The organism is Streptomyces sp. GbtcB6, assembly GCF_019091475.1.
GTDB lineage: Bacteria > Actinomycetota > Actinomycetes > Streptomycetales > Streptomycetaceae > Streptomyces > Streptomyces hyaluromycini.
Genome location: NZ_JAGXJL010000030.1, coordinates 55,946 through 111,550 on the forward strand (window position 1 = coordinate 55,946; position 55,605 = coordinate 111,550).

Here is a 55,605-nt window from a genome sequence, read left to right on the forward strand (position 1 = left end):
CTTCGTCGGCGACCCGGGCGACCTGCGGATCACACTCCGGCACAACGGGGTGGTCCGGCAGGACGAGTCCACCAAGGACATGATCTTCGACATTCCCCGGCTGATCGCCTACGCCTCCACGACCACCACCCTTCGCCCCGGCGACCTGCTGCTCACCGGCTCCCCGGCCGGCAACGGCGCGCACTGGGGGGTCTTCCTGCGGCCCGGAGACGTGATCGACGCGGAGATCACCGGCCTCGGCCGTCAGCGCAACACCGTCAGGAGCCACGCATGAGCTTCCAGCCCATCACCCATCTGCGCCATGTCGACCTGGCCGTACCGGACTTCGCCACCCAGCGGGCCTTCTACGGCACCACCTGGGGCCTGACCGAGGTCGCGAACGACAGCGGTATCGCGTTCTTCGCCGCCGAGGGCAGCCCCGAGCAGTACATCGTGCGCATCCGCGAGGACGAGCGGAAGCGGATGGACCTCGTCGCCTTCGGAGCGGTCTCACCGGCGGCGGTGGACGAACTCGCGGTGCGGCTGGGACGGGCCGGGGTGCAGATCATCCACGAGCCCCGGGCGCTGGACACCCCCGGCGGCGGCTACGGGCTGCGGTTCTTCGACCCCGACGGGCGGGTCGTCGAGGTCTCGGCCGACGTGGCCACCCGCACCCACCGGAAGATCGAGGAGCGCGAGGCCATTCCGGTACGGCTCTCGCACTGTGTGGTCAACTCCCAGGACCCGGAGGGACTGCGGGACTTCTACATCAAGAACCTCGGCTTCCGGCTCACCGACACCCTGTACTCCACGCACATGGGTGACCTCATGTACTTCCTGCGGTGCAGCCCGCTGCACCACTCCTTCGCCATCGCGCGCGGCCCCCATGTGTCCCTGCACCACGCCTCGTTCGAGATGCGGGGGGTGGAGGAGTACATGCGCGGCACCGGGCGTGCGTTGCGCGCCGGGACCCGGCTCACCTGGGGCCCGGGACGGCACCTGGCGGGCGACAACACCTTCTCCTACTTCCACGACCCGCACGGAAACACCGTCGAGTACACCACCGAGCTCGCCGTCCTCGAAGAGGACCTGTGGCACCCCGGCCGGCACGACGTGGACGACCCGATCACCCAGGACCAGTGGGGCACCGCCGACCCGATGAGCGAGTCGGTCGCCAAGGAGCAGTTCAACGACCCCGACGTGCTCTTCGAAGCGCCCCCGGTGTAACCCCGATCCTTCCCAGAAAGGCCGCAGTTGTGGCAGAGATCCTGAAGCACGCCGTGCCCAAGGCCGAGGTGGCAGCCTCCCTCGACCAGGTGCGCGAGACGGTGACCGGTGTCATCGCGGACATCCGCGAGCGCGGTGACGCGGCCGTCCGCGAGTACTCCGAGAAGTTCGACAAGTGGAGCCCCGACTCCTTCCGGCTGAGCGCGGAGGAGGTCGAGAAGATCGTCGCCTCGGTGCCGCAGCAGGTCATCGACGACATCAGGTTCGTGCAGGAGCAGGTCCGCACCTTCGCCCGCCACCAGCTGGACTCGATGGGCGAGTTCGAGGTGGAGACGCTGCCGGGTGTGAAGCTCGGCCAGAAGCACATCCCGGTGCAGGCGGCCGGCGCCTACATCCCCGGTGGCCGCTACCCGCTCACCGCCTCCGCCCATATGACCATCGTCACCGCCAAGGTGGCGGGGGTGGAGCGCGTGGTCGCCTGCACCCCGCCGATCCACGGCGAGATCCCCGCCGCCACCGTCGCCGCCATGCACCTCGCGGGCGCCGACGAGATCTGGCTGCTCGGCGGCGTCCAGGCGGTGGCCGCGATGGCCGTGGGCACCGACACCATGGAGCCGGTCAACCTGATCGCGGGCCCCGGCAACGCCTATGTGGCCGAGGCCAAGCGCCAGTTGTTCGGTGAGATCGGCATCGACCTGTTCGCCGGGCCGACCGAGATCCTGGTCCTCGCCGACGACCGGGCCGACCCGTTCGTCTGCGCGGTCGACCTGCTCTCCCAGGCCGAGCACGGCCCGGACTCCCCGGCGGTCCTGATCACCACCTCCCGCGAGGTCGCCGAGCGGACCATCGCCGAGGTCGAACGCCTCCTGCCCGGCATGCCCACCCGTGACTACGCGGAGCCCGCCTGGCGCAACCACGGCCAGGTGCACGTCGTCGGCTCGGTCGACGAACTGTACGAACTCGCCGACGCGTTCGCCTTCGAACACGTCGAGGTGCTGACCGTCGAGCCGCGCCTCGCGCTGGAGCGGATGACCCAGTACGGCGCCCTGTTCCTCGGCGAGGGCACCTGTGTGTCGTTCGGCGACAAGGTCATCGGGACCAACCATGTGCTGCCCACACGTGGTGCCGCCCGCTACACCGGCGGCCTGTGGGTGGGGAAGTACCTCAAGACGGTCACCTACCAGGAGGTCACCGACACCGCCTCGCAGACCCTGCTCGGGCGGCTGTGCGGGCGCGCGTCCAGGGTCGAGCTGTTCGAGGGCCACGCCCGCTCGGGTGACGTACGGGCCGCGAGGGCCGCGGGCGACGCGCTGCCGTGGAACGAAGCGTGAGCCTGGACGGCCGCACGGCCCTGGTCACCGGCGGGGGAGGGCCGCTCGGCCGGGCCTTCGCGCTGGCGCTCGCCGGCGCCGGGGCCCGGGTGATCCTCGTCGGCCGGAACGAGCAGGCCCTCGCGGAGACGGCCGCCAAGGTCGGCGAAGCGGCCCGCCCGGCGGTGTGCGACGTCTCCGACCCCGCCGCCGTGCACGCGCTGGCCGCCGGACTCGCCGACGATGAGGTGTCGTTGCTCGTCAACAACGCCGGCGTCGCGGGACCGGTGCGGCCGCTCGTCGACATCGAACCCGACGAGTGGGACGACGTGTTCGCCGCCAACGTACGCGGCGTCTACCTCATGTGCCGGGCGTTCCTGCCGCCCATGCTCGCCGCCGGACGGGGCGACATCGTCAACGTCGCCTCGGTCAGCGGCAAGCGTCCGCTGCTCAACCGCACGCCGTACACCGCCTCCAAGATGGCGCTGATCGGCCTCACCCGTACTCTGGCGGGCGAGGTGGGCCCGCAGGGCGTCGCGGTCAACTCCCTCTCCCCGGGCCCGGTTCGGGGACCCCGCATGGACCGCAACTTCCGGCTCACCGCCGAACTCACCGGCTGCACCGTCGAGGAGGCGGAACGGGACTTCGCCTCCCGGGCCGCGCTCGGCCGGCTGGTGGAGGAGGACGAGGTCGCGCGGGCACTGGTCGCCATGCTGGCGATGCCCGGGCTGTGCGGGGCGGACATCGACCTGTCGGCGGGGATGATCGCACCGGCGTAGGCACAGGGTCGAGTACGGCGAGGTGGACGGCGCGCGGGCCGTCCGCCTCGCCGTCGTGCGTGCCCGGCGCCGCGGACTGTGGCCACTCTGTGTGAGCGCCATGAAGTGGGCCGCACGATCCGAGGCATCGGGTTCCGGGATGCGTATGTGCAAGGCCTGTCCCGGGTTTACCGAGGCTGATTCACTCCCACCCGTGCACCTCTGGTGCCTTCGTCGCCCTGGTTCCGACCGGCGACCCGTGACTCTGCGCGACGGCGCACTCCACCCGTGGAAAGGCCTGCAATGACGCTGACATCCCGACGCTCGTTTCTGATCGCCGGATCCGCCGCGACAGCGGCCGTGCTCGTTCCGGTCGCCTCCGGCACCGCCACCGCAGCCCCCGAGGCGCCGGGCAGGACGATCTCCGTCGCCGCGGGGGAGACCTACGAACTCGCCGCGACCACCAAGGTCAGCCAGTTGACCATCGGCGACGGCGGAAAGATCGTCGCCCCGGACGGGTACGACATCAGCCTCACCGTCGACGGCGTGGAGACCGGCCAGCTGCTCACCGCGACCGGAGCCACCGGGACCCTCGTCCAGGCCGGCACCTACCGCGGGGACGTCGTCCTCACGGTGGCCGAGTCCAACGACGTCACCTACCAGACGCTGACCTTCCCGTTCCGGCAGGCCCTGTACGTCGGCTCCGACGGGGTCGACTCCGCGAAGTCCGTGCTGTCCGCCGTACGCGGCGGCAAGGTCACCGACACGGCCGCCCGGAACGTGTCGATCGCGTCCACCGGCGAGTGCTTCAACGGCGTCTACGTCGAGAGCGGCAGCTACACCATCGAGAGCCCCACCATCACCCTCGACGGCAACGGCCGTTCGGACTTCGCCGGGTACGGTGCGGCCGTGGTCGGCGACGGCTCCGCGACCAGGCTGGTCGTGGACGGCGCCCGGATCAGCAACAAGGGCGTGGTCCGCACCACCGTCATCGCCAACGGCGGCGCCAACGTCCTCGTCAAGGACTCCTTCCTGCGCGCCCGCAACGGCGTCCTGCCCGCCGACTACCAGGCCACCGTCGAGACCCCGTACATGGAGTCGGTGCCCTGGATGCTGGGCCTGGACGGCAACGTCCGCGCCACCAACCTGATCGGCAAGAACAGCATCGCCACCTACCTCAACTCGACCGTGTTCTCGGAGACCTGGGGCGCGCTGTCGGTCGAGGGCGGCAGCGGCCTGAAGCTGACCGCGATCAACAGCCACGTCGGCAACACCGGTGACTACGGCTACGGCACCTACGCCATCGGCGACGCCACCGTCCGCGTCCTCGGCTCCCGCTTCGACGTCGGCTCCTACGCGACGATCATCGCCGGGCCGGCCGCCGTCGTGCACTACGGGGACAGCACCCGCGACGCCGTCGCCGCCCTCAACACAGAGCTGGAACTCGGCCTTTCCAACGCCGAGTTGCGGGGCATCCCGGAGCGCAGCACGGTGGTGAACTCCGGTCACTTCGGCTACATGTTCTTCGGCGCCGGTCAACTCACCCTGGACGGGGGCACCGTCATCAACTCCGAGCGGGCCACCTTCCTCAACAAGGGCCAGCAGACCACCATTTCGGTCGACGGCTCCAAGGGTGCCCGGCTCAACCCGCGCGACGGCATCATCCTCCAGATGATCGAGCTGGACGACCCGGGTCCGGTTCCCGTCAACGGCAAGATGATGAACGTCGGCGTCTACACCGAGCCCACCACCGACCCGGTGAAGAACTCCTCCTTCGACGTCACCGCCGTCCATTCCACCGACGGTGCCGCCACCTTCAGCTCCATCGGGCTGAAGGGCGACTTCTACAACGGCATGCGCAACGGCAAGAACATGGTCCTCACCTTCGAGGACTCGTCCGTCGAGGGCGTCATCTCGGCGACCAGGGCCAAGCACCGGGTGTCCTCCATCGACTCGTCCACCTTCTACGAACTGGGCATCGTCACCAACACCGCGCAGGCCGCCGTCAACAACGGCGTGGTGGTGAAGCTGAACAGCGGCTCCACCTGGACGGTCACCGGGACGTCGTACCTGACCAGCCTCACCCTCGCGGCCGACGCCGGCGTGAACGCACCGCGCGGCAAGGCCGTGAAGCTGACGGTCGACGGCACCGAGACGGCGATCACCGCGGGCTCCACCTACACGGGCGCCCTCACACTCACCGTGGCCTGATGTCCGGCGCCGTAGCCTGACACCAGGCCGGAGGCGCGGTCCCTTCCACGGTCCGCGCCTCCTCCGCGCCCGGCGGCGGGAGCTCCCGTAAGCTGGCCGGATGTTCAGCCCCGAAGGCCCGAGCCTCCGTGAACTCACCGTCCAGGCCCTGTCCTCCGTCGAGCGCGGTTACGACCTGCTGGCCCCGAAGTTCGACCACACCCCCTTCCGGACACCCGACTCGGTCCTCGAAGCGGTCACGAAGGCGCTCATGCCGCTCGGTCCGTTCGAGGACGGCCTCGACCTGTGCTGCGGGACGGGAGCCGGTACCGACGTGCTGGCCCGGGTGTGCCGGCACAGCATCACCGGGGTCGACTTCAGCGCCGGCATGCTGGAGGTCGCCCGCCGGCAGACCCCGCCCGAGGGCCCGGACGTCGCCTATGTGCGCGGCGACGCCCGGGCCCTGCCGTTCGGGCCCGCCTTCGACCTGGTCGTCAGCTTCGGGGCGTTCGGGCACTTCCTGCCCCGGGAGCTGCCCGGTCTCTTCGGCCAGGTGCACGCGGTGCTGCGGCCGGGCGGCACCTTCGCCTTCCCGGTGCTCGCGCCGCCGCGGCCCACCAGCCCCGGGTTCTGGCTGCTGCTGGGCTTCGACGCCGTGATGCGGGTGCGCAACGCCCTGTGGCGGCCGCCGTTCGTCATGTACTACCGGGCCTTCCGACTCGGCGCCGTGCTGGGGGAGTTGGCGCGGGCGGGGTTCTCCGTGGAACTGTCTGTGCTGCCCGAGTTCGGCGAGCGCGACGACGGCAGCCCTCGCGCCCGGCTGGTCGTGGCCCGGCGCTGTCAGCCCGCGGCAGGGACCGTGAACTCGTAGACCAGCGTGTCCTGCTGGGCGTCCACCACCAGGTCGGTGATCTCCAGCGGGCGGGCGTACTGGTCGTGCACCCGGCGGGTCACCCGGACCGAGGACGCGTCCGCGACCTGGGTGATGGAGTCCCGGTGGTGCAGGGTGAGGCCCGCCTTGCGCATCCAGTCGTAGGCCCGGCGCAGCTGCGCGGCGGCACTGCCGTCGGCGCGGTCCCGGTAGCGGCCCAGTTCCTCGACCTCCCTCAGGGCCACCGCCGAGAAGGAGGTCACGGCGGTGCGCAGGGCGTGTCCGTCGGGGAAGGCGGACTCGTAGCGGTGCACCAGAGTCGGCCGGTGCGGGGCCAGCCCCAGCGCCGCCGCGTGCTCGGGCGGCGGCTCCTCCCAGGTGACCGTGGCCCGGTCGACCGCGCCGTGTTCCGTGGTCCCGGCGCCCACCGGGAAGGCCAGCGAGACCGGGCTCTCCACCGGACGGCCGTGCAGCGTCGCATGACTGCCACGCCGGTCGGTGGCCACCAGTCCGCTGTGCCGCAGCACCTCCAGCGCCTGCCGGACGGTCTCCCGGCTGACCCCGAAATGCTGTGCCAACTGCCGTTCCGCGGGCAGCCGTTCACCCGGCGGCAGGGTGCCGTCGCGCAGTTCGCCGAGGAGTTGTGTCGCGATCCGCCAGTACAGGGGCTGCCCTTCGCTCTCGGAGTGGTCGTGCGGGGTGGTGCGGGCCATGCCGCGCCTCCTGTGGGTGACAGGGCTTGGTCACCGGGCACGCGGACAGGCGTGCTGACGCCTGCCGACGGGCCCGATGACAAGACGTAGCCGTGCGGGTTCGTTCCGCGACCACATCTAGCATTGGTCTAAACCATCAGGGAAGAGCGGCCGCCGGGTTCGGCCGAAACCGAACGGGCCTCACAGACTCGCGTAAACGGCGTTGACCAGGGCTGTCTTCCGGGGGTCGTCCGCGATCCGGGGTCCCATGCGGTTCATGACGTATCCGAGGGAGACGCCTGCTTCCGGGTCGGCCAACCCGCAGGATCCGCCGAACCCGTCGTGCCCGCAGGCGCGCGGGTTCGGCCCGTACGAGCCGTTCGACCCGCTCAGCCAGAGCCCGAGCCCGACCTCGGTCTCGTGCTCGAAACCCGCCCCCAGCACCAGGTCACGGCAGCTGCCCTGGCCTTCCCGCACCCGCTCGGCCGCCTCCGGCGACAGCACGCGCCGGCCGCCGTACTCGCCCCGGCCGGCGAACACCCCGTACAGCGCCGCGATCGCCCGGGCCGTGCCGTGCCCGTTGGCCGCCGGGATCTCGGCCGCCCGCCACTCGGGGGTGTTCGCCGCGCTCGCGCCCACGCCGGGGTTGGCCAGGGCGGCGACGGCGGCCGGCGCCAACTGGCTGAAGATCGCAGCCTGTTCGCTGTCCGACAGGACCCGGGGATGCACCAGTTCGGCCGCCCGGCCCGATTCCTTCTCCGGCAGCCCGACGGTGAAGTCGATCCCCAGCGGCCCGGTGACCTCCTGCTCCAGGAACGCCCCCGGCAGCAGTCCCGACACCCGCCGCACCACCTCGCCGACCAGGAAGCCGTAGGTCAGCGCGTGATACCCGGACCTGGTCCCCGGCTCCCACCATGGTTCCGTCGCCGCCAGCCGCGCGGTCGTCAGCTCCCAGTCGTACAGGTCCTGGAGCGAGTGCGGCTCACGCAGGCCGGACAGCCCGGCCCGGTGCGAGAGCAGATGGCGGACCAGGACCCGCTCCTTGCCGGCCGCCGCGAACTCGGGCCAGTAGCCGGCCACCGGCGCGTCGAGGTCGAGCAGCCCCCGGTCGGCCAGGATGTGCGCGCACAGGGCCACCGGGCCCTTGGTGGTGGACCAGACGTTGACCAGGGTGTCGCGCTCCCACGGCCGGGCGCGAGCCGGATCCGCCCAGCCGCCCCAGAGATCCACCACGGTCTCGCCGCCGACCGTCACCGCGACGGCGGCACCCAGCTCCTCCCGGTCCCGGAAGTTCTCCTCGAACGCCTCCCGCACCGCCGCGAAACGCGGTTCGCAGTGGCCGTGGACCTGTGGCTCGTGCTCGGACATGCGCCCTCCGTCGTACGCCGGAAAACCCGGACCGCGACGCTGCGGCCCGGGCACCCCGAACGTACCGACTGGTCGGACTGGAGGGAAGGTCAGAGAAGGAAGAGTCGCCCGGCCGGCTCCTGGTGCCCTTCGGCTGTGTGCCAGTAGTCGCGGGTCTCCACCGCGAGCCCCTGCGCGTCGAAGCGCACGAACACGCACCCGGCCAGCGTGGCCGCCGCGCCCCCCTCCTCGGACCGCACCCGGAACTCCGCCGCCGCGACCCCGTCCGGGCCCACCAGCGGCGCCGAGAACCGGACGTCCCCCACCCGCTCCGCCTCGAACGACCAGCGCAGATAGGCGGCGAGTGCGTCACGCCCTCGGTGCGGTTCGCGGAACGGCATCGAGTGGTGCACACAGTCCTCGCTGTACAGGGCGAGCAGCGCGGGCACGTCGTGCGCGGCCCAGCCCCGCTCCCAGATCCGGACGAACCGCTCGGCGGCCTCGCGCGTGTCCATCTCCGCCGCCTCCTCAGACGTACGAGCGCAGCCAGCGCACCTTCGCCGCCTCGTGGTAGGGGCCGCCGCCCTCGTGGTCGTTGTACTCGTACACCTCGATCGCCTTGTCCTCGTGCGCCCAGGAGTTGAAGGCCGCGTAGACCGTGGACGGCGGGCAGGTCTGGTCCTCCAGGGCCGCCGAGAACAGCGCCGGGGCGCGGCCGCGCGCCGCGAAGTGCACACCGTCGAAGTAGGAGAGGGTGCGCTGCACGTCCGCCGACCGGCCGCGGTGGGTCTTGAGGAACAGGGCGATCTCCCGGTACGGGTGACGGTCCGTCAGCGTGGTGGCGCGCGGGAAGTCGCACAGGAACGGCACGTCCGGGGCGACCGCGACCAGGTCCGGGACCAGACCGCCGACGGCGAGGGTGATCCCGCCGCCCTGGCTGGCCCCGAGCGCCACGGTCCGCGTCGCGTCGGTCAGCGGGTGCGAACGGGCCGCCTCCACCGCCCGCACGGCGTCCGTGAACACCCGCCGGTAGTAGTAGTTCTCCGGAGCCTCGATGCCCCGCGTCATGAATCCGGGATACGCCGGCGCGCCGCCCACCGGGTCGGCGGTGACGCCCCCGCCGCCCCAGGCGCTGCCCTGGCCCCGGGTGTCCATCGTGAAGTGCGCCCGTCCCGTCGACGCCCAGAGCAGGTTCTCGTGCGGCAGCCCGCGCCCGCCGCCGTACCCGACGAACTCCACGACCAGCGGCAGCGGTCCGGTGGCGCCGGCCGGCAGTCGCAGCCAGCCCTTGACCGGGTGGCCGCCGAACCCGGCGAACGTCACGTCGTGGACGTCGACCGTGGACAGCCCGGTGTCGACCGGCTCGAAGCGGGCGTCGAGATCGTGCTCGCGGGCCTCCTGGAGCGTCTTGGACCAGAAGGCGTCGAAGTCGTCGGGTGCCACCGACTCGCTGCGGTGTTCCCGGAGCTCGTCGAGGGGAAGGTCGAACAGGGCCATCAACAACCGCCTTGGTGAAGGGAAGGTGCGGATGATCACACCGTACGTGGGTGGTCCGACGAATCACCAGGCCTCTGCGCTGCCCGGCACCTACGATGAGCCCATGCCGTCTGCTGTTGATCTGCTGGTCAGGGACGCCGGACTGCTCGTCGTGGACGGCGGGCAGGAGATCCCGGGCGGCTGGGCGGCCATAGCCGGTGGTCGGGTCACCGCGGTCGGAACGGCCGGCACCGAGCCCGAGGCCCGTACGGTCCTGTCCGCAGCCGGACGGCTCGTCACCCCCGGCCTCGTCAACACCCACCACCACATCTACCAGAACCTCACCCGCTCCTACGCCCCCGCCGTGGGCGGCTCCCTCTTCGACTGGCTGACCACCCTCTACCCCCTGTGGGCCGCCCTCGACGAGGAGGCCGCCTACATCTCCGCGTACGTCGGTATGGCGGAACTCCTCATGGGCGGCTGCACCACCTCCTCCGACCACCTCTATGTGCATCCGCGCCCCGGCCTGGTCGACGCCGAGATCCGCGCGGCCCGCGACATCGGCTTCCGCTTCCACGCCACCCGCGGCTCGATGACCCGCTCCGTCGAGGACGGCGGACTGCCGCCCCGGAGCGTCACCCAGACCACCGACGAGGTCCTCGCCGACAGCGAACGGCTGATCAGGACCCACCACGATCCCGCACCGGGCGCCCTGATCCGGGTCGCGCTCGCCCCCTGCTCACCCTTCTCGGTGACCAAGGAAGTGATGACGGCGACCGCCGAGCTCGCCGAGCGGTACGACGTCCGGCTCCACACCCACCTCGCCGAGGACCGTGACGAGGACACCTACTGCCTGGAGACCTACGGCTGCCGTCCCGTCGAGTACTTCGAGGACTGCGGCTGGATGAGCGACCGCACCTGGGTCGCCCACTGCATCTACCCGAACGACGCCGAACTGGGGCGCCTCGCGGCCGCGGGCGTCGGCGTCGCGCACTGCCCGAGCTCCAACATGCTCATCGGCGGCGGCACCGCCCGGGTGCGGGAGATGCGCGACCTCGGACTGCCCGTGGGCCTCGGCTGCGACGGCTCGGCCTCCACGGACCACGCCTCCCTCTGGATGGAGACGCGCAACGCCCTGCTGCTCGGCCGCTACCGGGGCGGACCCGCCGCCATGACGGCCCGGGACGCCCTGGACATCGCCACCCGCGGCTCGGCCCGCTGCCTGGGCCGCGCCGACGAACTCGGCCATCTGCGCCCCGGCGCCTGCGCCGACCTGGTCGTCTGGGACCTCCACGAGGTCGCCCTGGCCGGTGCCCTCACCGACCCCGTCGAGGCCTGGCTGCGCTGCGGACCCGCGCGGGCGTGGACGACGGTGGTCGGCGGGCGGGTGCTGGTCGACGCGGGCGAGCCCGTCCTGCCCGGGCTCGCGGACGCGCTGCGCACGCACGCGCGCGTGGCCCGCCGCCTGCAGAGGACCGGCTAGGGCCACCGGCCAGGGCCCCAGGGCTTTCAGGCGCGCCCACGGGTCCAGTCCGGCCCGGTGCGCGTCCACTCCTGCTCCCACTCCGCGAGCCGGTGGTGCAGCGCCACCCGGCGCACCACGCCATGGCCGACCAGCACCAAGGCCGCCGCGCCGCCGGCCCCGCACAACCCCACGGTGACCGTGTGCTGCCAGACGGCGATGGCGTCGGGCGGCGGGGCGACCCCGTGCCCCTGCCGGTCGAACCACACGTCCACCACGTCACCGGTCCGGGTCCCCGCCGGCACCCGGGCCAGGGCGGTCTTCGTCCCCTTGCCCGGGACCGTCCAGCGGACATTCGTCTCGTAGGCGTGCGCCCGGTCGCCGCCCTGCACCGAGGGCAGCTGATCCGGGGAGCCGCCGATGACCACGGCCCGGACCATGTGCCGCTCGGCCCGCTCCACCGCCGCCACCGACCGAGCCTGCTCGTAGGCCCACAGCCCCGTCACCGCCCCCACCAGGGGCGCGCCCACGCCCAGCAGGACCGCGACGGCCAGCGCGATCCACGCCTCCACCACGTCGGACTTGCGCCGCAGCGGGTTCTGCCGCCAGCGCCAGCCACGCACCCGGGTACGCATGTCGACCTCCTCGCCGCCACAAGAGCCGGAGGGCCGGACAGCCGGTCCGCAGCTCCCAGCGTGCCCCCGCTCGCACGCGAGCGTCCACACGGGAGTGGTACCCCGTACGGAGTAACCGGCCCACCGTCCGGATGCACGCATGCGGTACCGGCTGAAGCGCGGGTTCCGCCGCGCGCCCCGCCCGGCCGCCGGTCAGCCGCTGTGACCGTCGGGGGAAGCGGAGGGGGCAGGGGGAGCGGTGGGGTCTTCGAGGTACTGGGTGAGCAGGTCGCGGCAGACGGGGACGAGTGCCGCGTCGGACAGACCGCGCTTGGGCACGATCTCGGAGGCTCTGCCCGTGCGGTCCAGGAGGACGAACTGTCTGTCGGACTCCGTGAACGAACCGAAGTGCGACCAGGCGTAGGCAGTGGTCTGTCCCTCGACACGGATCGTCAGGGCGTCCGGTCCGATCTCCATCTCGTGCGCCAGCCGCGTTCTCGGTGAGCGCCGCCCGATCGCGCGTGCCCTGCGGCGGAGACTCCAGCGGGTGGTGACGGCGAACTCTCTCACGACGTAGCGGACGAGGACCACAGCGAGGAGCAGGGCGGGAATCCACCACTGCCAGGCCGGTGCGGCGACGGCCAGCAACACCAGCAGGCCCCACAGGGTCACGAGAACGACGACCGCCTGGCCCAGCGCCCGCCTCCGCAGACGCCGCCGCACGACAACGCGGGTCATCAACTCAAGGATGTCGTCGGCCTCCGGGACGTACCTCAGCGTCAGCGTCGGCTGCATCATCCCCCCTGCCCTCGACGTGCGAGCCCGCGCATCCTAGTGGTGGGCGCCGCAGAAGGGGAGTGCCGTGCGGCCCGGGCCGGGAACGAACCCCGGACCTGCCGCCGCGGCGGTGAAGGGCCCAGCTCAGGCCCCCGATCATTGCGGCCGTATGAACGATCCGCGGGTGCGGGAATAGCCGCCGCGTGCTCGTCCTTGGCGCTGAGTGCCGCTGCCGGGACACCGGTGACAGCACCAGAGAGCGAGGAAACACGATGCCCAAGGCGTACGTCTACACCAGTCACGGCGGGCCCGAGACCGAGGCCTTCGCCGACGTGGACCGACCCGTTCCCGGCCCCGGTGAACTGCTGATCGCGGTCCGCGCGGCCGGGGTCAACCCCGTCGACTGGAAGCTGCGCAACGGCTTCCGCCGCCCCGGCGAGGGGGAGGCGCGCTTCCCGGTCGTCCTGGGCAGCGAGGCCGCCGGTGTGGTCGAGGAGACCGGCGCGGGCGTGACCGGCTTCGCGGCCGGCGACGAGGTCTTCGGCAACACGCCCGCCGGCGCGTTCGCCGAGTACGCCCTGCTGACCGCGTCCGTGACGGCGCACAAGCCCGCCGCGCTGTCCTTCACCGACGCCGCCACCCTGCCCGTCGCCGCGGCCACCGCCTACGACGGCGTACGCCAGCTCGACCTGCCCGAGGGCGCGACCCTGCTGGTCACCGGTGCGGGTGGCGGGGTCGGCGCGGCGGTCCTCCAGATCGCCCGGGCCTGGGGGCTGCGGGTGCTCGGCGTGGCGAGCGAGGCCAAGAAGGACCTCGTCGAGTCGCTGGGCGCCGTGCACGTGCCCTCGGGCCCCGGGCTGGCCGACCGGGTGCGGGCGGCCGCTCCCGAGGGCGTGGACGGCGTCTACGACCTGGTCGGCGGCGAGGTGCTCGCCGAGGCGGCCGGTCTGCTCGCCGACCGCACCAAGCTGATCACCGCGGGCGCCCCGCCGGAGACCGTCGCCGCGCTGGGCGGCGCCCGGGTGGAACGCGCCCGGACCGCCGCGGTCCTGGACGAGGTGGCCGAGCTCGTCGTCGCCGGTGAACTCGACCCGCATGTCTCGCAGACTTTCCCGCTGGACAAGGCCGACGAGGCGTTGCGTACCGTCGAGGACGGGCACGCCCTCGGCAAGATCGTGATCGAGGTCGCCGTATGAGCGTCCCGAACTCCCGCGAGAGCGCCCCGCACATCCTGGACAACCCCGCCCGCGCCTCGCTCACCGGCCCGCACGCACTCTTCGCCGAACGCCGCGGCCGAATCCTGCGCTATCCCGTCGACGTGTCCCCGTGGCTGGCGCTGCCCGACGCGCCCGACGCGGACGACTGGGCGGATCTGGCCGCTCTGGCCGGCCCCGGCGCGGAGGTCCCGCTGCCCGGGTACCGCGGTGAGCTCCCGGACGGCTGGGAGCTCACCATGAACATCGCGGGCGTACAGCTGGTGGACGAGGGCATGGAAGCGGTCCCGGAGCCGGCCGCGGTCCGGCTGGGACCGGCCGACGTACCGGAGATCCTCGACCTGGTCGAGCGCACCCGCCCCGGCCCGTTCCTGCCCCGCACCATCGAACTCGGCACCTACCTGGGCATCCGCCGCGACGGCAAGCTGATCGCGATGGCGGGGGAGCGGCTGCACCCGCCGGGCTGGACCGAGATCAGCGCGGTCTGCACCGACCCGGCGTACCGCGGCGAGGGCCTCGCGACCCGGCTCATCCGCGCGGTCGCGCACGGCATCCGGGAACGCGGCGAGACCCCGTTCCTGCACACCGGCGCCGAGAACACCACCGCGATCCGGCTGTACGAGTCGCTCGGTTTCCGTCTGCGCCGCCGTACCGCCTTCGTCGCGGCCAGGGTGCCGGAGCCGCTCGGTCAGTCGCCGGCCGAGCCCGCGGAAGTTCCGGCGTTGTAGCGTTCCAGGTATCCGGCGAACCTGACCAGGTCCGCCTCCGGCCAGTCCGCCAGCCGCTCCCGGAAGGCGGCCCGGCGGCTCTGTGTGACCTGGGCCAGGATCTCCTGCCCGGCCTCCGTCAGATGCAGCACCTGGACCCGGTGGTCCTCCGGATCCAGACGCCGCTCGATCAGCCCCGCCCGCTCCAGCGCGCCCACCTGCCGGCTGACCGTCGACTTGTCCAGCGCGTAGTGCGCGGCCAGGTCGGTGGCCCGGCAGCCGCCGCTCTCCTCCAGATGCCCGAGCAGCGTGTACGACACCAGCGACAGCTCGGGGTGCATGCGCCCGGCCGACGCCCGGGCCCGGCGCGCGAAGATCGTCATCTCGCGCTGGATGGTCTCGACTGCCGTCTCCGCCGTTGTCACGGGAACACCTTCGACGGCCGCGCCTTCCACAGCAACGCCCACACGGGAATACCTCCTCCGACGGTTTAGTTGTATAGTACAACCTGACCGTGAGTTGTATAAGCCAACCAGTTTGGCCGGAAGGATCTGGAGGTCGTACGCGATGAGGTCACCGGCTCTGCGCCATGTGCTCACGCACCTGATCACCCCGCTGCTGATGTGCCTGGGCATGGGGCTCGCATATATGGGCGCGTTCGTCCACCCGGAGCCCAACCACATGCCGGTGGCCGTGGTCGGGGCCGGACCGGAAGCGAAGGTGTTGGCGCAGACCATCAAGGACACCGCCGGCGACAAGCTCGACGTCCGTACCGTCCCCACCCGCGCCGCGGCCGTCGACCTCCTCAAGTCCCGTACCGTGACCGGCGCCTATGTGCCGAGCGCCAAGGCGCCGGAGCTGATCGTCGCCAGCGCCGCCTCCGACATGGGCGCCACGGCCGTCGAGAAGGTCTTCACCCCGGTCGCCGACAAGCAGGGCGTGCCCCTCAAGGTCACCGACGTGGCCGAGCCGGTCGCCGACGACCCCACCGGACAGGGCCTCTTCTTCCTGCTCATCGCCGTGAGCATCGGCTCCTACGCCTCGGTCGCCGCCCTCGGTGCGGCCGGCGCGGCGCTCCCCATGCGGATACGCGCCCTGCTGGCGCTCGGTGTCTCCGCCGTCGTCAGCGGCATCGGCGCCCTGCTCGCCGGACCGGTGTTCCACCTCGCCCACCACGACCTGGCCGGGGTCTGGGGCATGGCCTGGCTCTACTCCGCCGGCATCCTCCTCATCGGCGTCGGCCTGCACACCTTCCTCAAGCGGTGGACCACGCTGACCATGATGGTGCTGTTCGTGATGCTCAACTTCACCAGCTCCGGCGGGCTGTTCCGCCCCGAGCTGCAGAACGGCTTCTTCGGCAGCCTGCACGCCTTCTGGAACGGCGCCGGATTCGTCGAGGGCGTCCGCAGCCTGCTGTACTTCGGCAGCGACGGCCTGAGCCGCAACGTGTGGACCCTGGCGGTCTGGCTGCTGGCCGGCCTCGCGGTCACCGCGATCGCCGCGGCCTACGAGCGGACCAAGGCGACCCCGGCCGCCTCCGTGGCCGTACCCGACTCCCCTGCCGAACTGGCTGAGGAGGCCGAACTGGCCGAGGAGGCTGAGGAGGCCGAGGAGGAGACCGCGGAAGCGGTCGGCGTCTGACCGCCCCACCGTCCCACCGCTCGTTCGCACGATCGCCCGACCGTCCGTCGGGCGATCGTGCGAACGTGTGATCGGGCTGTGCGTCCGTCCGCACGACCGGTAAACCATCTGACCGGCTCCCCGGCATCCGGATAGGCTCCCGGTGATGACCTCGCTCTCCGACTCCGATACCGCCGCCACCGCCGTCGTCTCCGCGCTGCGCGCCGCCGGTTGCGTCTTCGCCGAGGACGAGGCGGAGCTGATCCTCGGCACCGCCCGCACCCCGGACGAACTGGCCGCCATGGTGGACCGGCGAGCCGCCGGACAGCCCCTTGAACACGTCCTCGGCTGGGCCGAGTTCCACGGGCTGCGGATCCTCGTGGAACCCGGCGTGTTCGTGCCCCGCCGCCGCACCGAGTTCCTGGTCGACCAGGCCCTGGCCCAGGCCCCCCGCGCGTCCGTCGTCGTGGACCTTTGCTGCGGCTCCGGCGCGGTCGGCGCCGCCCTCGCCGCCGCCCTCGGGGACGTCGAACTGCACGCCGCCGACATCGACCCGGCCGCGGTCGGCTGCGCCCGCCGCAACATCGCCCCCTACGGCGGCCACGCCCACGTCGGCGACCTTTTCGACGCCCTGCCCGCCGCCCTGCGCGGCAGGACCGGCATCCTCGCGGCCAACGTGCCCTACGTCCCCAGCGACGAGGTGGGGCTGCTGCCCGCCGAGGCCCGCGAGCATGAGCCGCTGGTCGCCCTCGACGGCGGCGGCGACGGTCTCGACGTGCTGCGCAGGGTCGCCGCGGGGGCGCGCGACTGGCTCGCACCCGGCGGCTGTGTCCTGGTCGAGACGAGCGAGCGCCAGGCCGAGGACGCCGTCGAGACCTTCCGCCGCGCCGGCCTGACCACCCGGCTCGCCGCCTCGGAGGAGCTGTACGCGAACGTCGTGATCGGCGTGCGCGACTAGGCCCTGTCGTAGCGGGTCGCCGGCCCTCGCCAGCCTTGGTTCCGGGCCGGGGAGCTCGGCGGATCAGTCCTCGTGCAGGAGCCAGCCGATGCGCAGTTCTTCCGCACCGGGGCGGAACGTCCGCATGAGCTCGGCGCGTTCGGGGTCGTCTTGGGGGAGGTTCTCGGCGAGAAGGGCCTGCGCGGCGATGGTCTGGGGCCGGGCGCCGAGTGCGGCGCGCAGGTGAAGTGAGCGGCGCAGCATGGCGATCCGTTCGGCGGGTTCCTTGTGCGGTGCGAGGTGCCGGATGATGTAGGACTCGAAGTAGCCGTCGCCGGACTCCGTCGCGATCTGGAGAGCTGCTTCGTAGCGCGGGAGGGCGCCGGCCGGGTCCTCGTCGATGTTGTCCAGCAGGACGGCCCAGTGGTACTCGGCCCAGCCGCGCTGCTTCTCGTCGCCGCTCTCGACCGCCGCGCGGTAGCCGGCCTCGGCCACGGCGCGGTCGTCGGCGCGGGGGTCGCGCTGGAACAGCAGGCGGCTGTAGGCCAGTCGCCCTGTGAGCAGGTGCGCGGTCGGCGATGCGGGATCGAGCGCCGCGACCGCTTTCTCGGCCTCCTCGTGACCCTCGATCCGGAAGAACCAGCGGTCGACGGCGATCTCCGCACGCAGCTCGGGCTCGGCGTCCGGGCCCAGGACGGCCAGCGCGGCGTTCCACTCCCCGAGCAGCAGCAGGCGGCGTGCCATGTAGGTGTCATCAGGTAGCATGGCGCCTACGTTAGGAAGCTGCGATGTAGGTGGTCAAGTGCAATACGGTGACTACATTGGAAACGTGACGCGGTTGGCCGTCGAGCTGGCCAACACCGGGACCCTCGACCAGCGCGGTGAACTGGTCGCCGCGTTCTTCGCGGAGCACGAGGTCACTCCGCCACCGGGCGGCGACTACGGCGAACTGCCGGACCTCGTGCGTACGGCCCTGGCGCAGTCGGTCGACGGCGTCGCCCCCGAAGCCGTACACCGCCTGCTGCGCGACTATCCGCCGGAAATGCACCTGTCCGACCATGACGGCCTCGGCGGCTGGCACATCCACTTCAGCCGCAACGGCACCCCGGCCGAGCGCTGGGCCGGCCAGCTGATCGCTGCCGAGCTCGCCCGGGTCGTGGCCGGGGATCCGGCGGTGACGCTGGGGCGGTGCGCCGCGGCCGGGTGCGGGAACTACTTCGTGGACCAGTCGCGGAACCGGACGCGCCGGTTCTGCTCCAATGCGTGTGCGAGCCGGACCACGGTCGCGGCTCATCGGGCCCGGACGGCGAAAAACTCCTAGCGGAGTCGCTGGGTTATTTCCTGGCGATCCGGGAAGCGGTGAAGCACTTCGGAGACGCCGGCGGCAGCATCATCAATTCTCAGCACCGATCCCTACCTCGCCTCCAGCGTCTACTCGGCGACAAAGGGCGCCGTGGACACGATGACCTTCGCACTGGCCCGCGAACTCGGACCGCGCGGAATCCGGGTGAACTCGATCCTGCCGGGCCACACGAACACGCCCGGTACCGACGGCAATTTCGCCGGTGAACTCGGTGAAAAGCTGATTGCCGGTACACCGCTCGGCCGCTTCGGTGAGCCCGAGGACATCGCACCGGTCGCGGTCTTTCTCGTATCGGACGACTCGCACTGGGTGACGGGTGAGTCGATCCGCGCCGCAGGCGGCGTGCGCGGCGTCGGCTACTGACCGCCGGGCCACACCCGACCACGCAGGCGGCGTCCGGCCCGAACACCGGACGCCGCCTCGACGCGTCACCCCAAAAGGACGTCAGCCGGCCGGCGACGGCTCCGGACCGGAGGGAGCAACGGCGCATGCCACTCAATGGCCGTGGACTTCCAGGACGACAGCCGTTCCAGCGATGGTCCGGTCTTCGTGCATGGTGATCGTTTGGTCGGGCTTGAGGTGGCGCCACTGTGAGGGGTCAAGGGGGGCGAGTCGCACCGAGGCTCGCTCGCCGGGTCCTAGGAAGGGCGTGGATTCGAGCCAGACGCTCGCGATGTTGAGGGTCGGTTCGCCGGTCGGGGTGCGATTTCCGATGTTCCACATCGGCCGGAGAACGCCGGCTCCGGAGAAGGGGGGCTGTCGTCGGCTCTCGCTGGCCGGTCGGAGGGTGAGGTCAGCTCGGATGGTCCCGTTGCGGGTTTCGTAGCAGCGCCAGTGGCACCAGGCCGCGCTTCTCTCCAGCTGCATCTGCTCGGCGGCCGTGGCGAGGGTCTCCCAGAAGCTGAGCGGAAGCGGGTGGACGTCGCCGAGTCCCTCCAGCAGCCCGAAGGCCACCTCCCACTCATCGTGGGTGAGGTAGTCCCAAACGTCGTTGATCGTGATGTCGTTCTCGGTAGCGATCTCTTCGGGGACCAGCAGGGAGACGGCTTCCAGCAGCTTGGGGACATCCATGCCCTGATTCTGGACCAACGGTGTCACGAAGGGCTGGCGAACGGTGTTGCGTCAGCCCACTCCCAGAAGGCGTGGCCGGCGTTGACTGCTGCCTCCATGAGGGCGAACAGTCCGGAGGGTTCGACGTCGGGCGGGACATCGACGGCGACGAAGCGTGCGCCGTTCCACTCACTCAGAAGGTCTGCCGCGATGATTTCTTCCTTGATCTTGTCAGCGGCTTTCTGGAGATCGGCGGGCGGCAGATCAGGAGTGAAGAGGAGCCGCAGAGTGGGATGCCAAGAGTTCGTGACCACCTCGCTGACGTAGTCGTCGTCGTTGAGCACCACAACGTCGCCCAGGGCAATCCCGTAGGTGGAGAACGGAATGCAGGCGACCTCGTAGCTCCCGTCGTTGACCGCCTTGAGTCAGAGCTGCTCGACCTGTCCGTCCAGGCCAAAGGGGGCCAGATCGGCGCGCGCGATGTAGTTGGTCGAGGCGCGTCCGACCGGCTGCGCGTGGACGACGAACTGCATGACGGCTCCCCCGATGACCAACTCCGATGGTCTGCCATGATGCCGGAGCCCGTCACTGCTGTCGTCGGCGGGGCGCGGGCAGCCCGAGTGGGACCGGTCCGGTCCGCTCGAAGCGGCTGGTCTGCTCGCGTTTGCTGCGGAGGAAATTGAGCGTCAGGTCGATTCCTTCGATCTCGCCCTGCCAGCCTTCGGCGACGGCCCGCTTGCGGCGGGCCTGTCCGGCGGTTCATGCCGCAGACGCGGGGCTGCGCGGACCCGCGTCTGCCGCGTTGCCGGGCCGGGCCGGGCCGCGTGCGGCGCGGGCCGGCCCGGTCGGTTGGGTTTCCGCGGCTGTGCTGTGCTCAGCTGTCGATCTCGTACTGGCCGACGGTGCGGAAGTAGCGGAGGGCTTCCGGGCTGCCGTCGTCGAGGACCGCCTGGATCGCGTCGTACATGGCGTCGCTGATGTTCGGGTCCGTGAGCATGTGGATGATGTACACGCGGTCGTCCTCGGCCTGCGCGAGCCGGTATCCGGTCCACCGGAAGTAGCTCAGGGCTTCGGCGGTACCGGCATCGAGGGCGGCGTTGGCCTCCGCTATCACCCTCTTGTCACCGTTCTGCGTGGCCACATACAGGATGTGTGCCACGGCCACGGAGTCGTCCTCGACCTGGGCCTGGGCGTACCCCGTCTCCAGGAAGGCACGCAGCGCTTCCGGGGTGTTGGCGTCGAGGGCGGCGTTGGCCGCCTTGATCACCCTCTTGTCACCGTTCTGAGTGGCCACGGCGAGGACATGGGCGACCGCGACGGAGTCGTCCTCGGCCTGGGCGAGGCGGCATCCCGTCTCAAGGAAGGCACGCATGTCCTCCGCCGTACCGCTCAGCGCCTCGTTGGCCTCGCGCAGCACGCCCGTCCCGGCGTTGTCGTCCGTGAGGATGTCCTGGATCGCGGCCCTGACTTGGTCGTCCGTCAGCTCGTCGACCGGGGTCCCGGTGCCGGACGAGACGTCCGGGCAGGCCGTGGCAGGCGTGGTGGTGACGGGCGTGGTCGGCGTGGACGCGTCGGCGGCGAAGGCCGGTGCGGTGAAGAGAAGGGCGGGCGTCAGAACGGTCGCGGCGATCAGCATTGCGGCGCGGGTCGGTCTCATGGATGTGCCTCCGTATTCGGTGGGTGGATCGGTACGAAGCATCCACATGCCAGATGCACGGATCAACACGTTTCTCGGCGGCGGCGACGTCGTACGGTCCTCAACTCTGCGGATATGAATATGAGTTCGGACATCACCGACGCCAGCGTGCGCTGTCCGTCCCGAGTCCTCGGTCGGGTTCGGGGCGGACAGAGAGCCGCTGGAGGCGGCGGCAGATGGCCGGCGTTCGCGCGGCCCGAGCGGCGTCCGCGATCGAGCAGGAACAGGTTGAGGACCGGCCCAGCGCCTTCCTCCCGGTGGAAGTCGTAGAGCGAGCGGAGAACGGTCTCGCAGCGCGCCTGCGTTCGCGCCGCGTACTTCGGCCCCGGCGTCGGCTTCCCCGTCACCTGGTCCGCAACCGATGGCCACTCGGTGCACTTCCACCAGTACCACGTGGCGGACACATCGACGGCGAGATCTACCAACGGTGGCGCGAGCGGGTCGCAGTCCGCGTCGACGGCAAAGGGCAGCGCGACTTCGACCCCATTCTTCGGGCCGTCCGCGCCTTCTACGCAGATCTCCAGGCGTGGGCCGCGGCGGAACCCGAGCAGTGGGCGATCTGGGTGGCGCCCTGTCCGGTCTCCGACGCCGAGGTCCGCGGCTACGGGATCCGCGAACGACGCGTCAAGGAACGCATGGACGACCGCACCCGGCAACGGCAACCGCTGCTGAACACCCTCGTGGAACACCTGGAGAACCGGTACGGCCACCTCCGTGGCCTCCTGCTCGGGCCGCGGACGCAACTGGCGGACAGACCATCACCCTGGAGGGCCGCACCTACCGGCGCCTGTGGAGCCGGGTGGATGAACGCCGCGTCCGGCTCGGAGGACTGGCGAACGTCCGCGTCCGCGAACTGGACAGCGGCAAGTACATCAACGCCACGCATGCAGAGGACGCCGCATTCTGGGAGTGGGCGATCGTTGAGGTCCGGCGGCACTCAGGCGTGCGTATAGAGGAGGCCCTGGAACTTGCCCATCTCAGCATCCGGCAGTATCAACGGCCCAACGGCGAGGTCATCGCCTTGCTCGTAGTCGCTCCCTCGAAGAGCGACCGGGAACGCGTCATCCCCATGTCGGCCGAGCTGTTTGCTGTCATCGCGGCCATCGTCCGCCGCCACACCACCGGCGGCCAGACCATCCCGCTGCTGCCCCGCTACGACCCGAAGGAACGGCAGAGCAGCCCGCCCATGCCGTTCTTGTTCCAACGCGCCACTGCGTCGAGCTCGCCGAACAGCACCCCGGCTTCCTTGCCACCAGCTTCACGCCGCACGATTTTCGCCGACTCCTGGCCACGGAACTGGTCGACAGCGGGCTCCCGATCCACATCGGAGCCGCCCTACTCGGACATCTGAATCTTCAAACGACTCGCGGTTACGTCGCCGTGTTCAACGAGGACGTCGTCCGGCACTACCAGGGATTTCTCGACCGGCGCCGCCGAGCCAGGCCAACCGACGAGTACCGGCCGGTTACCGAACCCGAATGGCTCGGCTTCGAGCAGCACTTCGACCAGCGCAAAGTCGAGTTGGGAGGATGCGCTCGCTCCTACTCGACACCTTGCCAGCATGAGCACGCCTGTCTGAGATGTCCCATGATCAACATTAACCCGAAGATGCTGCCCCGCCTCGACGAGATCGAAGTCGACCTTCTGACCCGCCGAGCCCGAGCCGAAGCAGAGGGGTGGCTCGGTGAGCTCGAAGGAATCGACCTGACCTTGTCTTTCCTGGGCCAGAGGCGGGACCAGACCCGTCGACTCGCCAGGGTCGCACCGGCCGACCTCGGCATACCCAGCATCTAGCAGCGATCAGCGACCAGGCGAGAATGAGCGGATGTATTGCCTGCAGGCGGTCATCGCCACCGAATCCATGCTCCGCGAGTTGGCCGGCTCCATCACAGAGGCGTGCATCGTTCCTCTCGGCCAGCACCTCTGGCTCTTGCCGATGACCGACGCGCTGTTCGATGCGGTCACGGTCGCCGGAGCACCCGAACTCGACGGGTTCTGGAAGGCGCCAGCAGGCTTCGATCGTCTGCTGACCGTGTGCTCGGAAACAGGACCGGTGGCCTACGTCGAGGCCGAGTACTTCGGAGGGGCAGGGACTCAGAGTGCGCAGGTCTGGGATGCCGGGAAGATGGTCCTTGGCCCGTTGTGCCTGGCCGAAGGGGAGCCGTGGCCGACGAGTGGCACTCCGATCTCCCAGGCGCTGCGGCGACTCGGCGCTGCCAAGGGCAATCACGTCGACGAGTTCGACGCAGTCGGACTCGTCCGTCACCGCAACACAGATGACTGGCTGGCTATGTAGGCGGAAGCGGAGAGTGGATGTCGGCGAGTTCTGACATCGGTTCTTGATCGAAATGCCAGGAGATGTCGGTGAGAACCGAGAGCACCGGTAAGACTGTGTGGGCGCGTCGGAGGTCGACGGCACAAGTCGGCAGGACGAAGGTTGCTGCCAGGGCTCGGCTAGCGTGGACGCATGGTCCATCTCAAGCAACCGCAGTTGTCCGGGCTGGGACGGAACCCGGCCGCATCGCCTGACGTCTTGGTGCGTCTGTCCGCGCACGAAGCGGGTCGGCACGGGCTGACCTTGCGTAGGGGGCAGCTGCCGGATGCGGTGGCCGAGGCATTGCTGACGCACGGCGGCAGGGATTCGGCGGTGCTCTTGAACAGAAACCAGGTCTCCCCGGCGATGCGCCGCCGGATCGCCGGGCATCCCGATCCGGCGATCCGCGATGCCCATGCGGACTTCGTCCGGACCATGGTGGAGCGCGGGGTGCCAATGAGCATCGACGACCTGGTCGAAGCCTATGGCCAGCCGCCGGCGGAACTCGCGGCCAGCTCCGATCCCAAGCTGCGCGCGATGGTCGCGCAGACCTGGCGGGAGCGGCCGATCGTCGTGCAGTTGACGCTGCTCACCGATCCGGACCCCGAGGTGCGGGCCGCGGCCACCCAAGCCAAGGACCCGGGTGTCCCTCCGGAGTACTACGAGCGCTGCCTCGCCGATCCGGCCATCCGGGCCAACGTTGCGTGTCGTATCCCGCTGACGTTCGACCAGTTCGACCGGCTGCTGGCGACCGGGGACGAGACGGTGCTGCACGCCGTGGCCGGCAATCCGCACCTGACCTCCGACATGGTGTCCCGCCTGCAGGACAGTGCAGACCCATCCGTGCGTGTCGCGGTGGCCTACAGCCGCCACGTCACCCCCGAGACCCGGGACCTACTGCTCGCGCTGGTGGAGGCCGAGGACGCGACCGGCAGCGACGAAGCCGCTCTCGCTCTCCACTGGTCGCCCTACGAACCGAGCTGGCTGCGGGACGCACCCCTCGCCGAGCGACTGACCTACATCGACTGCCCGCACGCGGTGTTCCGGCGGATCCTGGCAGCCAGCCGGGACCTGCCGGAGGCAGCCTGGCAGACGCTGGACGAAGATCCGGACGTGTCCGTCCGCCGCACCGCCGCCCACCGACCCGACACAGCGCCAGAGGTCTTGCTGCGACTGATCCGAGCCCACGGCGAGCGCTCCCACGTCCGGCCCCTGCTGGTGGACCACCCCAACTTCCCACGCGAGGAGCTGCGCGACCTCGTGGATGAGCGGGACCCGAGGGTGCGCATCCTCGCCCTGAAGGACCCCGAGCTGCCCGTTGCGCAGCTGCGGCGGTTCGGGGACTGCGAGGAGTCATTCATGCGCGCGGGAGTGGCCCGGCATCCCAATGTCAGCGCAGACCTGCTGGAGCGACTGCTGGTGGACCCGGAGCCCAGGGTCGCCGAGGACGCTGCGGCCAACCCTGTGCTGCCAAGGGCATGGATGGACCGCATCATCACCGAGGCTGGCCTCTGACGGCCGGTCGGGGCACCGTAAAACCATAGTCTTGGAGCCAACACCCGAGCGCTCTCAGAACTCTAGGCCCTAGGTGGTGGCCCCGCTCCCCGAAGGGCTCGGTGACGGTGAGCGGTCGCCGGGGCGCTGCCACGGGCCGCCGCGGTCGTGCATGCCGCCGCGGCCCATGCCCATGAAGTCGCCCGAGAGGGCGCCGGACGCGGTCAGCTTGCCGTCGCCGCCGCGGGTGCCGATCAGGAAGGCCGTCGCGTCCTTCTTCAGCGCGTCGGAGTCGCCCCGCACCTTGACGTCCGAGCCCACGGTCCACGTCCAGGACGTGCCGTCGTCGCTCTTCACCGTGACCTGGTCGCCGTCCACCTTCTGGACGGTGCCCCGCTGCCAGACCCGTACCACGTACTTGCCGGTGTCCGGGTCCTTGACGGTCGCCTCGCCGTGCACGCCCATGCCGAACCAGCCGTGTCCGGGGCCCCGCCCGTCCGGCGAAGGGGGTGCCGACGGCGTACCGGAGGCGGCCGGGGGAGTGGCGGAGCCGCTGTCGCCGGAGCCGGCGGCGAACGCCACCGTGCCGCCCAGGGCGAGCGCCCCGGCGACGAAGGCCACGGTCACCGCGCGCACGCGGATCGACTGGCGGCGCCACCGGTCGCGCAGTGGCGCGCCCGGCTCGTGGTCCGGTCCCGGCCCCGAGAGGACTTCCCACTCCGGGGCGGCCTGCGGGGGACGGTCGGGCATCGGGGGGATCGACGGTTCGGTTCCGTCGACGTCACGGCGGTCTTCCTGCTCCGGTTCGTGCGTCACGGCTCGCTCCCATCGGCGAACGGCACGCGGCATCGCGCGATGCATGCCTCTCTGTGAATTGTGGGAGTCCGCCGATAAGAACCTGGTAATGAGTCCCTGTGAATTCGATGAATCCGGGGCCTTTGATCCTTTCCGTCACGGCAGTTCCCGTGCCCGCGCGATGAGCAGCGCCACGTCGTCGTGGTTGTCGGGGTGGTGCAGCTCCCGCAGCAGCAGGTCGCAGGCCTCCTCCAGCGGGCGGGCGGGATCGTCGAGCAGGGCCAGCAGCTCGTCCAGCCGTTCGTCCAGGGAGTGCCTGCGGGTCTCGACCAGACCGTCGGTGTAGAACACCAGCTCGTCGCCGGGTTCGAAGTCGACGGTCGTGGTGGCGAAGGGGATACCGCCCACGCCCAGCGGGACCCCGGTGGGCAGGTCGAGGAGTTCCGGCGGCCGGCCGGGGCGGACCCGGGCCGGCGGCAGATGGCCGGCGTTGGCGATCCGGCACCGGCGCAGATGCGGGTCGTACACGGCGTACACGCAGGTCGCGATGGAGTGGTCGAGGCCCGACGTGGTCTTGTCCAGGTGTTCGAGGAGCATCGCCGGATCGAGGCCGAGGGCGGCGAGGGTGGTCGTCGCGGTGCGCAGCCGGCCCATCGTCGCGGCCGCGTTGATGCCGCTGCCCATCACGTCGCCCACCACCAGGGCCGTTCTGTCGCCGTCCAGCGGGATGACGTCGAACCAGTCGCCGCCCACCTCGACGGTGGCGCCCGCCGGCTGGTAGCGGGAGGCGACCTCCAGGCCCGGGGTGACCCGGGGATGGGTGGGCAGCAGGCTGCGCTGGAGGGTCAGGGCGGTGGTGCGGGCGTTCTGGTACCAGCGGGCGTTGTCGATCTGCACGGCCGCCCGCGCCGCCAGTTCCCGGGCCAGCAGCAGATCGTCGTCGTCGAAGGAGGCCGGATTGCGGGTGCGTCTGAGATCGAGGGCGCCCAGCACCTCGCCGCGCGCGATCAGCGGCACGGCCAGATACGAGTGCACCCCGGCCCGGGCCAGCAGCATCGCGGCCTCCCGGGAGGGGGCGATCCGCGCCAGGTCCCCGTCCTTGACCTGCGGGACGACGACGGCCTCCCCGGTCCGCACGCACTCGGTGATCAGCCGGTCCGGCGCGTACCGGGCGACCGTGCCCGGCGCGGCGGCGGCCTGGACCGCGTCCGCCTCCTGCTCCGCGCGCACGGCGAGGGCCCGCAGCACGGCCGGCTCGCCGGGGCCGAGCGTGCTGCGCCGGCCCTCGACCACCGTGTCCAGCAGGTCCACGGCCGCGAAGTCGGCGAGCTCCGGGACGGCGACGTCGGCCAGCTCCCGGGCGGTGCGCTCCAGGTCCAGGGTGGTGCCGATGCGGGCGGAGGCGTCGGCGATCACGGCCAGGCGGCGGCGCGCGTGCTCGGCCTCGACCCCGGCCCGGTACGGCTCGGTGATGTCCACCACCGACGTGGCCACGCCCAGCACGTTGTCCAGCGCGTCCTCCAGCCGGTAGACCGACACCGACCAGATGTGCTCCTCGTCCGGGTCGGCCGGCGTACGGCCCACCGCGGACTCGTCGATGACCGGCTCACCGGTGCGCAGCACCCGCAGGTAGGCCGACTCCAGGGCGTCGGCGTCCAGGGAGGGCAGCACCTCGCGGATCGTCCGCCCCACGTGCTCCTCGGCCGGGACGCCGTTCATCTGTTCGAGAGCCGGGTTGACCGACACGAACCGCAGCTCCGTGTCGAGGACGGCCAGTCCGATCGGCGACTGCTTCACGATCCGCTCGGACAGCGCCACGTCCTGCTCCAGCCGGCGCACCGTCGACTGGTCGGCGGCCAGACCCAGCGCGAACACGTCGCCGTTGTCGTCCATCAGCCGCATGTTGCGGAACTCGACCACATGGGTGGTGCCGTCCTTGTGCCGGATCGGGAAACCGCCGGCCCAGCTCCGCCCGGTGCTCATCACGTCGGCGAACAGCTTGCCGACCAGTTCGATGTGGCGCTCGTCCACCATCAGCCGGGCCGCGTACTGGCCCAGTGCCTCCCGCGCCGTGTAGCCGAACAGCTCCTCCGCCTGTGGGCTCCACAGCACGATGCGCCCCTTGGCGTCCAGCACCACCGAGGCCACGCTCAGGACGTCCAGCAGCCCGCCCGGCCGCACGGGTCCGCGCACGGGCTCCCGGCCCCCCGGCACCGAAGCCTCGGCTGGACTCATCGCACGCACCGCCTTCGAACCTCCGCACGGCACGTCGTCCCCCGTGCCGACTCCCCTTGTTCTATCGCGCTCACACCCGACTCTCCGACGCCGCCGCCGACTTTTCCACCATCTCTCAACAAGGCGGCATCCGTATGGCGAAGCGACCAGAGGGGCGGCAGAGGTGTGAGTTCACTTTCCCGTCCCGTCATTGGTCTGTACATGTCCGGTGGGCCCGCGCCAGACTGACCGGCGCACGCGCGTCCCACCCCCCTGATACCGAGGAGTAGGCTTCCATGCCCGCGTCCCCCCGGCAACGTTGTCGCGCAGGCCTGACCGCCCTGGTCGCCCTCGCCACCACCATGGTCCTCGCGACCGCCGCCCCGGCCTCCGCGGCCGACACCTGGACCGAGACCGGCTCCGACCATGCCGATGCGCTCACCGAGAGCCAGGGCCTGACCTCGGTCGAGGTCCCGGCCAACAGCCCCAACCGGTACACCGGCATCGGCACCATCCCGATCAGCGTCTCCAGCCGCGGCTGGAACCACGTCGGCGACCCCGACGAGTCCTACGACGGCTACTACGTCGAGCCCTACCAGGCGGACTCCGGCACCGCCAAGATGTACCGGGTGCAGGCTCCCGACGGCACCTGGTCGGAGTACGTCCACACGCTCGCCTCCGGCGAGGCCCTCAACAACTCCTGGGCCGCCATCACGCCCGACAGCCAGTACATGCTCTCCGGCGAGTACGGCACGATGACCCGCTTCCTGGCCTTCCCGACGCCGGGCGCCAACAAGAGCACCTCGCCGTCCGCGAACCTCCCGCTCGCGTCCGTCGTCAACCTGGACCACGCCGTGCGTGACGTGCAGGGCTGCGACTTCTCCAGTGCCACCACGCTGCTGTGCTCCTCGGACGACCCGGACGGCAGCCTCTTCGGCTACACCAAGCCGCTCCTGCAGATCGACCTGTCCGCCCAGCCCGGCTCCGGCAACGTCACCGGGCATGTCACCGCGCTGCGCCAGCTCCCGCTGCGCAGCTCCTGCTCGGGCACCTTCGAGGCCGAGGGCATCGACTACGACCGGCGCACCGGCACCCTGCGCGTCGTCGTGATGTCGCCGAGCATCTGCATCCTCACGGACAGCAAGACCTACAAGTTCACCCGAGGCTGAGTCCTCGGCGGCTGCTCCTGACGGGTGGTGCACCGCCCGGAAATCGGTGCTTTTCTGTTGGCATGGCGCGGTTCGCGGGGGAACCCGTGGCACCGCGCCATCGCCATGAGAGGAGCGATCACGATGGACCGTGTGCGCATGCACGAGGAACCCGTCTCCCTCGAGATCAGTGGATGCAACAAGGAGGACGCCCGGATCGTGTTCGACGCGCTGTGCCAGTGCTTCGAGTCCGACCGGGCCGCCGAGGACGTGCCGCAACAGCTCCACGAGACGCGCCCGATGGTGTGGCTCGGCACGTTCGAGGTCACCGACGCCCACGAGTGCACCCCGCCGCCCCGGCTCTCGGCCACGGTCGAGGCCGACGCGCAGGGCGGCTACTGGGCGATCAGCCGGCTCCATACGACCCTCGACTCCCTGTTCGCCGTACGCAACCTGTCCTCCGCCTCGGGCGACCAGGAGAGGGAGCTGCACGTCCTGCTCGAAAGCCGGTGACCGGTGATCTGAGACACGTCACCCCGAGGTCATTGTGCAACTAGTTGCATAATCCGTGCGCGGTCCTCTACAACTGCTGTGACGACACCGCGCACGGAGGCCCCGATGAGCCGTTACCCGCATCTGCTGAAACCCCTCGACCTGGGCTTCACCACGCTGCCCAACCGCGTGCTCATGGGATCCATGCACGTGGGCCTGGAGGAGGCCGAGCGCGGCTTCGAACGGATGGCGGAGTTCTACGCGGCCCGGGCCCGCGGGGGAGTCGGCCTCATCGTCACCGGCGGCATCGCACCCAACGACGAGGGCCGGCCGTACGAGGGCGGCGCCAAGCTCACCACCGAGGAAGAGGCCGAGCAGCACCGGGCCGTCACCGACGCCGTGCACCGCGAGGGCGGCCGGATCGCGATGCAGATCCTGCACTTCGGCCGGTACGCCTACCACCGCGACCTGGTCGCCCCCAGCCCCCTCCAGGCCCCCATCAGCCCCTTCCCGCCCCGCGAGCTGACCGACGCCGACGTCGAGCGCACCGTCGACGACTACGTCCGTGCCGCCCGCCTCGCCCGGCAGGCCGGCTACGACGGCGTCGAGATCATGGGCTCCGAGGGCTACCTGATCAACGAGTTCATCGCCGCCCCGACCAACCGGCGGACCGACCGCTGGGGCGGCTCGTACGAGAACCGGATGCGGTTCCCCGTCGAGATCGTCCGCCGGGTGCGCGAGGCCGTCGGCGACGACTTCATCATCGTCTACCGGCTGTCCATGCTGGACCTGGTCCCCGGCGGCTCCTCCCTCGACGAGGTGATCACCCTCGCCAGGGCCGTCGAGGCCGCCGGGGCGACCATCATCAACACCGGCATCGGCTGGCACGAGGCCCGCATCCCGACCATCGCCACCTCGGTCCCGCGCGGCGCCTACACCTGGGTCACCAAGAAGCTGATGGGCGCGGTGTCCGTGCCGCTGGTCACCACCAACCGCATCAACACCCCCGAAGTCGCCGAGGAGTTGCTCGCCGAGGGCTTCGCCGACATGGTCTCCATGGCCCGCCCGATGCTCGCCGACCCCGACTTCGTCGCCAAGGCCGCGGCCGGTACGCCCGAGGCCATCAACACCTGCATCGGCTGCAACCAGGCCTGCCTGGACCACACGTTCAGCGGGAAGATCACCTCCTGCCTGGTCAACCCGCGCGCCTGCCACGAGACCGAGCTGGTCCTCGCCCCGACCCGGCTGAAGAAGCGCGTCGCGGTGGTCGGCGCCGGACCGGCCGGCCTCGCCTGCGCGGTGTCCGCCGCCGAACGCGGCCACCAGGTAACCCTGTTCGACAACGCGGCCGAGATCGGCGGTCAGCTGAACGTGGCCCGCAAGGTCCCCGGCAAGCAGGAGTTCGACGAGACCCTGCGCTACTTCCGCCACCAGCTCGACGCCCACGGCGTGGACGTACGCCTGAACACGACCGTCGAGCCCGAGGACGTCACCGGCTACGACGAGGTCGTGGTCGCCACCGGCGTCACCCCGCGCACCCCCGACATCCCCGGCATCGACCACCCCCGCGTCCTCGGCTACCTCGACGTGCTGCGCGACAACGCCCCCGTCGGCGACCGCGTCGCGATCCTCGGCGCCGGCGGCATCGGCTTCGACGTCGCCGAGTACCTCACCGACGGCGGCGACAAGGCGAGCGACGACCCGTCGACGTACTTCAGGCACTGGGGCGTCGACATGGACTACCGGGGCCCCGGCGGTCTGACCGCCCCCGAGCGCCCCGCGCCCCCGCGCACCGTCCACCTGCTCCAGCGCAAGGCCAGCAAGGTCGGCGCCGGACTCGGCAAGACCACCGGCTGGATCCACCGCACCGAACTCAAGCACCGCGGCGTCACCATGGTCCCGGGCGTGCAGTACGACCTGATCGACGACGCCGGACTGCACGTCACCGTCGACGGGGAGAGCACGGTCCTGGAGGTCGACACCGTCGTGCTGTGCACCGGGCAGGAACCGCGCCGGGGTCTGTACGAGGAGCTGGTCGCCGCCGGCTGCAGCGCGCACCTCATCGGCGGCGCCGACGTCGCCGCCGAGCTGGACGCCAAGCGGGCCATCAAGCAGGGCACCGAGCTGGCGGCCGCCCTGTGAGCGGCCGTCCCTAGGATGAGCCCATGTCACTCCCGCACGCGATCCTCACCGCCCTGCTCGAAAGGCCGTCGTCGGGGCTTGAGCTGACCCGCAGGTTCGACAGGTCGATCGGTTACTTCTGGTCGGCCACGCACCAGCAGATCTATCGCGAGCTCGGAAAACTGGAGGCGGAGGGCTACATCCGCACGCTGTCGGCCGAGCAGCCGGCCCGCGGGCAGAAGAAGAGCTACGAGGTCCTGCCGGCGGGCCGCGCCGAACTGGCCCGCTGGACCGCCGCCTCCCAGGACCCCAGGCCGCTGCGGGACGTGCTCCTGCTGCGGCTGCGCGCGGCCGCGGTCGTCGGCACCGACGGTCTCGAAGCCGACCTGCGCCGCCATCTGGAGCTGCACCGGCGGCAGTTGGCCGAGTACGAGGAGATCCAGCGCCGCGACTTCCCGCCGGGCAAGGACGCCCCCGAGGACCGGCTGCGCCATCTGGTGCTGCGGGCCGGCATCGACCTGGAGACCTTCTGGACGCAGTGGCTCGGCCACGCGCTGGAGGAGTTCGGCGAACTGCCTGACCTGCCCTGAGGGCAGCGCCCCGTAAGGGGCGCGGGGCCGGATCCGATATGCGGCTGCCGCCGCGTGGGCGCGACCAGCCACGACGGCGCCGCAGCCGACAGACGGCGTATCGCGGCAGTTCCAGCGGAGCGCTCAGAGCCGGTACGGCTTCGAGCGCTTGCGCAGGTACCAGCCCGTCGCGATGACGCCCGAGCCGACCAGCGCCGCGCCGATGCCCAGCGTGAGCGGCCCGTAGTCGCGGGCGGCGCCGCCCAGACCGCCCATCACGCCCCGGGCGGGGGTGGCCGACCTGGTGGTGGAGGAGGTCGTCGGCGCGACGGCGGCTCCGGACACGATCACCGACTGGGTGCCCGCCGTCCCGCCGTTGGAGCAGACGACGACCACCGTGTAGGTGCCCGACGGCACCCCCGACCAGGCCGCGGACTGGCTCACGGTGGTGCCCGCCAGGGCCACCTGCCGTCCCTGGGCGAAGGCGGTCTGACCGCTGTTGAGCAGCGAGGCGTTGCCCCAGCTGCCGTTGCTCTGGGTGCAGGCGCTGGTGACCACCGAGACCTGGGTGCCGATGGTGCTCACCGAGATGCCCGAGAGCGCGGCGGACGGGCCGGCGAGCCAGGCCGGGAACGCGGCGGCGGCCGCCAGGGTCAGGCCGGAGCGGAGGAGAAGTCGGGTAGTGCGCATGGGCTGTCCTCCGGCGGCACGGTTGGCGGAACCCCTTGCGCCGCCGAGGGTCGGGAAACGCCCGTGCTGCCACAGGTTCAGCGAAAGGGGCCCCGCCGTGTCCCGCACCCGGAGGGCGACCGGTCAGGTGACTTCTTCCCCCGTCCGGCCCAGGCCCGGATGCGCGTCAGGCCTCCGTCGTCACGGTCCGCTCCACCGACCAACCGCCCCAGGTGCCGTCCGGCAGCCGCGCCCGGAGCCGCACCCGGTGCACGACCCCATGGTCCCGGCCCACATAGAAGCTATAGGTCGCACGGCCCTTCGGCGGGGTGCCTCCCCACACCAGGGAGGTGCTCGTACCGCTGTCGAGCCGGATCTGGTATTCCGTGACCACACCGTCCACCTGCGGCGGATCCCAGGCCAGGTCGAGGTAGTAGGCCCCGCTCTCCTCGTGGGTCCGTGCCGTGAAGGAGGCCGGCGCGGTGTCCCGGCCGTCGCCCGTGCCCGGCGTGGTGAGGCGCAGCGCGGTGCTCGCGGGCGAGAGGTTGTCGGCCGCGTCCCGGGCCCGGACGGTGAAGACATAGCGGGTGCCCGGCCGCAGCCCCGTGACCACGGTCGCGGTCTGGTTCCCGCCCACACTGTGGATCTTGGCACCGCCCTGCCAGATCTCGTACGACACCACGGCCCGGTCGTCCTTCGAGGCGCCCCAGGACAGCTGTACCGCACGGCTGCCCACGGCCCGGCCGTCCGGCCGCGCGGGACGGGTCGGCGCCGAGCGGTCCGCCGCGACCATCGCCGGTGTGGTCGCCCGCACCGCACGGCTGCGCGGTCCGAGGCTGCCGTCCCCGCCCCGGGCCCGCACGGTGAACACATACACCGTGGACGGCCTGAGCCTGGTGACGTCCACCATGTGCTCGGACCCCGGCACTTCCTCGACCTTCGTGGTGCCGCGATATACCTCGTAGCCGCGGATCCCGGAATCGTCCGGCAGCGCGTTCCACATGACGTGCACGCTGGTGGCGCTTCCGGCCGCCGCCGTGACCCCCGTGGGGGCACCGGGCAGCCGGCCGCTGTCACCGTCGGCGGCCCCGCCCCAGCCGCAGGACGACACCGACAACAGGACGCAGACCACGACGGCAACTCGGCGCACGGTTCCGCCTCCCCGGGGATGGCAGCACGGCAATGGTCCGGACCAATATGGCCTGCCCGGGATGCGGACATCAAGAGGGCCGTATTGCAGACGGCGGGGGAGAGTTACGTATGCTGAGTGCCCTGCGGTCGAACTTCCCCGGAGAACAGGGGAGTTCGCGCTTGTGGCGCGGAACGCTGTCGTCGCTGATCCCGCGCCGGCACGGGCGGCCGGGGCGGCCTGGGCTGACACCGGCTCAGCGCCCCGGCCCTCGGCTGCCTCTCACGAAGTGTCAGTTTCGTTGCTCCGAACGGCCCTGTACGGCCTTCGCCTGCTGGCTCGGCCGCCGGACCCGCACCAGATTGTTCCGGTGACTCCATGTCCCCCACGAAAAGGGTCCCTCATCGTGCGTGTCCAGTCGCTGACGCTGGCCGCGGCCGGCGCCGCCCTGCTCGCCCCGGCCACACTGCCCGCCCCCGCGGTCTCCTACGCGGCCCCCGGTGACCGGCACCGGATCACCGCCGCCGACCTGTTGGCCCGGGTGCAGGACTGCGCCCAGGTCTCCAAGGGCCGCTACCGCTCGGACGCCGGTACCGCCGCCACCGTCCCCGTGTGCGGCACCCGGCAGGCCGTCTTCTGGAAGGCCGACCTCGACATCGACTGCGACGGCCGGGCCACCGCCCACTGCAACCGCACCGCCGACCCGGCGTTCTTCGCCGCCACCGCCTTCCAGCAGTCCGACGGCGGCCAGCTCAACGCCGAGGAGCTGCCGTATGTCGTCGTACCCGGCGTCAGCGGCCGCTGGAACCACCGGGCGTCCGGGATCCGGGGCGGCGCGGTCGCCGCGGTCATCTACAAGGACCGGGTGCAGTACGCCGTCGTCGGCGACACCGGACCGCGCGACATCATCGGCGAGGCCTCCTACGCCACCGCGAAGGCGCTTGGCGTGAACCCCGACCCGCGGGTGGGCGGGGTGCCGTCCGGCGTCACCTACATCGTCTTCAAGGACTCCGGGATCCAGCCCATCGAGGACCGCGAGGCGGCGGAGGCGGAGGGGGAGCGGCTGGCGGAGCAGTTCGCCGGGGACGACTGACCGGGCCGGCCGGCCGCCGCCGGCACCGCGGGCAGGGCGGCCGCGCCTTCGGCGGTGCGGGTCAGACGGCCGCCCAGCCGTTGTCCACCGGCAGGATCGCGCCGTTGATGCTGCCGGCCGCGTCCGAGGCCAGGAAGACGATCGCCGCCGCCTGATCCTCGGGCTCGGAGACCTGGCCCACGTTGCCGAAGTACGGGCCGAGCGCGGCCGGCCCGTGCGCGCCGTCCTCCGGGTCGACGCTGATACCGGTCCTGGTGCCGCCGGGGGCGATCGCGTTGGCCCGGATGCCCTGGTTGCGGTACATCACCGCCAGGCTCTTGGTCAGGCCGACGACACCGTGCTTCGAGGCCGTGTAGGCGGCACCCGCCGCGCTGCCGCGCAGGCCGGCCTCGGAGGCGGTGTTGACGATCGCGCCCCGGCCCGCCGCCAGCATGTGGGGCAGCACCGCCCGGGTGAGCAGGAACGGCGCGGTGAGGTTGACGCGTATCACCCGCTCCCACTCCGAGTCGGCGACGTCCGCGAGCGCCGACATCCGGTCCATGATCCCGGCGTTGTTCACCAGGACGTCCACCCCGCCGAACCGGTCCACGGCGGTCGCGACCACCCGGTCCACCACGGACTGCTCGCTGAGGTCGCCGGTGACGGCCACGGCCGTACCGCCCGCCTTCTCGATCTCCTCGACCGCCGTGCCCGCGGCCTCGGCGTTCAGGTCGGCGACCAGGACCCGGGCACCCTCCCTGGCGAAGGCCAGGGCGGTGGCCCGCCCGATCCCCGATCCCGCGCCGGTGACGATGACGCCGCGCCCGTCGAGTCCGCTGGCCATGTGGTGCTCCCATCAGGTGGTTCGAGGACGCACTGCGCCCGGCGCGGTCACACCATACGACTTAATGTCTTCGAGTGACATAAAGTCGCGGTGGGAATTTTCCGCCACCCGGCTCCTCGGGGAGAATCCCGGTACAGCAGTCACCGGCACCGGAGGGACAGATGACCGCAGGGGGACGCACGGGACGACCGCCCCTGACCGAGGAGCGCAAGGCCGAGACCAGACTGGAGATCGCCCGCGCCGCGGTGGACCTGTTCGTCGCCCAGGGGGTGGCCGCGACCACGGGCGAGCAGATCGGGCAGGCGGTCGGCGTCTCGGCGCGCACGGTGTGGCGCTACTTCCCGAGCAAGGAGGCCTGCGTACGACCGCTGTTCGTGGCCGGCATCGAGGCCGTCGCCGACTGTCTGCGCGCCTGGCGCCCCGGCCAGCCGCTGGCGGAGGCCTTCGAGGACGCCGTACCGACGGACAGCCGGCTGGTGCGCGGCCCGGACCGCGCCACCATGGGCGCCCTGGTCCGGCTGACCCGCGGCGAACCGGGCCTGCGCGCGGAGTGGCTGCAGTCCTACGACGAGGCCGAACCGGCGTTCGCCCGCGCTCTCGCCGAACGCTCCGGGCTGCCCGCCGACGACCTGCGGCCCACCATCCAGGCGGCCATGTTCAACGCGGCACTGCGCGCGGCCGTAGAGCACTACGCCTGGCGCGTCGCCGACGAGACCACGGACCCCGCCACGGCGGAGGCCGAGCTCACGGCGACCATGCGCTCGGCCCTCGCGGTGGCGGCGGAGGGGCTCGCCTAGGGGGTCTCAGACCTTGCGGTAGGTGTACGCCTCGGCGGCCGCCGCCTCCACCGCGCCGAGGTCGGCCCCGGTGGCCGCCGTGACGACCGCGGCGACCGCGCCCTCGACGAACGGGGCGTCCACCAGCCGGGTGCCCTCCGGGAGTTCGTCGCCCTCGGCGAGCAGCGCCTTCACGGTGAGCACCGCGCTGCCCAGGTCGGTCAGGACGGCGACCCCCGCGCCCCGGTCCACGGACGCGGCAGCGGCGGCGATCAGCTCGGCGCTGGTGCCGAGCCCGCCGCCCTCGGTGCCGCCCGCCGGGGCGACCGGCACCGCCGTGGCGCCACCCGCCAGCCCCTTCGCCAGCTCCGCGACGGACTCCGCGACCTGCGCGCTGTGCGACACCAGCACGATCCCGACCAGCTTGTCGTCACTCACCGGCCGCCTCCGCGAGTCCCGCGACGAGCAGCGCCGACGAGGTGGCGCCCGGGTCCTGGTGGCCGATGCTGCGCTCGCCGAGATAGCTCGCCCTGCCCTTGCGGGCCTGCAGCGGGATCGTCGCCTCGGCGCCCTGCTCGGCGGCGGCCCGCGCCGCCCCGAAACCGTTGCCGAGCGCGTCGACGGCCGGCACCAGGGCGTCGATCATCGTCTTGTCCCCGGGCGCGGCCCCGCCGAGCGCCATGACCTTGTCCACCCCGGCCCGCAGCGCCTCGGCGAGCTGGGCCTCACTGACCTCGGCCGCGTCGCCCAGCGCCTTGCCGGTGCTGCGCAGCAGCGTGCCGTACAGCGGCCCGGACGCGCCGCCGACCGTGGAGATCAGCCGGCGTCCGGCGAGCGTCAGCACGGCACCCGGGGTGTCGGGCGCGTCCTTCTCCAGCGCGGCGACCACCGCCTTGAACCCGCGCTGGAGGTTGCTGCCGTGGTCGGCGTCCCCGATGGGGGAGTCGAGGGCGGTGAGCCGCTCCGCCTCGCGGTCGACGGAGGCGGCGGTCGCCGCCATCCAGCGGCGGAAGAAGTCGGCATCGAGCACTGGATCTCCTTGCGTTGCGGTACGGACGCGGGTCGGTGCTGTCTCTCTCGCTCACATCCCCCAGCGCAGCGCCGGTGTCCTCACCGGTGCGTCCCACAGCCGCAGCAGCTCCTCGTCGACCTGGCAGAGCGTGACCGAGGCGCCGGCCATGTCCAGGGAGGTGACGTAGTTGCCGACCAGTGTGCGGGCAACGGTGACACCGCGCTCGGCGAGCACCCGCTGGACCTCGGCGTTGAACCCGTACAGCTCGAGGAGCGGGGTCGCGCCCATGCCGTTGACCAGGACGAGGACCGGGTTGCGCGGGGGCAGGTCCTCCAGGACGGCGTTGACCGCGAAGTCGGCGATCTCGCCGGAGGTCATCATGGCCCGCCGCTCCCGGCCCGGCTCGCCGTGGATGCCGATGCCCAACTCCAGCTCGCCGGGCGGCAGATCGAAGGTCGGGGTGCCCTTCGCCGGGGTGGTGACGGCGCTCAGCGCGAAACCGAAGCTGCGGGAGTTCTCGTTCACCTGGCGCCCGACGGCCTCCACCCGGTCCAGCGGCTGACCCTCGGCGGCGGCTGCGCCGGCGATCTTCTCGACGAACAGGGTGGCGCCGGTACCGCGCCGGCCCGCGGTGTACAGGCTGTCGGTGACGGCCACGTCGTCGTTGACGAGCACCTTCGCCACCTGGATGCCCTCGTCCTCGGCGAGTTCGGCGGCCATGTCGAAGTTGAGCACGTCGCCGGTGTAGTTCTTCACGATGAACAGCACCCCGGCCCCGCTGTCCACGGCCGCGGCGGCCCGGGCCATCTGGTCCGGCACCGGGGACGTGAACACCTCGCCCGGACAGGCGGCCGTCAGCATCCCGGGGCCCACGAATCCGCCGTGCAGCGGCTCGTGCCCGGAGCCGCCGCCCGAGACCAGCGCGACCTGCCCGGCGACGGGGGCGTCCCGCCGGACGATCACCCGGTTCTCCACGTCCACGGTGAGGTCGGGATGAGCCGCCGCCATTCCCCGCAGCGCATCCGCCACCACGGTCTCCGGAACGTTGATCAGCATCTTCATGCCTGTCTCCTAAGAAGCCTAACTCTCTGACCGGCGTCTTTCCTGTTCAGGGCGGGTTCTGGCCGTTCGTCGATCTTGGCGGTCCGAGGCGACTGGCGGCACCTTCTGCCCGGACCGGTGCTGGGTGAATGCTGACGTGGCTGTCTATCAGTATCGACCTCGCGGTAGCGAAGGTCATGTGCGCTGCGGCTCACGGATTGCCCGCAGCGGTCGCGACACCGCGTCGCGACCGCTGCGGGCACTACGGCGGGCACCTGCGGGCCGGGCGGCGGTGCGGCGTGCGGGCTGGCTGGTCGGCGAGGAGCACTGTCCCCGCCTCCGTCAGCAGGCGTCGAGGATGTCGCTGGACGAGGACTTCGAAACGCTGTGTGTGGAGCCGAGCAACCGGTCCGTGAGGCGGGTCTGTTGCCAGGGGTGATGCGTTCTCAGGCTGTGATACGGAGCATGGCGGTCGCGTGCTGAGGGCGTGACCGGTAGTGATCGGCTGCGGCAGCGATGTTGGTCCAGCCTGCTTGGCGCATGAGTGCGATGGTGAGGTTGCGCAGGGTGGCCATGGCGCGGGGTGCGGTGCCGGTGCGTATGCGTGAGTTGTCCTCGCCATAGGTGACGTCTCGGATGTGGTGCGGGGCCTCAATTGACCAGTGATTCTGGATGAGTTCGGCGAGTTTTGCCGGGTCGGCCTGTTCGGGCGGCAGGCTGGTGATCACGTAGACGGTCTTCGTCTCGGCCTTGCCAGTCTTGCGGTGGGTGCGGCGGCGCTTGATCTCCAGGGCCTGGACGGCGTGCGGGAAGAGTAGACCGGGACGGACGGTGCAGACCTTCAGACGGCGGATCTCACGGCGGCCGTGTCCGGCCTTGATGGTGCGGTGCTGCAGCGGGATCTGCTGCCAGGGCAGGCGCCGCAACTGCTTGCGCAGCTTCTTCTGGTTCCCCTTGACCACCAGGAGGTAGTGGCCGCCGGTGGTGACGACGTGCTCGGCGTGGGCGCGCTGGGTGTGCATCGCATCGGCGGTGACGACCACGCCGCGCAGGTCGATCCGGTCCAGCAACGGGGCGAAGGCGGGTATTTCGTTGCTCTTCGCGGCGATTCGGCGCTCGACGATCACGGTCTGGCAGGCGTGGAGCGCGGCGGCGAGCAGGTGTGCGGCGCCGATGTCGGTGCGAGACCCCGCACGGTCTTGCCGTCGACGGCCAGGCCGATCAGCCGGTCGCCCGGTTCGTCGACCGGGTCGGCGGTGTACCGGGCGAGCCAGGCGCCCACCGCGTCGTCCAGGGCGTCGCCGTCCAGGCGGGCCAGGAGCCGTCCCAGCGTGGAGGCGTTCGGTGTGCCGGCAGTCAGCCCGAGCCGTTCACGCAGGTTGCAGTCGGTATTGGCGGCGAAGCGGGCGATGGCGGCCAGTGAGGTGGCTCCGCCGAGGACGGTGACCAGGCACAGTGTGAGCAGGGAGCCCAGGCGGTAGCGGCGGCCCCGGACCCGTCGGGGATCGGGTACCCGGCCCAGCACGTCCGCCAGGCAGGTGAGCTGCGGCGGTTCCGGATCCGGGCAGGTGGAGTCGATGTCTGCGCAGTGGCGCCGCAGGACACCGATCAGGGAGGATGACACGCGAACGCGACCTCTGTTCGTGATCAAAGGCTTCGACAACCTTGATCATCAGGAGTCACGTTCACTGCTGCCAGCCGGGCCATTCGCTCACTGCTCGATCTATCGGGGTGAACCGCTCATCACGTCGCCTGAGAGCGCATCCGCCCTGGATGCTCACGCCGCGGTGAGCCGTTCAGCGGCATCCCAGAGTTCGCCTTCACGCCGCTCGTCGTAGGACTCCTCCGACGAGCGGTCCGCACGGCTGCGGTCGACGTAGGAGCCGGTCGGCGCCTGGGTCGTGCCGAGGACGACGTCGGCGAGGTAGCGGCCCGCCGCGTTGCGGCTGGTGGCGAACGGGGTGAGGGCCATCGCTGGCAGGATGCGGCGCATCGCGAACCGGGAGACGGGATCTGCGTTGCGGGCGAGGCCGGTGCCGGGTACGAAGCCCGGGTTGTAGGCGACGGCGTCGATTCCGGCCGGCAGGCGGCGCGCGTACTCGTGCACGAGGTAGATGGCGGCCAGCTTGCTCGTCGAGTACGCGGTGCGCCCGGCGACCGCGGTGTCCGGCTTGGGGAAGGCGCCGGTGCGGGCGAGGACGTCCGGGGACTTCCAGGCCGGGCCGGGCACCATGCCCATGTTGTGCTTGAAGTCGCCGAAGTGGGTGTCGCTGGCGGTGATCACGATCCGGGCGGGAGCGGCGAAGTGGTCCTGGAGCAGGCGGACGAACAGGTGGTTGGCGAGGACGTTGACCGTGAAGGTGGACTCGAACCCGTCGGGTCCCTCGGTGAGCGCGTTCGTGTACTGAATGCCCGCGTTGCCCACGAAGCCGCGCAGCGGCGGCAGGTCACCGCGGTCGAGCCGGACGCGGATCTCGGTGGCGGCCGAGCGGACGCTGTCCAGCGAGCCGAGGTCCGCCCAGATGTGCGAGACCGTGTTCCCGCCCGTGGCGAGTTCCGCAGCGAGCTGTGCGCCGGAGGATCCGCGGGCGACGACGAGAAGGTGCACACCCGGCAACTGGCGCAGGATGTGCTCCGCGGCGATGCGGCCGATCCCCTGGCTCGCGCCCGTCATCACGATGGTGTGCTTCATGGAAGGCTCCTTCACTGGTCAGCCGATGTCGCCCGGCTTGGGCGCAGCCCCACGTTCGCCGCTTGCGCCACCGCCAACCAGCGCCGTCCCCGTCACTAGGACCGGCAGTACCCAGGCTGATGCGGCGCCGCACGGCGAGAATGAACCCATGGCTGCCTCCCGCTCCGATTTCGCCGCACTCCTGCGCGCCTGGCGTGACCGCCTCTCCCCGGCCGACGCCGGCTTCACCGTGACGGACGGCCGTCGTGCCCCGGGACTGCGCCGCGAGGAGCTGGCGCAGCTGGCCGGGCTTTCCGTCGACTACGTTCTGCGCCTGGAACAGGGACGCGCGACCAGCCCCTCGGCCCAGGTCGTCGGTGCCCTCGCCCGGGCCCTTCAGCTCTCCCGCGCCGAGCGCGACCAGCTGTACCGAAGCGCCAGGCTCCTGCCGCCACGGGACGGGACGGTCAGTACCCACGTGCCCCCGGGGATCCAACGGCTCGCCGCGCGCCTCGGCGACGTCCCGATCGGCGTGTTCACCGCCGACTGGACCCTGGTGTGGTGGAACACCATGTGGAGCGCCCTGCACGGCGACCCCGCCGTCATCCCGACCGCCGAACGGAACCTTGCCCGCGCACTCTTCGGCAACGGCGCCGCACACGCCTCGACACTTCCCGTCCGGTCCGAGCGCGGACCAGACGCCTTCGAGGCGTCGGTCGTCGCCGACCTCAAGGACGCCGTGTCCCGCTATCCCGCGGACGCCCAGCTCGATCGTCTCGTGCAGGAACTGCGAGAAATATCCGATGTCTTCGCTCATCACTGGGCCACGCAGACGACCGCCACCCCGCACACGACTGACCGCAAGACGATCCGGCATCCGGAGATCGGCGACATCCTGCTCGACTGCGACGTCCTCATCGTGCCCGGCGCGGACCTGCGCATGGTCACCTACACGGCAGCGACCGGAAGCAGCGACGCGGGGAAACTGGACCTTCTTCGCGTCACAGGTGGCCGCCGTACCGCCACCGCGCTCCCCTGACCGGCGGCTGCTGGGCGGTTTCGCCGAACCGACTGGGCGAACCTCACCGCTACCGCCGGCCACTATCGGACCGAGCACGTGCTCGGCCTGTTTCATCTCGCAGCCTGAGAACGCATCAGCCCTGGGTCTGTTGCCGGTGGGCCCGGGGTCCGGGGGACAGTGCCGCAGCGTACTGATCGACGGCGATCCCAATGCGTTGCGGCGGTTCGTGGCGGAGGAAGTGGCTGCCGGGCGGGATCAAGCTGGGGACTGCGACACCGGGGGACGGTCTGAATTGCTGGGCAAGGCCGAAGTGTCGTCGATTCCCGAGAAGGGCGCGGCCGAGGCTATCTGGAGGGGCGGCTCTCGGATTTCTCCGCGTGCCTGATCGAAAGTCTTGAAATTCCCGCGTGGGATCGAATGTTCGAGGAATCTCCTGCGCGTCGGGACTTCTCGTGAGGGTAGTGAGAAGCGAGCGTCGGAAATATCAGGAGACGACCCCGTCAACACCCTAGCCAGGAAAGTCGGGCGATGTTTTATTCATGCATATTGAAGTTGGCGCCCATTCCGGTACGGGGGGAACATGGCGAGGCAGATCAAACCTGTGCTGCTGGTCGCGGGCGCCGCCGTCATGGTGGCGTTGCCAGGCATCCTTGCTGCGGCCAAACTCACGTCACCGGCGGTCGCCGCGAGCGCGGTCGGACTGGCGGCGGTCGCGGCGGTCTTCGCGGGTTTCTGGAAGGACGGACTGCTCCAGCGGTTCCAGAGGGACCGGGAGAACGCGGCATTTGTGCGGGACGGGTGTCTGACCACGAGGGGCGAACTGCCCGTCGTCCGCGACGTGGCCGAGCCGACCTGGCTCGGGGTCCATACGGCGCGTCGCAGCACGAGCCGGACGACAACGAGCCAGCCGCCGTACGTGCCCAGGGACATCGACGACGAGTTGCGCGAACACCTTGCGGCGGCCGGGGCGTTCGTGCTGATCGTCGGGGACTCGACGGCGGGAAAGTCGAGGGCCGCCTATGAGGGGCTCGCGGCGACGTTGCCGCAGCACACACTGATCGCGCCGCAGACGCGGACGACACTGCCCTACGCAATCGAGCAGACGGCGGGCAGGCCACGCGCGGTGCTGTGGCTGGACGACTTGGAGAGGTTCCTCGGGGACGGCGGACTGTCGAGGAACCTGCTCACCCGGTTCCTCGACACGAAAGGCCAGCACCGGATCGTACTGGCCACGATCAGGGCGTCCGAGCTGGACAGCTATCTGCGGACCGACAACGGCTCGCGCCCCCTCAACCGCGATGTGCTCGACGCTCTCGCACTGGCCCATCGCATCGACTTGCCGAGGATGTTCTCCGCAGCGGAACGGGACCGGGCGGCGACCCGCACCTGGGACCCGCGGATCGGCGCCGCGCTCGATCACGCCGACCGGTTCGGCATCGCGGAGTACCTGTCGGCCGGCCCCGAGCTGTTGCACCTGTGGCACGCGGCCCGGGACGGTGGGGAGCACGTGCGCGGTGCGGCCTTGGTGTCCGCCGCGGTGGACTGTCGCCGGGCAGGCGTCACGGCCGCCCTGCCACGCGCCGTGCTGGAGGAACTGGCCGTCCACTACCTGCCCAAGCGCGGCGGCACGCCGTTCCCGGGCGAGGCTGTGGCACAGGCATGGGAGTGGGCGACGGACGTCCGCACCACGACGGCGCTGCTCACGCCCCTGGGTCCGGACATGGTCGATGTGTACGACTACCTTGTGGACGAGACGACGTCGCCGGTCTCCGACACCGTCCTCACCACGGCGCTCCGCTTCGCGGATGCCGCGGACACCATGCGGATCGGCACGATCGCCCGCGCGCACGGCCGGTATGCCATCGCGCTGAGCGCGTACCAGGGGGTGTGCGACGCGCGGATCGCCTCGCTCGGGGAACACGACCCGGACACCCTGACCAGTAGGGGACACCACGCCGCGGTCCTGCGGGTGCTGGGTCGGTTGCGGGAGGCCGAAGCCGAGCACCGGGCCGTCCTCGAGGCCCGGTTACGGATACTCGGGGAGGACGATCCCGCCACTTTGGCAAGCCGGAACAACCTCGCCCTCGTGCTGCGCGACCTGGACCGGTTGGAGGAGGCGGAGGCGGAGCACCGCATGGTCAGCGTGATGCGCATGCGCGACCTGGGAGAGAGCCATCCCGCGACGCTCACCAACCGCAACAACCACGCCTTCGTGCTCCACGACCTCGGGCAGGTCGCCGAGGCCGAGGCCGAGCACTGCGCGGTACTGGCGGCGTACGAGCGATTGCTCGGCACGGCGGACGGGACACCGAACACCGCCGCTGTCCTGAGGTCACTGGGCCGACTGGAAGACGCCGAGGCCGAGCATCACGCGGTGCTGGACACCAGCACCCGGGTCTTTGATCCCGACCACCCCGACGCTCTGACGAGCCGCGGCAGCCCGACGCTCGTCCTGCATGCCGTCGAGCGGCTGGGCGAGGCGGAACGGATGCACCGCAGCGTGTACGAGGGGTACGCGCGTGTGCTCGGCCCTGACCATCCATCAACTCTGACCAGTCGGGAGAACCTCGCGGTCGTCCTGCACGCCCGGGGCAAGGTTGCCGAGGCGGAGCGCGAACATCGCTGCGTCGTCGACGACTTCGCGAGAGTGCTGGGCCCCGACCACCCTTCGACCCTGACCAGCCGGTGCAACCTTGCCGTCGTGCTCCAGGCGTTGGGCCGGGCGCCGGAGGCGGAGAAGGAGCACCGATCGGTGATCGAGGCGTTCTCCCGATTACTGGGGCCCGATCACCCGTCGACGCTGACCAGTCGTAACTACCTTGCGGCGCTGTTGCTCTCGCTGGACAAGACGGCTCAGGCAGAGGCCGAACAACGTGTCGTCCTGGAGGGATTCCGACGGGTGCTGGGCCCCGGCCACTCCTCGACCCTGACCAGCCGGGGCAACCTGGGTGTCGTCCTGCACGCGCTCGGCCGGTACGCCGAGGCCGAATCCGAACTTCGGGCCGCGCTGGAGGGGTTCGTACGACGGCGGGGCCCGCTGCACCCCTCGGCGCTGTCCGCCCGCTCGAACCACGCGGCGGTTCTCTACTCCCTCGGCGCCGTCACCGAGGCAGAGGCCGCACTACGGACTGTGCTCGACGGGTTCACCGAGGCGCTGGGTACCGACCACCCCCGAACCCTGCGCGCGAGGGAGATGCTGCGACGTGGGGGCCGCCGTCGGTGAAGCCGATCCGCGCGGGCTTACGGAGATGACGGGCGCCGACTGCTCCTGGCGGTGGACTGGCCCAAGTCGTGAAGGAGTTCACCGAACTCGGTGACCAGCTGCTCGCACTCCGCTGCCGATCGCCCGATGGCTGTGACCCCCAACTTCCCGAACCGCCCCAGGGCGGGCCACAGATGCGGCACGACGCCCCGCCCCGCCGTGCGGTCCAGGTACAACCGGGGTGAGGCGCGCAGTGCCGCGATCAGGGACGCGGTGGAGACGCCGCGGCATGTCGGGGACAGAACGCTGTCGGTCGCGTGGAAGCACACGGCACGGCCGTCACGGGTGGCCAGCCGACCCGGTGTGCGGAGGTCGAGTGGCAGGACGGTCCGTACGGTGCGGTGGGGATGAGTGCTGCCCGTCTGCCGGAGGTTGACCTCGGTGGTGTAGAGGCGCGCGGGGGAGCGGGCCACGAGGAAGTCGACGCCGACGTGGCCCGAGGCGCCGCGTGTGGCCAGCGCCGTGAAGACCTTGAGGGCTTCGCGTTCCACGGCGTCGCGGTACTCGGGTCGCGCCGGGTAGCGGCACCCCAGGAAGTCGCCTGCAGCTCCCACGAGTTGGTCGTGCACACCCAGAAACTCCACGCCCGCGGTACGGCTCAGGTGTGCCAGGGCGCTGGGATGGCCGATGACGTCTCCCGCGTGTCGTTCGACGACGGCCCCCACCTCGGCGACCCAGGAGAGGAACTCCGTACGGCACACCCCCGCTCCCATCGGCCGCAGGGAGGTGCGCAGTTCCTGCTCGACGTCGTACTGGCGGTCGCTGCCGACGGTGACGAACGCATTGCCGTGTCCGGAGCCGAAGCCGTGGTCGACCTTGACGACCCAGCGCCCCGAGCCGTGGACGCGCACCAGCCCCGCCAGCCGGGCGGCGAGGGACGGCACGTCGTGGTCGGGGACGTAGGAACCCGGCAGGTGGGGCACCCCGGACGCCCGGAACAACTGCCGGCCACCCGACTTGTGCCCCCAGCCGAGCAGCCGGGCGTCGGTTTCGAGCAGATCGGTGCCGAGGGCGTGGGCGAGAGCCGTCATCCGAGGGCTGGAGGCGAAGCACGCCAGTCCCTCGACGACGTGCCCGGCGCGCCGCGCCAGTGTGACGGTCCGGGCCAGGCGCCGCAGGAGGCCGGGGTCGTCGAGAACCTTCTCACTCAGGTGCCGGTCGCCGTCGTCGTCGATCTCCACCAGGGCGTGCCGCGCTCGGCGGTCGGCGGCGGTGGCGGGATCGGAGGGCACGATCCCGAGGAGAAAGTCTTCGACATCCGCGCCGACCGCGGGGGCCTGGAGCATGACCACGGCGAGGTCGGGTTCGGCGGCCACCCGCAACGACTCCCACAGTCCGCGCGAGGACGACAGCCAGCGGCCGATGCCGAACGACATCTCCTTCGCGCTGAATTCCTGCGAGGGACACACGAGGCGCAGCCGGAGGCCGGAACGGGACCCGAGGGTGGCGTCCAGCCTGTCGAGCGGCTCCGTGCGCGCCCGCGCAGTCATGTGCCGAGCGCCCAGTCCAGAGCCGATTGAACGTGAATGAGGGTGGTGTCGAAGACCGGCAGCGGGCTGGTGTGCTCATCGAGCAGCAGCCCGATCTCCGTGCAACCGAAGATGACGGCTTGGGCTCCCTGCGCGGCGAGGGACTCGATGATCCGGACGTACACGTCCCGGGAGGAGTCCAGGACCTGGCCGAGACAGAGCTCGTGATAGATGATCTTGTGGACGCTGGCGCGTTCCTCCGGCTCCGGGACCAGGACGTCCAGCCCCCTGGCTGTGAGCCGGTCCCGGTAGAAGTCCTGCTCCATCGTGTAGAGCGAGCCCTGCGGCGCGTCCCTCTGCACCCCCGCTCGCACCAAAGCGTCCGCGGTCCCGTCCGCGAGATGCAGCACGGGGATGCCCAGTCCCTCCTGGACGGCGTCGTAGACGCGGTGCATGGTGTTGGTGCAGATCAGGACACACCCTGCGCCGGCGAGTTCCAACTGGTGGGCGCGTTGGGCCAGATACTTCCCGGCGTGTACCCAGTCACCGTCCGCCTGCATCTCCTCGATCTCGGCGAAGTCGACCGAGTGCACCACGCAGGGGGCGGAGTGCAGGCCGCCGAGGCGCTCCCGGACTCCCCGGTTGAGCTCCTGGTAGTAGTACGCCGTCGACTCCCAGCTCATACCGCCGAGGAGACCGATGACCTTCATTTTTTATCCTTTCCCGCCGCACGTGTCGAGCGCGCGACCAAGTCTTTCCAGTAATGAATCAAGGCGTGCGTCTGATGTGCCGAAATTGAATCGGACAAACCCTTCCAGAGAGGTGCCGAAGACGGTACCAGGTTGGAGGGAGATCATTGCGGTCTTTGCTAGGAAGTGGTGAGCGTCGTATCCGGCTCCGGTGGCCCGGAAGTCCAGCCAGGCGAGGTAGGTTCCGGATGGAGGCGTGAACCGAACCTGCCTGAAATGCGACATGAATTCTGTCAATCTGGCTCGGTTGATGCTTAATTGTGATCTCAGTTGATCCAGCCAGTCGTCACATGATTCCCAGGCCGTGATCGTGGCTGCGAGGCCCAGCGCGCCGGCCCCGCTGCGCAGATGCCACGGCAGCGTCCGGAATCGCGCCAGGAGTTCGTCGTTGCTGAAGTGGCCGACGGCGCAGCGGAGTCCGGCGATATTGAAACTTTTGGCAGCCGATGTGAATACTATTGTACGTTCGGCGGCACTCTGTATGGAAGCGATCGAGTGGAATTCCGTATCGTCGTAGACGATCTCCGCGTGGATTTCGTCGGCGAACACGACGGCGTCATGGCGTATTGCCAGATCGGCGAGCACCTCCAGCGTGTTCCGGTCGAATACGTGACCGGTCGGGTTGTGCGGCTGGCAGAGCACGATGAGGCGTAACCGTGCGGCTTGCTCCACTCGGGCCCAGGCGCCGGCTGCCTCATCGTCGGCGACGTTCCCCACGGGCAGCAGTAGCGGACGGCGCCCGAGTGACCGGATCGCCTCCGTGAAGGGTGGGTAGGTCGGGCTGTGGACGAGGACCTCGTCACCGGTTCGGGTGAAGGCGAGGATGACACAGCACAGGGCCTGGACGACCTGTGCGCAGACCTCCACCCTCCCCGGGTGCGGACACCAGCCCATTCGGCGCCGGGTACGGTCGGCGAACAGCTCTGCCAGCCGCACCGGTGCCCCACCCGTATAGTCCGGATAGCCGAAGTCGGACCGGTCCACCGCTGCGGACAGCACCGCACGGATCGGCGGAGCGACAGCGAAGTCCAGCTCCGCGATGTCCGCCGGAATGACGCCGTCCGGGGCACGCCCCCACTTCAGCCCGGATCCTGCCCGCAACTCGTCGTCAGTGAGCGGGATCAGCCGCATGCTCCACGCTCCTCACCCCGGCACTGGTCACCTGGAGCACGGAGACGACCCGGACCCTGGACCCGGCGGGGACGTCTGTGGTGACCCGGGCACCGGACTCGATGCGGCAGTCGTCGCCGATGGTCACCGGACCGAACACGGACACGTTGCCGGCGATCTCCACTCGATCCCCGATCCGTGGATGCCGCCGGCCCGCCCATTGCGCCGGATCGCTCCTGATCGACCTGCTACCGAGTACGACGTTCTGTAGCAGGTAGCAGTCATTGCCGATTCGCACCTGTTCGCCGATGACCGTGCCGTATCCGTGATCGATGACCGCGCGGCTGCCGATGACGGCCGCCGGGTGGATCTCCACGCCGCTCTCCTGTTTGGCCGACTCCGCTATGCGCCGGGCGGCGACCAGGATCCCGTGGTCCTGCGTCGGGGCCACTGCGAACCGGTGGAGTTCGTGGGCCACGCGATGCGCCAGTAGCGCGTGGAAGCTGAAGTAGCTCTCGTATGCGTAGACCGGGCTCGACCTGGCCGCCGGATCCCGGGCGACCAGCGCGTACAGGTCCTCCAGCACCCTCAGCGGGATATCGGCCATGAGTTCCTGTGCCGCCGCCAAGGTGAGCCCGCCGCGTGCGAGCTCCTTGCCCACCGGGCGCAGGATTTTCCTGACGTCCGCCCAGATCCGGCGGATCGGCACGGCGTCCTTCACTCGTAGTCCTCTCCTCGATCGTAGAGAAAGGAGATGAGAACGTCCTCTGCGGACACTGGGATCGTCTTGAGCACGACCGCGAAGTTGGCGCAGCTGGTCGGGCCCACGAACATCCGGTGTTCCTGGAAGAGCCTCGTCCCGGCCGCCGCGACTTCGGCGTCCGTGACGGGAACTATCTGATCCAGTTCCCCGCTCGGGAAGAAGGGGGCGGGCTGTCCCACCGCGAATCCCTGAAGTCCGTGGCTGCCGTGCCGGTCGGCCTTGAGATCGCAGTCCGGCGGCTCGACTCCGATCACCGCCACCTCACGGAACCAATGCCGCAGGGCCGAGGAGACACCCCGCGCGGTCGCGCCCGTGCCGAGGCCGCTGACCAGCGTCACCCTTGTGTTGCGCCCGTATCCGCGCCCGATCAACTGCGCGAGGATCTCCGCGCCCGTTCCCTGCTCATGGGCCGCGGGATTCGCCGGATTGCCGAACTGGTTCAGGTAGTGGAAGCGCCCTGGCGTACTGCGCAGGATCAACTGGACGGCAGCCTCGTTGTCGGCGCAGCCCGGGTAAGTGACACCTCGATCTATCACTTTCGCGCCCAGGCGGGCTGCAATCTCTTTCTTGATCTTCGAATACCCTGGGTCGGTGACCAGTACAAGTTCATGCCCCCGCGCTTTGGCCTCAATGGCAAGACCGATTCCCAGATTTCCCCCGGTCCGCTCGATCAATGCCGTTCTCCCGCCGCGTGCGATCATCCCATGCTGCTCGGCGTCATCAATCAGCGCACGCGCCACTCGCGCCTTGTGGCTCCGGCCGGGATGCAGGAACTCGCACTTCAGGAAAGTGTTCGGCAGTACTTCCAACAATGGGGTGGGAAGAACAGTGTCCGACATGAACGGAGTGTAGTACCGCTCATGACAACCATCAAGCATGTGGGGAATTTTCCGGCCATTGCTTTACATATTCGGGCGCCATGGAGCCGAGCGGAACATTCTGCTGGTGGATGTTTTTTGGGGGCGAGTGGAACCGGAATAGACGACTCGGCGGCTTTGTGTGATCACTGAGCCCATTTCAACCTCATGTGGCGGCTGGTTCGTTGGTCTGACACCACGTTTGAGATCTGACGCGCCGAAGGACGTACGACCCTGGTCGACGGTGTACGAGTGCTTCACCTGATGGCACGATGACGGCGCTGTCGAGTGCGTCCATGGCGATCTGCGGGACCATGGACGCGGGGCCGACAGCCGCAGCATCGAGCCGGGCGCAGGGCCGAGCGACTCGCGGTCCGTGCGTACCGCCTGCACCGTCCCGGCGGCCGTCGGCCGCTGCCGTGGGCACGGCTCCGCCACCCACGGATCCAGAAGTTCTGGGCGGCCCCGGATCTCACTGGCTTCCTGGATGCCGACGCGACCGGGACCACGCCTGTTCCCGCGAGAAGTCAGGTGATTGGGCCGTCCGTGATGCCCCACGCTGGTGCCCTATCGAGCCAGGAATCGCTCGATCTCCCGCTGCAGGTCGGACGGAAGGCCGGTCAGCTTCGAGACGATCCCACGTAGCTCTTGGCGCAGTTCGGGAAACTCGGCCCAGACCACGGGGTTCCTGGAGAGAACTGCGGACAGCAGATCACCTGCATACATGTCCCCCTCTGCCATCGGGTTGTCCCGCAGTACCTCAAGCGCCAATGGCAGGAGGTGGGGCAGCCCCACCTCCTGCCTGATCAACAGGCGCATTTCCTCGACGGCCAACTCGCTGATCGGCCGGCGCCGCAAGGCGTGAGTCGTAGCGACAAGACGGGTGGCGTCAGCCGACGGGGCCGGCCAGTAGTCGTGTTCCAGCTCTTCGAGTGAACGGCCACGATTCAGAGGTTGAGTCACCGGCCGATTGTCGCCGAACCGACCTTGGCGAAATCCGCCCTCGCGGAGTGGGCGACGGCACTCTCTCCGAAGGGCCGGGATGACGGAGCGCGGCAACCGGCGCAGCACCGTCGGCGGACACGTCTGCCTGCTCGACGACCCCCAAGTGCTGATCACACAGGAGGTCGCCGTCGAACTCGGCCCGGTCGGCAAACTCTGGACCACCGGGCCCCGTAACCTCATCGCCACCGTCGAACGGCTCCGCATCGGCTGCCGACTCGAAGAGACCCTCGTCCACAGCGCCGACGGCAGGCGTCTTGCGGGTGGTGCGCGTTCAGTGATCGGTGGTGGAGTGCGGGTTGGCCGCCGGGCCCTCGGTGCTCAGCAGCACGATCACCGAGGTCGTGTCGATATCCAGTGCCGCACGGCGTTTCTCTGCGCCGGCGCCGGTGAGCGCCGCGCGGAGTCCGGCGAGGGTGGCGGCTCCGCATGGTCCCGACGGGACACCGAGGGCGGCGAGGGTGGCGGCCGCGCGGGTGCTGTCGGTGTCGGAGACGGCCACGGCGGCGTCCAGCCCTCCGTGCAGGTAGGGCCAGGCGATGCTGGAGGGGGTGCCGCAGTTCAGCCCGGCCATGACGGTGTGGCCGGTGGCGACGCTGACGGGCTCGCCGGCGGCGCGGCTTGCCAGGACGCAGGCCGCGGTCTCGGGTTCCACCGACAGCAGCGCCGGAGCCGGTCCGGACGGGCGGCTCCGGTAGTGGGTGATCACGGACTGGGCCAGTGACCCCACACCCACCGGGACACAGACCAGGTCGGGCCCGGCGTCGATCCCCTCGGCCGTCAGCTGCTCGTCTATCTCGGCAGTGAGGGTGGAGTAGCCATCGACGATCCACCCCGGTATCCGTTCGTAGCCCGGCCACGCCATGTCCTGGACCAGGATCGCGTCGGGTGCGGCGGCCGCCTGCTCGGCCAGACGTACGGCCTCGTCGTACGAACCCGTGACCTCGGTGATCTTCGCCTGCTCGGCGGCGATGGCCGCCACGGCCTGCGGATGCACGCCCCGCGCGACGAAGACATGGGCGTACTGCCCGAGGAGGCGTGCCGTGCGGGCCACCGCCCGGCCGTGATTTCCGTCGGTTGCCGTCACCAGGGTGACCGGGCCTGGTTCCGTACCCCCGGTGGCGCGCTCGGCAAGGGTGCGGTGGACTGCCCAGGACGCGCCCAGCACCTTGAACGCGGGTAGCCCGAGACGGCACGACTCGTCCTTGACGAACACCCGGCCGACTCCCAACTCGGCTGCCAGGGCGGGGAGTTCGGTCAGCGGGGTGGGTGAGTAGCCGGGGAGCGCGGCATGGAAGGCGCGCACCTCGGCGGGTGCGGGTGCACACCGCCAGGTGCGGGCGCCGGGCCGTACGGACCACGGCAGGGGTCGGGGGGAGAAGACGTTCTCAGTCACACTCCCAGGGTGCAGCGGCTGCTTATGTTCGGTCGAGTGGATGTTTTCGACTTATATTCATCGGAAAAGCACATCGTTCAGGTGTCGCCGTGTGTCCGCGAGGAGGGTGGTCTGCCGATGTTCGACCTGCACCGATTGCGCCTGCTCCGCGAACTCAAGCACCGGGGCACGCTCGCGGCCGTCGCCGCGGCGCTGTCGTACGCCCCGTCCTCCGTCTCCCAGCAACTCTCGCAACTGGAAGCCGAAGTGGGCGTCCCGCTGCTGGAACCCGTCGGACGACGGGTGCGGCTGACCGAACAGGCCGAGATCCTTGTCGCGCACACCGAAGCCGTTCTCGAACGCCTGGAGCGCGCGGAAGCGGAGATCGCCACCTCCTTGGCGGACCTGACCGGGACCCTGCGCATCGCCTCGTTCCAGACGGCCGCCCTGGCCCTGGTCCCGGCCGCGCTCGACGTCCTGCGTGAGCTGCACCCGCACCTGAGGGTCCACGTCACGCACATGGAGCCCGAACAGGCCCTGCCGGCCCTGCATGCCCGCGACTTCGACCTGGTCATCGCCGAGGAATACCCCGGCAACCCGAGCCCGCGGCCCGCCGCGATCGAGGAGGAGGACCTGCTCGACGACCCGCTCCACCTCGCGCTGCCGAAGCCGCCGGACGACGGTGGCACCGAGAGCCCGATGGCTGCGCTGCGGTCACTCGCGGACCACCCCTGGGCCATGGAACCGGAAGGCACGACCGCCCGGCACTGGAGCACGGCCCTGTGCCGCAACGCCGGCTTCGAACCCGACGTACGGTTCGAGACCACCGACATCCTGTTCCATCTCCGCCTCGTCGAGCAGCAGCATGCCGCCGCCTTCCTGCCCGGCCTCGTCTGGAGCGGACGGCACCCGAGCGTCGCCCTGCGGCAACTCCCGCGCGGCCGGCGCGCACGGCGCGTCTACACAGCCGTACGCTCCGGCCGCAGCCGGCACCCGGCCGTCCTGGCCTGTCGGGACGCCCTTCACCTCGCAGTCGCCCGCAGGCTCCAAGGCAAGGGCTGACGAGTCCGGAGTGACGAGGCCTGCCCCGGCCCTGGCGGCGTACGACGGTGCAGGCGGCCACGGAGATCGTGGTCGCCCGCACCGCCGTCGGCGCCTGCTGACTCGTCGTCGGTTCAGCTCGCGTGCCGGGTGAGAGCCGGGTCCAGGACGGAGGGCTCCGCGGCGGTGTGGGGTTTTCTGAGGAGTCCGTAGGTCGCGGCGGTCACGATGAAGGAGGCCGCGTAGCTGATGTCGACGCCGCCCAGCAGGTGGCCGACCGGGCCGGTGTAGGCGTCGGTCGCCATGAAGGGCACGGACGCCGCGATGCCCAGGAGGAAGGCGAGGAGCGCGCGGGGGCGTGCGCCGCGGTACGGGCCGTTCCTGTCCTGGAACGCGGTGGGCTCGGGGTAATCGTGGCCGGCTCGGTGCGTCCGGTAGAAGTCGATGAGCAGGATGGCCAGCCAGGGCATGACGAAGTACGACACCATCAGCAGGAAGGTGTTGAAGTGCGACTGGAAGTCCGAGCCGCCCAGGAGGACGGACAGCGCACAGCCGACTGCTCCGCCGGCCACGACGACGGTGCTGCGACGCAGCGGAAGGTCGCAGGTCAGTCCTGCCATGGCGCCGCTGTAGAGGTTGACTGCGTTGTGCGAGAGCGCGCCGATCACGAGGACGGCCAGCACCGTCTTCAGCAGCGGGGTGGGCAGTACGACGCCGAGCCCGGCGAGCGGGTCGCCGCCGGCCAGCTGCGTCAGTGCGGCTCCCAGCACCATCATCCAGGTGGCAGACGTGAAGATTCCGCCGAACGCCCAGCGGAACATGCTTCCGGCGTGGCCGTTCGCGGGGAGGTAGCGCGAGTAGTCGGAGGCGTAGATGGTCCAGCTGACGGTGTAGGAGAAGATGACGCTGCACACCAGCAGCCATGTCGTCAGATAGTGGCCCGAGGCGGGGTGCGGGACGCCGGCGGGCCCGGTTCCGTGCAGCAGCACGGCGACGGACACGGCACCGAAGACCACCAGGCTGACGCGGGTCAGCCACTGGCCCACGGCTTGCAGGGCGTCGTAGCCGAAGACGGCGATCAGCACGCTGAGGCCGGCGACCACCAGGACCATGGGCGTGTACGGCAGCCCGGTCATGGTCGCGAGTGAGCGTGCGCCGAGCACGGTGCCGAGGCTGAAGTAGCCGATGAACAGCAGGATGCCGAGGAACGCGGGCAGGTAGTTGCCGCGGTGGCCGAACGCGGCTCTGCCCATGGTGACCTGCGGTATGCCCAGGCGCGGTCCCATCACGGCGCAGGCGGCGGTG

Annotated in this window: 56 protein-coding genes and 1 pseudogene (2 of these 57 only partly in view); 26 read left to right on the plus strand and 31 right to left on the minus strand. The window is 70.6% G+C overall.

Translation table 11 applies throughout. From position 1 onward, the window contains the following. From KVT45_RS37305 to KVT45_RS37330, 6 genes are all read left to right on the plus strand, one after another. Positions 1–274, plus strand: partial view of a fumarylacetoacetate hydrolase family protein gene (locus KVT45_RS37305; RefSeq protein WP_217553619.1) — the end only. 692 nt of this gene lie to the left of the window's left edge; only the last 274 of its 966 coding nucleotides appear in the window; its start codon lies off the left edge, out of view; its stop codon occupies positions 272–274. Further along, on the plus strand, positions 271–1,206 hold the full coding sequence (locus KVT45_RS37310) for a VOC family protein (RefSeq protein WP_217553620.1): 936 nt from the start codon (positions 271–273) through the stop codon (positions 1,204–1,206). Before KVT45_RS37305 ends, KVT45_RS37310 begins: the two co-directional genes overlap by 4 nt. Positions 1,207–1,235: 29 nt before the next feature. After that, positions 1,236–2,537: a histidinol dehydrogenase gene (hisD, locus tag KVT45_RS37315; RefSeq protein ID WP_217553621.1), complete on the plus strand. Its 1,302-nt coding sequence runs from the start codon at positions 1,236–1,238 to the stop codon at positions 2,535–2,537. Next, the gene (locus KVT45_RS37320; RefSeq protein WP_217553622.1) at positions 2,534–3,295 is read left to right on the plus strand and encodes an SDR family NAD(P)-dependent oxidoreductase; all 762 of its coding nucleotides are present in this window, start codon (positions 2,534–2,536) and stop codon (positions 3,293–3,295) included. The genes hisD and KVT45_RS37320 overlap by 4 nt, the downstream gene beginning before the upstream one ends. Positions 3,296–3,577: 282 nt before the next feature. Next, a complete protein-coding gene (locus KVT45_RS37325) occupies positions 3,578–5,485 on the plus strand; it encodes a hypothetical protein (protein ID WP_217553623.1) in 1,908 nt (635 codons plus the stop codon). A 100-nt stretch (positions 5,486–5,585) separates the two neighbouring features. Continuing rightward, a complete protein-coding gene (locus KVT45_RS37330; RefSeq protein WP_217553624.1) occupies positions 5,586–6,335 on the plus strand; it encodes a class I SAM-dependent methyltransferase in 750 nt (249 codons plus the stop codon). Here KVT45_RS37330 and KVT45_RS37335 read toward each other — a convergent pair. From KVT45_RS37335 to KVT45_RS37350, 4 genes are all read right to left on the minus strand, one after another. Next, a complete protein-coding gene (locus tag KVT45_RS37335) occupies positions 6,305–7,048 on the minus strand; it encodes a GntR family transcriptional regulator (protein ID WP_217553625.1) in 744 nt (247 codons plus the stop codon). The two genes, KVT45_RS37330 and KVT45_RS37335, sit on opposite strands and share 31 nt — an antisense overlap. Positions 7,049–7,228: 180 nt before the next feature. Then, a complete protein-coding gene (locus tag KVT45_RS37340) occupies positions 7,229–8,395 on the minus strand; it encodes a serine hydrolase (RefSeq protein ID WP_217553626.1) in 1,167 nt (388 codons plus the stop codon). Positions 8,396–8,484: 89 nt separating this feature from the next. Then, positions 8,485–8,889 (minus strand): nuclear transport factor 2 family protein, encoded by a 405-nt coding sequence (locus KVT45_RS37345; protein WP_217553627.1) that lies wholly within the window; start codon positions 8,887–8,889, stop codon positions 8,485–8,487. Positions 8,890–8,902: 13 nt separating this feature from the next. Next, positions 8,903–9,871, minus strand: a complete 969-nt coding sequence (locus KVT45_RS37350; RefSeq protein WP_217553628.1) for an acetylxylan esterase — start codon at positions 9,869–9,871, stop codon at positions 8,903–8,905. A gap of 103 nt (positions 9,872–9,974) precedes the next feature. On the opposite strand from KVT45_RS37350, the gene KVT45_RS37355 reads away from it, so the two are divergent. Next, a complete protein-coding gene (locus KVT45_RS37355; protein WP_217553629.1) occupies positions 9,975–11,333 on the plus strand; it encodes an 8-oxoguanine deaminase in 1,359 nt (452 codons plus the stop codon). Positions 11,334–11,359: 26 nt separating this feature from the next. On the opposite strand, the gene KVT45_RS37360 is transcribed toward KVT45_RS37355, so the two are convergent. Together KVT45_RS37360 and KVT45_RS37365 are read right to left on the minus strand one after the other, a co-directional pair. Next, entirely contained in the window at positions 11,360–11,947 is a 588-nt protein-coding gene (locus KVT45_RS37360) for a hypothetical protein (RefSeq protein WP_217553630.1), read from the minus strand. Positions 11,948–12,139: 192 nt separating this feature from the next. After that, positions 12,140–12,724 carry a YcxB family protein gene (locus tag KVT45_RS37365; protein ID WP_217553631.1) on the minus strand — a complete coding sequence of 195 codons (585 nt, stop codon included), beginning with the start codon at positions 12,722–12,724 and terminating at the stop codon, positions 12,140–12,142. A 251-nt stretch (positions 12,725–12,975) separates the two neighbouring features. Here KVT45_RS37365 and KVT45_RS37370 point away from each other — a divergent pair, with 251 nt between their 5' ends. Together KVT45_RS37370 and KVT45_RS37375 are read left to right on the plus strand one after the other, a co-directional pair. Further along, positions 12,976–13,899 carry an NADP-dependent oxidoreductase gene (locus KVT45_RS37370; protein ID WP_217553632.1) on the plus strand — a complete coding sequence of 308 codons (924 nt, stop codon included), beginning with the start codon at positions 12,976–12,978 and terminating at the stop codon, positions 13,897–13,899. Further along, on the plus strand, positions 13,896–14,645 hold the full coding sequence (locus tag KVT45_RS37375; protein ID WP_217553633.1) for a GNAT family N-acetyltransferase: 750 nt from the start codon (positions 13,896–13,898) through the stop codon (positions 14,643–14,645). Before KVT45_RS37370 ends, KVT45_RS37375 begins: the two co-directional genes overlap by 4 nt. Here the strand turns inward: KVT45_RS37375 and KVT45_RS37380 are convergent. Further along, positions 14,606–15,007, minus strand: coding sequence for a MarR family winged helix-turn-helix transcriptional regulator (locus tag KVT45_RS37380; protein WP_254647922.1), 402 nt, complete (start codon positions 15,005–15,007; stop codon positions 14,606–14,608). The genes KVT45_RS37375 and KVT45_RS37380 overlap by 40 nt on opposite strands. A 184-nt stretch (positions 15,008–15,191) precedes the next feature. On the opposite strand from KVT45_RS37380, the gene KVT45_RS37385 reads away from it, so the two are divergent. Both KVT45_RS37385 and KVT45_RS37390 read left to right on the plus strand, forming a co-directional pair. Next, on the plus strand, positions 15,192–16,265 hold the full coding sequence (locus tag KVT45_RS37385) for a hypothetical protein (RefSeq protein ID WP_217553635.1): 1,074 nt from the start codon (positions 15,192–15,194) through the stop codon (positions 16,263–16,265). A gap of 145 nt (positions 16,266–16,410) precedes the next feature. Further along, entirely contained in the window at positions 16,411–17,202 is a 792-nt protein-coding gene (locus KVT45_RS37390) for a putative protein N(5)-glutamine methyltransferase (protein WP_217553636.1), read from the plus strand. A gap of 63 nt (positions 17,203–17,265) precedes the next feature. Here KVT45_RS37390 and KVT45_RS37395 read toward each other — a convergent pair whose 3' ends face one another. Next, positions 17,266–17,946 carry a hypothetical protein gene (locus KVT45_RS37395; protein ID WP_254647904.1) on the minus strand — a complete coding sequence of 227 codons (681 nt, stop codon included), beginning with the start codon at positions 17,944–17,946 and terminating at the stop codon, positions 17,266–17,268. 64 nt (positions 17,947–18,010) lie between these two features. Here KVT45_RS37395 and KVT45_RS37400 point away from each other — a divergent pair, with 64 nt between their 5' ends. Both KVT45_RS37400 and KVT45_RS37405 read left to right on the plus strand, forming a co-directional pair. Beyond that, positions 18,011–18,502 (plus strand): CGNR zinc finger domain-containing protein, encoded by a 492-nt coding sequence (locus KVT45_RS37400; RefSeq protein ID WP_217553637.1) that lies wholly within the window; start codon positions 18,011–18,013, stop codon positions 18,500–18,502. Between the two features lie 75 nt (positions 18,503–18,577). Continuing rightward, positions 18,578–18,907: an SDR family NAD(P)-dependent oxidoreductase gene (locus tag KVT45_RS37405; protein WP_217553682.1), complete on the plus strand. Its 330-nt coding sequence runs from the start codon at positions 18,578–18,580 to the stop codon at positions 18,905–18,907. 132 nt (positions 18,908–19,039) lie between these two features. On the opposite strand, the gene KVT45_RS37410 is transcribed toward KVT45_RS37405, so the two are convergent. From KVT45_RS37410 to KVT45_RS56760, 4 genes and pseudogenes are all read right to left on the minus strand, one after another. Then, complete coding sequence (locus KVT45_RS37410; protein ID WP_217553638.1) at positions 19,040–19,615, minus strand: hypothetical protein; 576 nt, start codon at positions 19,613–19,615, stop codon at positions 19,040–19,042. A gap of 23 nt (positions 19,616–19,638) precedes the next feature. Beyond that, positions 19,639–19,998 (minus strand): annotated as a pseudogene (locus KVT45_RS37415) (DUF4265 domain-containing protein); the annotation flags it as partial. A 470-nt stretch (positions 19,999–20,468) separates the two neighbouring features. After that, on the minus strand, positions 20,469–21,251 hold the full coding sequence (locus KVT45_RS37420) for an ALF repeat-containing protein (RefSeq protein WP_217553639.1): 783 nt from the start codon (positions 21,249–21,251) through the stop codon (positions 20,469–20,471). Positions 21,252–21,313: 62 nt separating this feature from the next. Further along, entirely contained in the window at positions 21,314–22,000 is a 687-nt protein-coding gene (locus KVT45_RS56760) for a hypothetical protein (protein WP_254647905.1), read from the minus strand. A gap of 89 nt (positions 22,001–22,089) precedes the next feature. Between KVT45_RS56760 and KVT45_RS56765 the strand changes: the two genes are divergently transcribed. The 4 genes from KVT45_RS56765 (at position 22,090) to KVT45_RS37435 (ending at position 25,119) form a co-directional block, all read left to right on the plus strand. Beyond that, a complete protein-coding gene (locus tag KVT45_RS56765; protein WP_254647906.1) occupies positions 22,090–22,641 on the plus strand; it encodes a hypothetical protein in 552 nt (183 codons plus the stop codon). Next, positions 22,587–23,084, plus strand: coding sequence for an integrase (locus KVT45_RS56770; protein WP_368857561.1), 498 nt, complete (start codon positions 22,587–22,589; stop codon positions 23,082–23,084). Before KVT45_RS56765 ends, KVT45_RS56770 begins: the two co-directional genes overlap by 55 nt. A gap of 31 nt (positions 23,085–23,115) precedes the next feature. Beyond that, positions 23,116–23,586, plus strand: coding sequence for a hypothetical protein (locus tag KVT45_RS37430; RefSeq protein ID WP_217553640.1), 471 nt, complete (start codon positions 23,116–23,118; stop codon positions 23,584–23,586). Positions 23,587–23,757: 171 nt separating this feature from the next. Next, positions 23,758–25,119 carry a hypothetical protein gene (locus KVT45_RS37435; RefSeq protein WP_217553641.1) on the plus strand — a complete coding sequence of 454 codons (1,362 nt, stop codon included), beginning with the start codon at positions 23,758–23,760 and terminating at the stop codon, positions 25,117–25,119. Positions 25,120–25,188: 69 nt separating this feature from the next. On the opposite strand, the gene KVT45_RS37440 is transcribed toward KVT45_RS37435, so the two are convergent. Together KVT45_RS37440 and KVT45_RS37445 are read right to left on the minus strand one after the other, a co-directional pair. Then, positions 25,189–25,914 (minus strand): hypothetical protein, encoded by a 726-nt coding sequence (locus KVT45_RS37440; RefSeq protein ID WP_217553642.1) that lies wholly within the window; start codon positions 25,912–25,914, stop codon positions 25,189–25,191. Between the two features lie 135 nt (positions 25,915–26,049). Continuing rightward, complete coding sequence (locus tag KVT45_RS37445; RefSeq protein ID WP_217553643.1) at positions 26,050–28,128, minus strand: SpoIIE family protein phosphatase; 2,079 nt, start codon at positions 28,126–28,128, stop codon at positions 26,050–26,052. Between the two features lie 275 nt (positions 28,129–28,403). Between KVT45_RS37445 and KVT45_RS37450 the strand changes: the two genes are divergently transcribed. The 4 genes from KVT45_RS37450 to KVT45_RS37465 all read left to right on the plus strand — a co-directional run bounded on the left by KVT45_RS37450 (position 28,404) and on the right by KVT45_RS37465 (position 32,458). Beyond that, on the plus strand, positions 28,404–29,276 hold the full coding sequence (locus tag KVT45_RS37450; RefSeq protein ID WP_217553644.1) for a hypothetical protein: 873 nt from the start codon (positions 28,404–28,406) through the stop codon (positions 29,274–29,276). A 123-nt stretch (positions 29,277–29,399) separates the two neighbouring features. Next, positions 29,400–29,768, plus strand: a complete 369-nt coding sequence (locus KVT45_RS37455; RefSeq protein WP_217553645.1) for a hypothetical protein — start codon at positions 29,400–29,402, stop codon at positions 29,766–29,768. Between the two features lie 105 nt (positions 29,769–29,873). After that, on the plus strand, positions 29,874–31,889 hold the full coding sequence (locus tag KVT45_RS37460) for an NADPH-dependent 2,4-dienoyl-CoA reductase (RefSeq protein WP_217553646.1): 2,016 nt from the start codon (positions 29,874–29,876) through the stop codon (positions 31,887–31,889). Positions 31,890–31,912: 23 nt separating this feature from the next. Beyond that, positions 31,913–32,458 carry a PadR family transcriptional regulator gene (locus tag KVT45_RS37465; protein ID WP_217553647.1) on the plus strand — a complete coding sequence of 182 codons (546 nt, stop codon included), beginning with the start codon at positions 31,913–31,915 and terminating at the stop codon, positions 32,456–32,458. A gap of 123 nt (positions 32,459–32,581) precedes the next feature. On the opposite strand, the gene KVT45_RS37470 is transcribed toward KVT45_RS37465, so the two are convergent. Both KVT45_RS37470 and KVT45_RS37475 read right to left on the minus strand, forming a co-directional pair. Continuing rightward, positions 32,582–33,127, minus strand: coding sequence for a hypothetical protein (locus tag KVT45_RS37470; RefSeq protein WP_217553648.1), 546 nt, complete (start codon positions 33,125–33,127; stop codon positions 32,582–32,584). A 166-nt stretch (positions 33,128–33,293) separates the two neighbouring features. Next, positions 33,294–34,256: a fibronectin type III domain-containing protein gene (locus KVT45_RS37475; RefSeq protein WP_217553649.1), complete on the minus strand. Its 963-nt coding sequence runs from the start codon at positions 34,254–34,256 to the stop codon at positions 33,294–33,296. 385 nt (positions 34,257–34,641) lie between these two features. Here KVT45_RS37475 and KVT45_RS56775 point away from each other — a divergent pair, with 385 nt between their 5' ends. Then, positions 34,642–35,328 (plus strand): glycoside hydrolase family 75 protein, encoded by a 687-nt coding sequence (locus tag KVT45_RS56775; RefSeq protein ID WP_308310982.1) that lies wholly within the window; start codon positions 34,642–34,644, stop codon positions 35,326–35,328. A gap of 61 nt (positions 35,329–35,389) precedes the next feature. Here the strand turns inward: KVT45_RS56775 and KVT45_RS37485 are convergent, their stop codons facing one another. Further along, complete coding sequence (locus KVT45_RS37485) at positions 35,390–36,151, minus strand: SDR family NAD(P)-dependent oxidoreductase (RefSeq protein ID WP_217553651.1); 762 nt, start codon at positions 36,149–36,151, stop codon at positions 35,390–35,392. Positions 36,152–36,312: 161 nt separating this feature from the next. Here KVT45_RS37485 and KVT45_RS37490 point away from each other — a divergent pair, with 161 nt between their 5' ends. Continuing rightward, positions 36,313–36,948 carry a TetR/AcrR family transcriptional regulator gene (locus tag KVT45_RS37490; RefSeq protein WP_217553652.1) on the plus strand — a complete coding sequence of 212 codons (636 nt, stop codon included), beginning with the start codon at positions 36,313–36,315 and terminating at the stop codon, positions 36,946–36,948. A 6-nt stretch (positions 36,949–36,954) separates the two neighbouring features. On the opposite strand, the gene KVT45_RS37495 is transcribed toward KVT45_RS37490, so the two are convergent. The 6 genes from KVT45_RS37495 to KVT45_RS37520 form a co-directional block, all read right to left on the minus strand. Further along, entirely contained in the window at positions 36,955–37,365 is a 411-nt protein-coding gene (locus tag KVT45_RS37495; protein WP_217553653.1) for a PTS-dependent dihydroxyacetone kinase phosphotransferase subunit DhaM, read from the minus strand. After that, positions 37,358–37,957, minus strand: a complete 600-nt coding sequence (dhaL, locus tag KVT45_RS37500; RefSeq protein ID WP_217553654.1) for a dihydroxyacetone kinase subunit DhaL — start codon at positions 37,955–37,957, stop codon at positions 37,358–37,360. The genes KVT45_RS37495 and dhaL overlap by 8 nt, the downstream gene beginning before the upstream one ends. 51 nt (positions 37,958–38,008) lie before the next feature. Next, a complete protein-coding gene (dhaK, locus tag KVT45_RS37505) occupies positions 38,009–39,001 on the minus strand; it encodes a dihydroxyacetone kinase subunit DhaK (RefSeq protein ID WP_217553655.1) in 993 nt (330 codons plus the stop codon). Positions 39,002–39,426: 425 nt separating this feature from the next. Further along, entirely contained in the window at positions 39,427–40,107 is a 681-nt protein-coding gene (locus KVT45_RS37510; RefSeq protein ID WP_217553656.1) for an ISAs1 family transposase, read from the minus strand. Then, positions 40,104–40,604: a transposase family protein gene (locus KVT45_RS37515; RefSeq protein WP_217553657.1), complete on the minus strand. Its 501-nt coding sequence runs from the start codon at positions 40,602–40,604 to the stop codon at positions 40,104–40,106. Before KVT45_RS37515 ends, KVT45_RS37510 begins: the two co-directional genes overlap by 4 nt. Positions 40,605–40,757: 153 nt before the next feature. Beyond that, complete coding sequence (locus KVT45_RS37520; RefSeq protein ID WP_217553658.1) at positions 40,758–41,672, minus strand: SDR family NAD(P)-dependent oxidoreductase; 915 nt, start codon at positions 41,670–41,672, stop codon at positions 40,758–40,760. 148 nt (positions 41,673–41,820) lie between these two features. On the opposite strand from KVT45_RS37520, the gene KVT45_RS37525 reads away from it, so the two are divergent. Both KVT45_RS37525 and KVT45_RS37530 read left to right on the plus strand, forming a co-directional pair. Further along, on the plus strand, positions 41,821–42,690 hold the full coding sequence (locus KVT45_RS37525; protein ID WP_217553659.1) for a helix-turn-helix transcriptional regulator: 870 nt from the start codon (positions 41,821–41,823) through the stop codon (positions 42,688–42,690). A 562-nt stretch (positions 42,691–43,252) separates the two neighbouring features. Next, a complete protein-coding gene (locus KVT45_RS37530) occupies positions 43,253–45,895 on the plus strand; it encodes a tetratricopeptide repeat protein (protein WP_217553660.1) in 2,643 nt (880 codons plus the stop codon). A 17-nt stretch (positions 45,896–45,912) separates the two neighbouring features. Here the strand turns inward: KVT45_RS37530 and KVT45_RS37535 are convergent, their stop codons facing one another. The 7 genes from KVT45_RS37535 to KVT45_RS37565 all read right to left on the minus strand — a co-directional run bounded on the left by KVT45_RS37535 (position 45,913) and on the right by KVT45_RS37565 (position 53,280). After that, positions 45,913–47,424 (minus strand): hypothetical protein, encoded by a 1,512-nt coding sequence (locus KVT45_RS37535; RefSeq protein WP_217553661.1) that lies wholly within the window; start codon positions 47,422–47,424, stop codon positions 45,913–45,915. Then, entirely contained in the window at positions 47,421–48,113 is a 693-nt protein-coding gene (locus tag KVT45_RS37540) for an aspartate/glutamate racemase family protein (RefSeq protein ID WP_217553662.1), read from the minus strand. Before KVT45_RS37540 ends, KVT45_RS37535 begins: the two co-directional genes overlap by 4 nt. A gap of 3 nt (positions 48,114–48,116) precedes the next feature. Beyond that, positions 48,117–49,283 carry a MalY/PatB family protein gene (locus KVT45_RS37545; protein WP_217553663.1) on the minus strand — a complete coding sequence of 389 codons (1,167 nt, stop codon included), beginning with the start codon at positions 49,281–49,283 and terminating at the stop codon, positions 48,117–48,119. Then, a complete protein-coding gene (locus KVT45_RS37550; protein WP_217553664.1) occupies positions 49,261–49,983 on the minus strand; it encodes a serine O-acetyltransferase in 723 nt (240 codons plus the stop codon). The genes KVT45_RS37545 and KVT45_RS37550 overlap by 23 nt, the downstream gene beginning before the upstream one ends. Beyond that, a complete protein-coding gene (locus KVT45_RS37555; protein WP_217553665.1) occupies positions 49,980–50,864 on the minus strand; it encodes a PLP-dependent cysteine synthase family protein in 885 nt (294 codons plus the stop codon). The genes KVT45_RS37550 and KVT45_RS37555 overlap by 4 nt, the downstream gene beginning before the upstream one ends. 585 nt (positions 50,865–51,449) lie before the next feature. Next, positions 51,450–51,845, minus strand: a complete 396-nt coding sequence (locus KVT45_RS37560; protein WP_308310983.1) for a contact-dependent growth inhibition system immunity protein — start codon at positions 51,843–51,845, stop codon at positions 51,450–51,452. A gap of 313 nt (positions 51,846–52,158) precedes the next feature. Next, complete coding sequence (locus tag KVT45_RS37565; protein WP_217553666.1) at positions 52,159–53,280, minus strand: diaminopropionate ammonia-lyase; 1,122 nt, start codon at positions 53,278–53,280, stop codon at positions 52,159–52,161. Between the two features lie 117 nt (positions 53,281–53,397). Here KVT45_RS37565 and KVT45_RS37570 point away from each other — a divergent pair, with 117 nt between their 5' ends. Further along, positions 53,398–54,321, plus strand: coding sequence for a LysR family transcriptional regulator (locus KVT45_RS37570; protein WP_217553667.1), 924 nt, complete (start codon positions 53,398–53,400; stop codon positions 54,319–54,321). 113 nt (positions 54,322–54,434) lie between these two features. On the opposite strand, the gene KVT45_RS37575 is transcribed toward KVT45_RS37570, so the two are convergent. Continuing rightward, on the minus strand, positions 54,435–55,605 hold the 3' portion of the coding sequence (locus KVT45_RS37575) for a cytosine permease (RefSeq protein WP_217553668.1). 239 nt of this gene lie beyond the right edge of the window; only the last 1,171 of its 1,410 coding nucleotides appear in the window; its start codon lies beyond the right edge, outside the window — the gene reads right to left on this strand; it ends in the stop codon at positions 54,435–54,437.

Excerpts from the sequence above, each read along its gene's own strand:
- KVT45_RS37310 (WP_217553620.1), top strand. The coding sequence starts at position 271 with ATGAGCTTCCAGCCCATCACCCATCTGCGCCATGTCGACCTGGCCGTA.
- KVT45_RS37325 (WP_217553623.1), top strand. The coding sequence starts at position 3,578 with ATGACGCTGACATCCCGACGCTCGTTTCTGATCGCCGGATCCGCCGCG.
- KVT45_RS37330 (WP_217553624.1), top strand. The coding sequence starts at position 5,586 with ATGTTCAGCCCCGAAGGCCCGAGCCTCCGTGAACTCACCGTCCAGGCC.
- KVT45_RS37335 (WP_217553625.1), bottom strand. The coding sequence starts at position 7,048 with ATGGCCCGCACCACCCCGCACGACCACTCCGAGAGCGAAGGGCAGCCC.
- KVT45_RS37340 (WP_217553626.1), bottom strand. The coding sequence starts at position 8,395 with ATGTCCGAGCACGAGCCACAGGTCCACGGCCACTGCGAACCGCGTTTC.
- KVT45_RS37345 (WP_217553627.1), bottom strand. The coding sequence starts at position 8,889 with ATGGACACGCGCGAGGCCGCCGAGCGGTTCGTCCGGATCTGGGAGCGG.
- KVT45_RS37350 (WP_217553628.1), bottom strand. The coding sequence starts at position 9,871 with ATGGCCCTGTTCGACCTTCCCCTCGACGAGCTCCGGGAACACCGCAGC.
- KVT45_RS37355 (WP_217553629.1), top strand. The coding sequence starts at position 9,975 with ATGCCGTCTGCTGTTGATCTGCTGGTCAGGGACGCCGGACTGCTCGTC.
- KVT45_RS37360 (WP_217553630.1), bottom strand. The coding sequence starts at position 11,947 with ATGCGTACCCGGGTGCGTGGCTGGCGCTGGCGGCAGAACCCGCTGCGG.
- KVT45_RS37365 (WP_217553631.1), bottom strand. The coding sequence starts at position 12,724 with ATGATGCAGCCGACGCTGACGCTGAGGTACGTCCCGGAGGCCGACGAC.
- KVT45_RS37370 (WP_217553632.1), top strand. The coding sequence starts at position 12,976 with ATGCCCAAGGCGTACGTCTACACCAGTCACGGCGGGCCCGAGACCGAG.
- KVT45_RS37375 (WP_217553633.1), top strand. The coding sequence starts at position 13,896 with ATGAGCGTCCCGAACTCCCGCGAGAGCGCCCCGCACATCCTGGACAAC.
- KVT45_RS37380 (WP_254647922.1), bottom strand. The coding sequence starts at position 15,007 with ATGACGATCTTCGCGCGCCGGGCCCGGGCGTCGGCCGGGCGCATGCAC.
- KVT45_RS37385 (WP_217553635.1), top strand. The coding sequence starts at position 15,192 with ATGAGGTCACCGGCTCTGCGCCATGTGCTCACGCACCTGATCACCCCG.
- KVT45_RS37390 (WP_217553636.1), top strand. The coding sequence starts at position 16,411 with ATGACCTCGCTCTCCGACTCCGATACCGCCGCCACCGCCGTCGTCTCC.
- KVT45_RS37395 (WP_254647904.1), bottom strand. The coding sequence starts at position 17,946 with ATGCTACCTGATGACACCTACATGGCACGCCGCCTGCTGCTGCTCGGG.
- KVT45_RS37410 (WP_217553638.1), bottom strand. The coding sequence starts at position 19,615 with ATGGATGTCCCCAAGCTGCTGGAAGCCGTCTCCCTGCTGGTCCCCGAA.
- KVT45_RS37420 (WP_217553639.1), bottom strand. The coding sequence starts at position 21,251 with ATGAGACCGACCCGCGCCGCAATGCTGATCGCCGCGACCGTTCTGACG.
- KVT45_RS37430 (WP_217553640.1), top strand. The coding sequence starts at position 23,116 with ATGTATTGCCTGCAGGCGGTCATCGCCACCGAATCCATGCTCCGCGAG.
- KVT45_RS37435 (WP_217553641.1), top strand. The coding sequence starts at position 23,758 with ATGGTCCATCTCAAGCAACCGCAGTTGTCCGGGCTGGGACGGAACCCG.
- KVT45_RS37445 (WP_217553643.1), bottom strand. The coding sequence starts at position 28,128 with ATGAGTCCAGCCGAGGCTTCGGTGCCGGGGGGCCGGGAGCCCGTGCGC.
- KVT45_RS37450 (WP_217553644.1), top strand. The coding sequence starts at position 28,404 with ATGCCCGCGTCCCCCCGGCAACGTTGTCGCGCAGGCCTGACCGCCCTG.
- KVT45_RS37455 (WP_217553645.1), top strand. The coding sequence starts at position 29,400 with ATGGACCGTGTGCGCATGCACGAGGAACCCGTCTCCCTCGAGATCAGT.
- KVT45_RS37460 (WP_217553646.1), top strand. The coding sequence starts at position 29,874 with ATGAGCCGTTACCCGCATCTGCTGAAACCCCTCGACCTGGGCTTCACC.
- KVT45_RS37465 (WP_217553647.1), top strand. The coding sequence starts at position 31,913 with ATGTCACTCCCGCACGCGATCCTCACCGCCCTGCTCGAAAGGCCGTCG.
- KVT45_RS37470 (WP_217553648.1), bottom strand. The coding sequence starts at position 33,127 with ATGCGCACTACCCGACTTCTCCTCCGCTCCGGCCTGACCCTGGCGGCC.
- KVT45_RS37485 (WP_217553651.1), bottom strand. The coding sequence starts at position 36,151 with ATGGCCAGCGGACTCGACGGGCGCGGCGTCATCGTCACCGGCGCGGGA.
- KVT45_RS37490 (WP_217553652.1), top strand. The coding sequence starts at position 36,313 with ATGACCGCAGGGGGACGCACGGGACGACCGCCCCTGACCGAGGAGCGC.
- dhaK (WP_217553655.1), bottom strand. The coding sequence starts at position 39,001 with ATGAAGATGCTGATCAACGTTCCGGAGACCGTGGTGGCGGATGCGCTG.
- KVT45_RS37520 (WP_217553658.1), bottom strand. The coding sequence starts at position 41,672 with ATGAAGCACACCATCGTGATGACGGGCGCGAGCCAGGGGATCGGCCGC.
- KVT45_RS37525 (WP_217553659.1), top strand. The coding sequence starts at position 41,821 with ATGGCTGCCTCCCGCTCCGATTTCGCCGCACTCCTGCGCGCCTGGCGT.
- KVT45_RS37530 (WP_217553660.1), top strand. The coding sequence starts at position 43,253 with ATGGCGAGGCAGATCAAACCTGTGCTGCTGGTCGCGGGCGCCGCCGTC.
- KVT45_RS37535 (WP_217553661.1), bottom strand. The coding sequence starts at position 47,424 with ATGACTGCGCGGGCGCGCACGGAGCCGCTCGACAGGCTGGACGCCACC.
- KVT45_RS37540 (WP_217553662.1), bottom strand. The coding sequence starts at position 48,113 with ATGAAGGTCATCGGTCTCCTCGGCGGTATGAGCTGGGAGTCGACGGCG.
- KVT45_RS37545 (WP_217553663.1), bottom strand. The coding sequence starts at position 49,283 with ATGCGGCTGATCCCGCTCACTGACGACGAGTTGCGGGCAGGATCCGGG.
- KVT45_RS37555 (WP_217553665.1), bottom strand. The coding sequence starts at position 50,864 with ATGTCGGACACTGTTCTTCCCACCCCATTGTTGGAAGTACTGCCGAAC.
- KVT45_RS37570 (WP_217553667.1), top strand. The coding sequence starts at position 53,398 with ATGTTCGACCTGCACCGATTGCGCCTGCTCCGCGAACTCAAGCACCGG.